General features: G+C 64.6%; 57 protein-coding genes (1 of these 57 only partly in view). 40 read left to right on the forward strand and 17 right to left on the reverse strand.

Annotated features, from left to right (window positions below):
• Positions 1 to 234 precede the first annotated feature (234 nt).
• Positions 235 to 750, reverse strand: a complete 516-nt coding sequence (locus HF885_RS06700) for a flavin reductase (protein WP_170104184.1) — start codon at positions 748 to 750, stop codon at positions 235 to 237.
• A 148-nt stretch (positions 751 to 898) separates the two neighbouring features.
• On the opposite strand from HF885_RS06700, the gene HF885_RS06705 reads away from it, so the two are divergent.
• The 8 genes from HF885_RS06705 to HF885_RS06740 all read left to right on the forward strand — a co-directional run bounded on the left by HF885_RS06705 (position 899) and on the right by HF885_RS06740 (position 5,934).
• A complete protein-coding gene (locus HF885_RS06705) occupies positions 899 to 1,237 on the forward strand; it encodes a nucleotide pyrophosphohydrolase (protein ID WP_170104185.1) in 339 nt (112 codons plus the stop codon).
• A gap of 170 nt (positions 1,238 to 1,407) precedes the next feature.
• Positions 1,408 to 1,944 carry a hypothetical protein gene (locus HF885_RS06710; RefSeq protein ID WP_170104186.1) on the forward strand — a complete coding sequence of 179 codons (537 nt, stop codon included), beginning with the start codon at positions 1,408 to 1,410 and terminating at the stop codon, positions 1,942 to 1,944.
• A gap of 153 nt (positions 1,945 to 2,097) precedes the next feature.
• Complete coding sequence (locus HF885_RS06715) at positions 2,098 to 2,424, forward strand: HIRAN domain-containing protein (protein ID WP_170104187.1); 327 nt, start codon at positions 2,098 to 2,100, stop codon at positions 2,422 to 2,424.
• 335 nt (positions 2,425 to 2,759) lie between these two features.
• On the forward strand, positions 2,760 to 2,984 hold the full coding sequence (locus HF885_RS06720) for a hypothetical protein (protein WP_170104188.1): 225 nt from the start codon (positions 2,760 to 2,762) through the stop codon (positions 2,982 to 2,984).
• Between the two features lie 213 nt (positions 2,985 to 3,197).
• Positions 3,198 to 4,142, forward strand: coding sequence for a patatin-like phospholipase family protein (locus HF885_RS06725; protein WP_328804355.1), 945 nt, complete (start codon positions 3,198 to 3,200; stop codon positions 4,140 to 4,142).
• Between the two features lie 552 nt (positions 4,143 to 4,694).
• Positions 4,695 to 4,862, forward strand: coding sequence for a hypothetical protein (locus HF885_RS06730; RefSeq protein WP_170104190.1), 168 nt, complete (start codon positions 4,695 to 4,697; stop codon positions 4,860 to 4,862).
• A 2-nt stretch (positions 4,863 to 4,864) separates the two neighbouring features.
• On the forward strand, positions 4,865 to 5,341 hold the full coding sequence (locus tag HF885_RS06735; RefSeq protein WP_170104191.1) for a YbaK/EbsC family protein: 477 nt from the start codon (positions 4,865 to 4,867) through the stop codon (positions 5,339 to 5,341).
• A gap of 377 nt (positions 5,342 to 5,718) precedes the next feature.
• Positions 5,719 to 5,934 (forward strand): hypothetical protein, encoded by a 216-nt coding sequence (locus HF885_RS06740; RefSeq protein WP_170104192.1) that lies wholly within the window; start codon positions 5,719 to 5,721, stop codon positions 5,932 to 5,934.
• Positions 5,935 to 5,950: 16 nt separating this feature from the next.
• Here the strand turns inward: HF885_RS06740 and HF885_RS06745 are convergent, their stop codons facing one another.
• The 3 genes from HF885_RS06745 to HF885_RS06755 form a co-directional block, all read right to left on the reverse strand.
• Positions 5,951 to 6,955 (reverse strand): formamidase, encoded by a 1,005-nt coding sequence (locus HF885_RS06745; RefSeq protein ID WP_170104193.1) that lies wholly within the window; start codon positions 6,953 to 6,955, stop codon positions 5,951 to 5,953.
• Between the two features lie 338 nt (positions 6,956 to 7,293).
• Positions 7,294 to 8,103, reverse strand: coding sequence for a hypothetical protein (locus HF885_RS06750; RefSeq protein WP_090861232.1), 810 nt, complete (start codon positions 8,101 to 8,103; stop codon positions 7,294 to 7,296).
• A gap of 208 nt (positions 8,104 to 8,311) precedes the next feature.
• Positions 8,312 to 9,121, reverse strand: a complete 810-nt coding sequence (locus HF885_RS06755) for an alpha/beta hydrolase (RefSeq protein WP_170104194.1) — start codon at positions 9,119 to 9,121, stop codon at positions 8,312 to 8,314.
• Between the two features lie 303 nt (positions 9,122 to 9,424).
• Between HF885_RS06755 and HF885_RS06760 the strand changes: the two genes are divergently transcribed.
• Positions 9,425 to 11,047 carry an alpha-amylase gene (locus tag HF885_RS06760; RefSeq protein ID WP_170104195.1) on the forward strand — a complete coding sequence of 541 codons (1,623 nt, stop codon included), beginning with the start codon at positions 9,425 to 9,427 and terminating at the stop codon, positions 11,045 to 11,047.
• 75 nt (positions 11,048 to 11,122) lie between these two features.
• Here the strand turns inward: HF885_RS06760 and HF885_RS06765 are convergent, their stop codons facing one another.
• Positions 11,123 to 11,770 (reverse strand): NUDIX domain-containing protein, encoded by a 648-nt coding sequence (locus HF885_RS06765; RefSeq protein ID WP_090861235.1) that lies wholly within the window; start codon positions 11,768 to 11,770, stop codon positions 11,123 to 11,125.
• Positions 11,763 to 12,725, reverse strand: coding sequence for a hypothetical protein (locus HF885_RS06770; protein WP_170104196.1), 963 nt, complete (start codon positions 12,723 to 12,725; stop codon positions 11,763 to 11,765). The genes HF885_RS06765 and HF885_RS06770 overlap by 8 nt, the downstream gene beginning before the upstream one ends.
• A gap of 90 nt (positions 12,726 to 12,815) precedes the next feature.
• Between HF885_RS06770 and HF885_RS06775 the strand changes: the two genes are divergently transcribed.
• A complete protein-coding gene (locus tag HF885_RS06775) occupies positions 12,816 to 13,337 on the forward strand; it encodes a low molecular weight protein-tyrosine-phosphatase (RefSeq protein ID WP_170104197.1) in 522 nt (173 codons plus the stop codon).
• Between the two features lie 93 nt (positions 13,338 to 13,430).
• Here the strand turns inward: HF885_RS06775 and HF885_RS06780 are convergent, their stop codons facing one another.
• The 3 genes from HF885_RS06780 to HF885_RS06790 form a co-directional block, all read right to left on the reverse strand.
• Positions 13,431 to 14,213, reverse strand: a complete 783-nt coding sequence (locus HF885_RS06780) for an amino acid ABC transporter ATP-binding protein (protein WP_090861238.1) — start codon at positions 14,211 to 14,213, stop codon at positions 13,431 to 13,433.
• Positions 14,213 to 15,070 (reverse strand): amino acid ABC transporter permease, encoded by an 858-nt coding sequence (locus HF885_RS06785; RefSeq protein WP_090844765.1) that lies wholly within the window; start codon positions 15,068 to 15,070, stop codon positions 14,213 to 14,215. The genes HF885_RS06780 and HF885_RS06785 overlap by 1 nt, the downstream gene beginning before the upstream one ends.
• A 95-nt stretch (positions 15,071 to 15,165) precedes the next feature.
• On the reverse strand, positions 15,166 to 16,059 hold the full coding sequence (locus tag HF885_RS06790) for an ABC transporter substrate-binding protein (protein WP_170104198.1): 894 nt from the start codon (positions 16,057 to 16,059) through the stop codon (positions 15,166 to 15,168).
• A gap of 311 nt (positions 16,060 to 16,370) precedes the next feature.
• On the opposite strand from HF885_RS06790, the gene HF885_RS06795 reads away from it, so the two are divergent.
• Together HF885_RS06795 and HF885_RS06800 are read left to right on the forward strand one after the other, a co-directional pair.
• Complete coding sequence (locus HF885_RS06795) at positions 16,371 to 17,156, forward strand: 5'-methylthioadenosine/S-adenosylhomocysteine nucleosidase (RefSeq protein ID WP_170104199.1); 786 nt, start codon at positions 16,371 to 16,373, stop codon at positions 17,154 to 17,156.
• A gap of 182 nt (positions 17,157 to 17,338) precedes the next feature.
• A complete protein-coding gene (locus HF885_RS06800; RefSeq protein ID WP_170104200.1) occupies positions 17,339 to 18,628 on the forward strand; it encodes an ATP-binding protein in 1,290 nt (429 codons plus the stop codon).
• Between the two features lie 11 nt (positions 18,629 to 18,639).
• Here the strand turns inward: HF885_RS06800 and HF885_RS06805 are convergent, their stop codons facing one another.
• From HF885_RS06805 to HF885_RS06815, 3 genes are read right to left on the reverse strand one after another with little or no spacing between them, the layout of a single operon-like run.
• Complete coding sequence (locus tag HF885_RS06805; protein ID WP_170104201.1) at positions 18,640 to 19,149, reverse strand: cupin domain-containing protein; 510 nt, start codon at positions 19,147 to 19,149, stop codon at positions 18,640 to 18,642.
• Positions 19,130 to 20,461: an amidohydrolase family protein gene (locus tag HF885_RS06810; RefSeq protein ID WP_090861244.1), complete on the reverse strand. Its 1,332-nt coding sequence runs from the start codon at positions 20,459 to 20,461 to the stop codon at positions 19,130 to 19,132. Before HF885_RS06810 ends, HF885_RS06805 begins: the two co-directional genes overlap by 20 nt.
• Positions 20,458 to 22,107, reverse strand: coding sequence for an adenosylhomocysteinase (locus tag HF885_RS06815; protein ID WP_170104202.1), 1,650 nt, complete (start codon positions 22,105 to 22,107; stop codon positions 20,458 to 20,460). The genes HF885_RS06810 and HF885_RS06815 overlap by 4 nt, the downstream gene beginning before the upstream one ends.
• Positions 22,108 to 22,176: 69 nt before the next feature.
• Here HF885_RS06815 and HF885_RS06820 point away from each other — a divergent pair, with 69 nt between their 5' ends.
• From HF885_RS06820 to HF885_RS06905, 18 genes are all read left to right on the forward strand, one after another.
• Positions 22,177 to 22,668 (forward strand): S-ribosylhomocysteine lyase, encoded by a 492-nt coding sequence (locus HF885_RS06820; RefSeq protein ID WP_090844785.1) that lies wholly within the window; start codon positions 22,177 to 22,179, stop codon positions 22,666 to 22,668.
• Between the two features lie 4 nt (positions 22,669 to 22,672).
• Complete coding sequence (locus HF885_RS06825; RefSeq protein ID WP_170104203.1) at positions 22,673 to 23,371, forward strand: 5'-methylthioadenosine/adenosylhomocysteine nucleosidase; 699 nt, start codon at positions 22,673 to 22,675, stop codon at positions 23,369 to 23,371.
• Positions 23,372 to 23,436: 65 nt separating this feature from the next.
• Positions 23,437 to 24,309, forward strand: a complete 873-nt coding sequence (locus tag HF885_RS06830) for a biotin--[acetyl-CoA-carboxylase] ligase (RefSeq protein WP_170104204.1) — start codon at positions 23,437 to 23,439, stop codon at positions 24,307 to 24,309.
• Between the two features lie 203 nt (positions 24,310 to 24,512).
• Positions 24,513 to 25,106 (forward strand): MarR family winged helix-turn-helix transcriptional regulator, encoded by a 594-nt coding sequence (locus HF885_RS06835; RefSeq protein WP_170104205.1) that lies wholly within the window; start codon positions 24,513 to 24,515, stop codon positions 25,104 to 25,106.
• Entirely contained in the window at positions 25,106 to 26,083 is a 978-nt protein-coding gene (locus tag HF885_RS06840; RefSeq protein WP_170104206.1) for a beta-ketoacyl-ACP synthase 3, read from the forward strand. Before HF885_RS06835 ends, HF885_RS06840 begins: the two co-directional genes overlap by 1 nt.
• Before the next feature lie 123 nt (positions 26,084 to 26,206).
• A complete protein-coding gene (locus HF885_RS06845) occupies positions 26,207 to 26,440 on the forward strand; it encodes a phosphopantetheine-binding protein (RefSeq protein WP_090861250.1) in 234 nt (77 codons plus the stop codon).
• A 50-nt stretch (positions 26,441 to 26,490) separates the two neighbouring features.
• The gene (locus HF885_RS06850) at positions 26,491 to 27,435 is read left to right on the forward strand and encodes a nitronate monooxygenase (RefSeq protein WP_090844800.1); all 945 of its coding nucleotides are present in this window, start codon (positions 26,491 to 26,493) and stop codon (positions 27,433 to 27,435) included.
• Positions 27,423 to 28,379 (forward strand): ACP S-malonyltransferase, encoded by a 957-nt coding sequence (locus tag HF885_RS06855; RefSeq protein ID WP_170104207.1) that lies wholly within the window; start codon positions 27,423 to 27,425, stop codon positions 28,377 to 28,379. The genes HF885_RS06850 and HF885_RS06855 overlap by 13 nt, the downstream gene beginning before the upstream one ends.
• Positions 28,380 to 28,381: 2 nt before the next feature.
• A complete protein-coding gene (gene fabG, locus HF885_RS06860) occupies positions 28,382 to 29,134 on the forward strand; it encodes a 3-oxoacyl-[acyl-carrier-protein] reductase (protein ID WP_170104208.1) in 753 nt (250 codons plus the stop codon).
• A 33-nt stretch (positions 29,135 to 29,167) separates the two neighbouring features.
• The gene (gene fabF / locus HF885_RS06865; protein WP_170104209.1) at positions 29,168 to 30,421 is read left to right on the forward strand and encodes a beta-ketoacyl-ACP synthase II; all 1,254 of its coding nucleotides are present in this window, start codon (positions 29,168 to 29,170) and stop codon (positions 30,419 to 30,421) included.
• A gap of 4 nt (positions 30,422 to 30,425) precedes the next feature.
• The gene (locus HF885_RS06870) at positions 30,426 to 31,016 is read left to right on the forward strand and encodes an acetyl-CoA carboxylase biotin carboxyl carrier protein (RefSeq protein ID WP_170104210.1); all 591 of its coding nucleotides are present in this window, start codon (positions 30,426 to 30,428) and stop codon (positions 31,014 to 31,016) included.
• 9 nt (positions 31,017 to 31,025) lie between these two features.
• Positions 31,026 to 31,454, forward strand: a complete 429-nt coding sequence (gene fabZ / locus HF885_RS06875; protein ID WP_090861256.1) for a 3-hydroxyacyl-ACP dehydratase FabZ — start codon at positions 31,026 to 31,028, stop codon at positions 31,452 to 31,454.
• 3 nt (positions 31,455 to 31,457) lie between these two features.
• A complete protein-coding gene (locus HF885_RS06880) occupies positions 31,458 to 32,795 on the forward strand; it encodes an acetyl-CoA carboxylase biotin carboxylase subunit (RefSeq protein WP_170104211.1) in 1,338 nt (445 codons plus the stop codon).
• Positions 32,788 to 34,524 (forward strand): acetyl-CoA carboxylase, carboxyltransferase subunit beta, encoded by a 1,737-nt coding sequence (gene accD / locus HF885_RS06885; protein ID WP_170104212.1) that lies wholly within the window; start codon positions 32,788 to 32,790, stop codon positions 34,522 to 34,524. The genes HF885_RS06880 and accD overlap by 8 nt, the downstream gene beginning before the upstream one ends.
• Entirely contained in the window at positions 34,521 to 35,426 is a 906-nt protein-coding gene (locus tag HF885_RS06890) for a DegV family protein (protein WP_090861259.1), read from the forward strand. The genes accD and HF885_RS06890 overlap by 4 nt, the downstream gene beginning before the upstream one ends.
• Positions 35,427 to 35,531: 105 nt before the next feature.
• Positions 35,532 to 36,152: a biotin transporter BioY gene (locus HF885_RS06895; RefSeq protein WP_090861260.1), complete on the forward strand. Its 621-nt coding sequence runs from the start codon at positions 35,532 to 35,534 to the stop codon at positions 36,150 to 36,152.
• 126 nt (positions 36,153 to 36,278) lie between these two features.
• The gene (locus tag HF885_RS06900; RefSeq protein WP_157692089.1) at positions 36,279 to 36,605 is read left to right on the forward strand and encodes a ribbon-helix-helix domain-containing protein; all 327 of its coding nucleotides are present in this window, start codon (positions 36,279 to 36,281) and stop codon (positions 36,603 to 36,605) included.
• Between the two features lie 2 nt (positions 36,606 to 36,607).
• Positions 36,608 to 37,048, forward strand: a complete 441-nt coding sequence (locus HF885_RS06905) for a type II toxin-antitoxin system VapC family toxin (protein ID WP_206109837.1) — start codon at positions 36,608 to 36,610, stop codon at positions 37,046 to 37,048.
• Here the strand turns inward: HF885_RS06905 and HF885_RS06910 are convergent.
• The 4 genes from HF885_RS06910 to fumC all read right to left on the reverse strand — a co-directional run bounded on the left by HF885_RS06910 (position 37,045) and on the right by fumC (position 43,215).
• Positions 37,045 to 38,223, reverse strand: a complete 1,179-nt coding sequence (locus HF885_RS06910) for a cation diffusion facilitator family transporter (RefSeq protein ID WP_170104213.1) — start codon at positions 38,221 to 38,223, stop codon at positions 37,045 to 37,047. The genes HF885_RS06905 and HF885_RS06910 overlap by 4 nt on opposite strands.
• Entirely contained in the window at positions 38,220 to 39,707 is a 1,488-nt protein-coding gene (locus tag HF885_RS06915) for a GH25 family lysozyme (RefSeq protein WP_170104214.1), read from the reverse strand. The genes HF885_RS06910 and HF885_RS06915 overlap by 4 nt, the downstream gene beginning before the upstream one ends.
• A 922-nt stretch (positions 39,708 to 40,629) precedes the next feature.
• Positions 40,630 to 41,784, reverse strand: coding sequence for an NAD(P)-dependent malic enzyme (locus tag HF885_RS06920; protein WP_170104215.1), 1,155 nt, complete (start codon positions 41,782 to 41,784; stop codon positions 40,630 to 40,632).
• A 3-nt stretch (positions 41,785 to 41,787) separates the two neighbouring features.
• Positions 41,788 to 43,215 (reverse strand): class II fumarate hydratase, encoded by a 1,428-nt coding sequence (gene fumC, locus HF885_RS06925; RefSeq protein WP_170104216.1) that lies wholly within the window; start codon positions 43,213 to 43,215, stop codon positions 41,788 to 41,790.
• A gap of 397 nt (positions 43,216 to 43,612) precedes the next feature.
• On the opposite strand from fumC, the gene HF885_RS06930 reads away from it, so the two are divergent.
• On the forward strand, positions 43,613 to 44,338 hold the full coding sequence (locus HF885_RS06930; protein WP_170104217.1) for a B3/4 domain-containing protein: 726 nt from the start codon (positions 43,613 to 43,615) through the stop codon (positions 44,336 to 44,338).
• 90 nt (positions 44,339 to 44,428) lie between these two features.
• On the opposite strand, the gene HF885_RS06935 is transcribed toward HF885_RS06930, so the two are convergent.
• Positions 44,429 to 44,935: a GAF domain-containing protein gene (locus HF885_RS06935; RefSeq protein ID WP_170104218.1), complete on the reverse strand. Its 507-nt coding sequence runs from the start codon at positions 44,933 to 44,935 to the stop codon at positions 44,429 to 44,431.
• 220 nt (positions 44,936 to 45,155) lie between these two features.
• Between HF885_RS06935 and asnS the strand changes: the two genes are divergently transcribed.
• The 9 genes from asnS to HF885_RS06980 form a co-directional block, all read left to right on the forward strand.
• Positions 45,156 to 46,559: an asparagine--tRNA ligase gene (gene asnS / locus HF885_RS06940; protein ID WP_170104219.1), complete on the forward strand. Its 1,404-nt coding sequence runs from the start codon at positions 45,156 to 45,158 to the stop codon at positions 46,557 to 46,559.
• A 293-nt stretch (positions 46,560 to 46,852) separates the two neighbouring features.
• A complete protein-coding gene (locus HF885_RS06945; protein WP_206109838.1) occupies positions 46,853 to 47,707 on the forward strand; it encodes an HAD hydrolase family protein in 855 nt (284 codons plus the stop codon).
• Between the two features lie 86 nt (positions 47,708 to 47,793).
• Positions 47,794 to 49,884 (forward strand): BglG family transcription antiterminator, encoded by a 2,091-nt coding sequence (locus HF885_RS06950; protein ID WP_170104221.1) that lies wholly within the window; start codon positions 47,794 to 47,796, stop codon positions 49,882 to 49,884.
• 329 nt (positions 49,885 to 50,213) lie between these two features.
• Entirely contained in the window at positions 50,214 to 50,495 is a 282-nt protein-coding gene (locus HF885_RS06955; protein WP_170104222.1) for a PTS sugar transporter subunit IIB, read from the forward strand.
• Between the two features lie 24 nt (positions 50,496 to 50,519).
• Complete coding sequence (locus HF885_RS06960; protein WP_170104223.1) at positions 50,520 to 50,813, forward strand: hypothetical protein; 294 nt, start codon at positions 50,520 to 50,522, stop codon at positions 50,811 to 50,813.
• A gap of 47 nt (positions 50,814 to 50,860) precedes the next feature.
• Positions 50,861 to 51,676, forward strand: coding sequence for a rhamnulose-1-phosphate aldolase (rhaD, locus tag HF885_RS06965; protein ID WP_170104224.1), 816 nt, complete (start codon positions 50,861 to 50,863; stop codon positions 51,674 to 51,676).
• A 147-nt stretch (positions 51,677 to 51,823) separates the two neighbouring features.
• Positions 51,824 to 53,212, forward strand: coding sequence for a PTS galactitol transporter subunit IIC (locus tag HF885_RS06970; protein WP_170104225.1), 1,389 nt, complete (start codon positions 51,824 to 51,826; stop codon positions 53,210 to 53,212).
• Positions 53,213 to 53,384: 172 nt separating this feature from the next.
• Positions 53,385 to 53,858 carry a PTS sugar transporter subunit IIA gene (locus tag HF885_RS06975; protein WP_170104226.1) on the forward strand — a complete coding sequence of 158 codons (474 nt, stop codon included), beginning with the start codon at positions 53,385 to 53,387 and terminating at the stop codon, positions 53,856 to 53,858.
• A 51-nt stretch (positions 53,859 to 53,909) separates the two neighbouring features.
• Positions 53,910 to 55,323: the 5' portion of a dihydroxyacetone kinase family protein gene (locus HF885_RS06980; protein ID WP_170104227.1), read on the forward strand. Its footprint extends 290 nt past the window's final position; 1,414 of the gene's 1,704 nt are visible here — the first part of the coding sequence; its start codon is at positions 53,910 to 53,912; the stop codon falls past the right edge of the window.

Genomic DNA, 55,323 nt, shown 5'->3' on the forward strand with positions numbered 1-55,323 from the left:
TCAGTTCCAGATCGTTGTTTTCGCCCGCTGAGCTGGGCCTATGCCGGAATCTCTCCCACAGAAACCACCGAAGAGCCGAATAAAGCCAAGCTAAGGCCTGCGGGCGAGAAGGACGCGTCCTTCTCGCCCGCGGCGTGTTTCTGGTAGCACGATTGTCGTGCGACGCGAATCTCTGGGTTGCGTGCGCGGCATCGCTGCGCTGCGCGTGGCACTGGCGTGATGCCGATGCGGCGGCTAGTCTGCCACGAGGACGTGCTCGACGTAACCCACGTACATGGTGTGGTAGTTGCCGGCGTCCGCGCCGGAGTAGTTGCGGGGCTCGACCTCGGGGTCGCAGATGCCCTCCGGCGCGAGCGGGCCGACGTACGCCTTGCGGCACACCAGGATCACGCGCGCCTGGTCGATCACCGGCGTGCCATCTACCAGCGACTGCGTGAGGTCCGTCTTCGCAAGTTTGTCACCATCACGGCCAGACGCCTTGCCCAGGATACCCAGCGCGGGGCGCTCCGTTCCGTCGAACAGGTTGACGGAGAACGTGTCGCTGCCATCCAGGAACTGCTTGGTGTAGCGGCTCTGGCGCACGTACGCGGTCGCGACGGGCTTGTTCCACAGGGTGCCGAGGCCGCCCCAGCTGATGGTCATGCAGTTGGACGCCGCATCGTTGCCGGCCGCAAGAAGCGCCCAGCCCCGGTCGAGCGCGTCAAAGGGCCTGAGCGTGAGCTCGTGTGCGTCTACCTCGTGAAATGCCATGTTCTCCTCCTTGTGCCTGGGCCCGCGCGGGGGGCGGTTTCATCTGGCACTACTGTACCTGCTTTTTGGCCGGCGCGGCGGGGGTTTGACGTGCGGCATACAATGGGCAGGTGCCGCGGGGCCGCCGCGGCAAAGCGGGGAGGCCAACATGACGTTTGACGAGGTAAGGCGCGACATCCTAAGGTTTCGCGACGAGCGCGACTGGGCGCAGTTCCACAATCCCAAGGACCTGGCGATATCCGTCTCGCTCGAGGCGGCAGAGCTTCTGGAGTGCTTCCAGTGGTCTGGGACGGACCTTGAGTGCGCCGGGCGCGCGCAGCGCATGGAGGAGGAGGAGCTTGCCGACGTGCTGATCTATTGCATAATGCTGGCCGACCGCCTGGGCGTGGACCCCGTGGAGGCCATGCGGCACAAGCTGGAGCAGAACGCACGGAAGTATCCCGTTGAGAAGGCTCGCGGCAGGTCGAGCAAGTATACGGAGCTGTAGGCCTGTCGGCGCCGCGAGCGAGACTTCGAGCAGGAGCCGCGAACGGTTGGATATGGCCTGTGAGCGGTTGGTGCCGGAATTAATGTCCACTGGCCTTCATACCATGTTCCCGTGGCGCACGCTGCATTTGGCGGCGCGACGTGCGATGACAACGGCATAGGGGGCGGTAGATGTTTACCACTGGTGACTCCGAAGAGGCCTGCGCGCGCCGCAAGCAGGAGATGCTGGCGTTTCTGCGGGCGGTGGACGTTCCGCTGGACACGAGCTACCTCAAGCGCGGGAGCTGGGAGTGGTTTGACGACCTGGGACAAGTGGTGGCGCTCTGCATGACGAAGGAGCCGTACGCGCGCGGGGTGGTGCGCAGCGAGGAGGACTGGCGCGCCCTGCTCGACCTTACGGTGAGCATCGTAACGAGCGTGTTGAAGACCGCGGCCGACGAAGAGGTCTCGTTTCTAGAGATGGTCATGCTGGCGGTCTTTGCTGCCTCGTGCAAGGCGTATGACAGCCTTTACCAGGGCAAGGTTCCGCCCGAGCTTGCCCGGCGCATGGCGGAGGCGAACCGTTGCATGTACGAGACCGGCAAGGAACTCCGGAAGTTTTCGCAGGAGCTCGAGGCCTTCGAGGGCTTTGGGCCCGAGGGTGCAGGTGGCGGCGATGCGGGAGACGGCGCGGATGCGGCCGAGAAGAACGCGGGGCCTGATTGGTAGGTGATGCTTCGGCCCGATGAGGCCATGGTGGGCGAGCGGCATGTTTTGGACCGCAAGTGGCGACGATGTGGGGATTAATGTCCACTGAAGCCGATAGAGTGCATGGCAGAAGGACGGACGTGAACGTCGTCACCACGTTGGAAAGGGGATGCCATGTACAAGCGGAGCAGGGAATACATGAGCTGCAACATCGCCGGCCAGTCACACTGGGACATTGCGGAAGTCTTTGGCGAGTTGAAGCCGGGCAGCAAGCTGAAGTTGAAGGCGGAGTCGGACAACCCCTATGACCCCAACGCGGTCGCCGTGTACTACAAGGGCGTGAAGATCGGCTTTGTGCCCAGGGCGCAGAACGAAACGATCAGCCTGCTTCTGGCCTATGGGCACAAGGATGTTTTCAAGGCGTACGTGTTTGCCGTCGACCCGTCGAGGGACCTTGAGCACCGCGTTACCATGCGTATCAACGTGAGGGACGCACGCTAGGAAGCAGTTCTTCTCACAAAACCGCACGTGAGACATGTAGGTGGGGTGCAGGGTGCGTGGTGGAGCGTTGTCGTGGGGGTGCAGATTGTGTGCGTGGCCTTTGCCAGGGCGCCGAAATGCTTCCCGTCATACCGAGTTTACTTGACAAATGGCGCCCCTGCTGAGGTGCTGATTTCTTGCCACGAACACATTTCTGAGCGGATTTTGAAGGTAAGGAAGTTGTTTCCGCAGATAAATGCGGAGTTAGGAGGGGGATTCTGGCGCGTTCCTCCGGACTCTTCTGGGTAAGGTGTAGTTGTCCCTTACGACGAGTTTGGAAGGAAGGTGTAAGTGTGTTGAGGATCAAGGATATGAGCAAGCAGCAGAGGCGCGTGTTTGACGCCTGCAGCAACGGTTGGTTCGTCAGCGGCGTTTACACCGCCATGTTCGACGGCCACAAGCGTGACTTCGCCGTGGACAGCCTGGGAATGCTCTATGATGGCGTCGAGAACTGGTTTGGCGAGCATGCTGCCGACCACGGCGGCTCTCACCTGTTGGTGAAGTGCGTCAAGGCGCTTTAGTACCTGCGGGTACTCCGCTGCGTTCTGGCGTGGCCACGAGGCGGAAGGCGTGATCTTCTCGCCTGCAAAACTTTGAAATAGAAATTCTGACAACCAAGATCGGCCGTCCTGCGGGGCGGTCGTTCTTATGTCGCGCGAAATGGGTACCAGAACAGGAAGGGCACGACTGCCCGGACCGGTTTGCTTACGACGAAGGGGGTCGTTTTGTCCAAGGTGGATGGGGTTGGCATCGCGTTCTGCGGTGGCGGTTTCAGGTCCTTTGCCGAGGTTGCGGCGATTGAGGACATGCAGAGAAGCGACGTGAGGTACGGTGCCGTGGCGGGAACGTCGATGGGATCATTGGTGGCGGCGCTTGCAGCATCGGGCGTGAGCACCGCCCGCATGGCGGAGCTACTTGTTGCGATGGACAAGCGCACCGTTGAGGAGGGCGTGCTCAGGAACATGCCCCTGAAGGTGCTGAACGTGATATCGAACAAGGGCATGGTGGACAGCGCCATCCTTGAGGACTATGCGCGGGAGGTTCTGGAGGGCGCGGGGATCAGGACGTTTGCCGACTTCGTGATGCCCGTTGCCATTACGGCCGTCGACATTGTGAGTGGTGAGCTCTTTGTGTTTACGAACGACGAGGAGCTCTTTGCGGCGGATGGTGGTAACTGGAACACGGTGTGCGACCTGTCGCTGGACGTTGCGAAGTGCTGCGCGTGCTCGGGCTCGTATCCGCTAGTGATCACGCCGACTAAGTACCTTGGCCGGACGTTCATGGACGGTGGTTGCCGCATGAACCTGCCAACGCCCCTGTTCGACAGGAGCATGGTGGATGCCGTGGTAGGCGTGGGCCTTATCAGGAAGCCGCGACTGGTGGAGGACATCACTCCGCTGAACATTGCCATGCGAACGATGGGCTGCGGGGCGAACCAGCTGGACCGCATTCATGCGAACGCGGCGGACCTTTACATTAACCTGCCCGTGAGCGGCGACGACGCATTCCAGGCGGGCACGGGTGCCCAGGTGATAGACGAGGCTCGCCAGATGCTGCGCGACAATCCACCCGACTGGAACGCCGTGCGCCCGAGCATGCTGGAATCCATCCGCAAACGTGCGGTGGACGCGTTCTACAACATGGTCAAGACGGTGCCGAAGAGCGTGAAGATGTCCTGAGCCACGTGTGGCGAGCGCCCATAACATGTGTGGGTCGTATGAAGATGACTGACAGAATAGTGTCCGGAGGAAGCGGGCGGTGCGTGCGCTGCGAAGGCAAATGGAAGAGAGCTGTCGCACGTTAAGCGTGCGGAACTTCTTTAGGAGCTGCGGCAGAGGAAGAAATGCGCGCCCTATTTCTGAAAGAATATACAGGTAGCTGAAATACACTCAGATATGGGATGGAAACAGGGATGTATATGCACGCACTTGGATGAAACAACATGACTTGGAAAGAGAAATCAAGACAAGTGCAAGATAGGCGAGAACATCGTAACATTCGATTTTTAACCGAAATACGGGAAGGAAACACAAGGTAGTTATTTTGATGTGCCTGCTTCCAGAGGGGCAATCGAGTTGTGATACGAAAGTGACAATAATAAAATTTCAAACCTATTAATCGGCTAGACTTTGCATCTCCGGCGGTCATAATTGTCCGTATGCGACGCTGGGAAACGCCCTGCGCGCGAAGCAGCCTGACGAGCGCGACCCAAAGAAGGACGGAGAGACGCGATGGCAGAAGACAAGTTTGTACTTCCCCCGTTGGACACGAAGTATCACTGCACGAACCCGGACCGCGAGATGACGCTGGGACAGATGCTTGACGGTGTCGATCCCGACATGTGGCCGACGGACGAGGAGATGCTTGAGACGCTCCTGTTCTGCATGGACGCTGAGTAGCCTTGTCGGCGGAATCGACGCGCGCGTACCTGGCTCGCTATGGTCTGGACGAGAAGATCATCACGTACGACGTGCTGACGGCGACCGTGGAGCAGGCGGCGGAGGCATCTGGCCTGGAGCCCGGGCAAATTGGCAAGACGATGGCCTTCGACGTGGACGGCGATGCGGTGCTTGTGGTGTGCGCCGGCGACGCGAAGGTGTGGAATTCCGCGTTCAAAAGGCAGTTTCACACGAAGCCGACCTTCATAAAGCCGGAACAGCTCGAGGAGCGCGTGGGACATCCCATGGGCGGCGTATGCCCGTTTGACGTAAAGCCTGAGGTCAAGTGCTACTTAGACGTATCGCTCAAGCGCTACGACTTTGTGCGACCCGCCGCCGGCAGCGAGAACACAGGCGTCGATACCACGATGGAAGAGCTTGAGCAGGCAAGTCACTCCCTGGGATGGGTGGACGTGTGCAAGGGCTGGCGTGAGGAGTAGGCCCTAACGCCGCGGTGGCGTGACGCTTTGGTGCCACGGTGGACCCACGACGAGAAACGAAGGTGTTTCTCGGCGGAAAAAGGCGGAAATAGTGGCGCCGTAATGTTTGCTGTAACGTTAACAGGAGGAAGACGGATGTCCCTTGCAGCCAACAACATCGTGAGCGCAGGCACCCAGGTGCTCGCTGGCACATGGTGGTGGACAAGGACTACTGGACTTCCGGACTAGCGACGGCCGCCTAACTATACGCATCAAAAGCCCTCGGACTAGCTCCGGGGGTCTTTTTGTATGCCGAGGCGGCATGACACCGCGCGTGCCGCAAGAGACGGGTCACCATTGGACGGACGCGGGAGCGCCCAGAGGAAAGGACAGCGACCATGGCAGAGACGAAGACCACCGATCCCTATCGCACGTACCTGCGCGAGGACCAGATTCCGACTGCCTGGTCCAAGCTGAAGCGCGACGGCTACATGGAGGCCGTCGCGGTGAAGCAGTCGGATGGTTGCGGCGGCGTAGGGCAAAGAGGCGAGAAGGACGCACGGCCATGGCCACACGTCCTTCTCGCCTGGAGAACCCTGTGCCAGCGTACCTGACGACTGCGCGCCGCGCTTAGTTGCCGAACCTGCCGCCCGTGGTGGGGTAGCCGTAGATCGAGCCGTCCTTGATCTGGATGTCGTCCTCCCATGGCAGGTGGTAGCGACCGGCTGCGAGGTCCTTTATGTAGGTGAGTCCGGCGTCGCTCTCTCCGCCCGGTTTGGCAACGTATCCGCGATGTCCCAGATTGTAGATGTTGTTTTCCAGTCCCCATGTGCGGCGTGCGTTGTCCGCGAGCTCGGGGTAGATCTCGCCGGTGACGATTTCCCACGGATTGCGCTGACCCTGCACCAGTGTGGTGCCGTCGAAGTTGCAGATTTGACCCTCGCCAAAGTAATAGAAGGTGTTGTCGTAGCCAGCCAGGTTGACGGATACCGTGTACATGAGGTTCTGCCAGGCGTTGGAGCGGTTCGTCAGGATCCACTGGTCGTTAACCTGTGTGCTGTAGCCCGAGATTCGAATGTATACGTTGCAGCCCTTATATGCGGCCTCGCGGGCGAGCTCCGGAATCATGCCGTCGTGGCAGATGCAGACGGAGAGCTTGGACCCGCCGGGACCCTCGCAAACCGGCATGCCAAGGTCGCCGGGATACCACGGCTCGATGGGGTTCCAAGGGAAGAGCTTGCGGTATTTGAGGACGATGTCACCGTTGGGATCGATGATGATGGCGGTGTTGTATGGGTTCTTGTCGGGGTCGGGGTTGCGCTCCATGATTGAGAACACGCCGTATACGCCACACTCCTGGCATGCCTTCGAAAACGCCTCGGTCTCCGGTCCGGGGATGTCGCACAGGAACTCGTCGGTCAGCCACTTGGACGTGTTGAGGCCTTGAGTGCTGTACTCAGGGAACACTATGAGCTCGACGCCTGGATAGCCCGCCTTAGTGGCGTGCACGGTGCGCACGATGCTCTTCACCTGGCGGTCAATGTCCTCGCGGCTGTTGACCACTGGAGCAGGAAACTGAATAGCCGCCACAAGGAATCCCATTTTCGGCTTTGACATGCTGCCAATACTGCCCATAGCGTTCCTCCCTCTATCCTGCGTTACAAAAGGTCGAAGGCTATCCTATGCGAGAACCATCGCTTGGAACGCCTGTCGACTGTAGTTATGGTATGACGTTAGGTATGCAGAATAGTGAGTAAGAGAGCGAGCTTCCAAAGCTCTTTACGGACGAGAAATTTGACTGAAAACGTTTGTGCCAGTCTGTGCTATATGGTGTCGAAAACACGGTTGCGGCGGCGTAGGGCAAAGAGGCGAGAAGGACGCACGGCCATGGCCACACGTCCTTCTCGCCTGCGTCGCACTAATCGTGACTTGCGCCTTGCTGGGTGGTGCGGATGCCCACCTGCGTGCCGGTGCTACGAGAGCGAGGACACGATCTGCGAGAGTGCGTCGTTCGCCTTCTGGCGGGCGGACTCGATGTCCGAGGACGACACGTTCTGGAAGTCGATGTTGGGCAGGTTGTCGGAGTCGATGGTGATGCCGTCGACGGAGAGGCTGCCAAGCAGGTCGTTCGCGGCGTCCTGGGCGTCCTTCACCTTGGACTTGTCCACCTTTACGTCGTCCGGGACGACGGTCTTGTCCAGCACCTTGCCGTCCTTGCCGACCAGCGTGACGGTGCACTTGACGTCCTTGCCCGTGACCTGCTGGTAGGCGCAGACGGGCAGACCGACGGCGATGGCGTCGTACATGTCCGCCATCTTCAGCTTGTCCGTGCCGAGCGTAATCGTGACCTTCGAGAAGTCCTTGTTGTGCTCCACCTTCGTGACGTTGGGGAAGGCATCGGAGTTTGCCATGGCGTCGAGCGCTGCCTTCACGCTCTTGCGCAGCTTGGACGAGAAGGACTTGTACTGCTCCTTGGTCATGGTGACCGTCCAGCTGCCGTTCTTGTTCTTGACGGCCTTCGTGCCGATGGTCTTCTCGAGCAGCTTCTTGATCTGCTTCGTGGACTTGCCCGCGTACTCGCTTCCCTGGAAGTAGTAGCTGGGGATGGTGACCTTCATGGTGTCGGAGGATTCGTCCTTCTGACTCTTCTTTGCGGAGCTGACCTCCGTGGCGTCGACCGCCTTGCCGTTGACCGTGCCGCAGGCGACAAGGCCGAGCCCCATGGTGAGCGCGCATGCGACCGCAAGGCCCTTGCGCGCGATGCTGTGAGTGCGCTTGAGCATGTCATCCTCCCGATGTGCCTATGACGTGCTGATGCCGAATGCCCACATTCTACCCATTTGGGGCGGGTTGTGGTCGATGTGCCCACGATGGTGACAAACGTCACGGGTGGCTGAACGAAACGTGAACGGCCCGCCGCGTGTTGTCGCGACGGGCCGTGGAAGGCGTTGTGCATGGGGAAGTTGCGTATGGGAACGTTGTGCGTGCCGGTTAGATGCGATGCTCCATCCAGGCGATGTAGTCCGCGATGACCTCGTCGCGGCACCACTCGTTTACGACCTCGTGGTAGCAGTTGCCGTAGATCTTCATCTGCTTGTCCGTGCTCGCGACGGCGGCAAACAGGTCGTAGGTGTCCTCGTAGGAGATGAGGCCGTCCTTCTCGCCGTGCGTGAGCAGCACGGGATACGCGAACTTGCACTTGTTGTCCGCAAACCACGCAAGGCCGTCCTTCAGGGCATATACCAGGCCAATCGCGAACGTCTTGCGGTTGAGGGGATCCCTTGCGTACCAGTCGCGAACCTCGTCGACGCTGCAGACGCCGCTGCCGAGCTCGTTGGGGAGCTGCGTGTGCGGGTCGACGCCCGTGGGCGTGCTGGCAAACATGCCCGCCTTGTCCTCCGTGAGGCCGCCGTTACAGATGATGCCGCGGAGGTTCTTGTTGGGATACTTCACTCCGTAGAGCGCGACGCAGTAGCCACCCATGCTGTGGCCGAAGAGGAATACGGGACGATCGGGGTTCTCGGCGATGGCGCGGTCGACCACGACGTTGGTGTCGTCCAGAATCTCATCCCAGCGGGAGTAGTACGCGCATTCGCCCTCGCTCTTGCCGTGGCCGCGGTGGTCGAAGCGATACGTGCCGATGCCGGCCTCGTGCAGCTTCTGGGCCAGGTAGTCATAGCGGCCCTGGTGCTCGCACAGGCCGTGCACTATGACGCATACGGCCCTGTCGTCTGCGGTGACCTCTGGGTTGTAGAAGAGCCGCGTGCCGTCGAACGAGGTGATGAACTGGTCGTCTGCCATGGGTGGCCTCCTTGTGGTCGCGTGCGTGGCTCGCGGGCGGAAGCGTCGTGCGCGCTGGGCGTCGGTGGCGCACACGGCGACGCCGCCCGCGAGACCGTTGCATGTTTGATTGTAGGCCGGTCGTGTGGGGTGTCGTGGCCTTCTGGGGAGACGGTCGCGGGCGCGCCGTGGGCGGAGGCGCGGGGCTGTCGCGCTGCCGCGGGAGTGGGCTGCGCGTGCGGCGACGTCGCACTTCTAGAAGTGCGATATGTGGGGACACCTGACGCGAGCGACTGGGTACGAATTACGAGGGAGGCGGAACTGATGGACAACGGAACCATGCTGCAGGGGTTCAGCTGGTACCTTCCGGCTGACGGCGCGCACTGGAGGCGCCTTGCGAAGAGCGCGCAGCGCCTTGCGGACGAGGGGGTCACGGCGGTGTGGCTGCCGCCCGCGTACAAGGGCCAGGCTGGCGGGTTTGACGTGGGCTACGGCGTGTACGACACGTACGACCTGGGAGAATTTGACCAGAAGGGAACCGTCGCCACCAAGTACGGCACGAAGGACGAGTACCTTGCGTGCATTCGGGCGCTGCAGGCCGCGGGCGTGCAGGCGCTGGGAGACGTGGTGCTGAACCAGCGCATGGGCGCGGATGCGACGGAGGACGTGGTTGCGCGCGAGGTTGCCGCCAACGACCGCAACCGCGTGGTTGTGGGCCCACACAAGATTCGCGCGTGGACCAGGTTCTGCTTCCCGGGCAGGCGCGGGAAGTACTCCGCGTTCACGTGGGACTGGCGCTGCTTTCACGGCGTGGACTGGGACGACGCCACGCGGCGCGGCGGGATCTACCTGTTTGACGGCAAGAGCTGGGACAACGAGGTGGATCACGACGACAACGGCAACTACGACTACCTGATGGGCTGCGACGTGGACCTTTCGTACCCGCCCGTGTACGACGAGCTCGTGCGCTGGGGCAAGTGGTACCTGGACACGACGGGGCTCGACGGGTTCCGCTTCGACGCGCTCAAGCACATGGGTCGCGAGTTCTACCAGCGTTGGCTTCCCGAGATGCGCGACTACACCGGGCGCGAGCTCTTCTCGGTGGGGGAATACTGGACGCCGCGCGTGGACGAGCTGGTCTCGTACATAAACGACATGCCGACGATGAGCCTGTTCGACGTGCCGCTTCACTATCACTTCTATAGCGCGTCGTGCTCGAACGGGGACTTCGACCTGTCGAAGCTGTTCGACCGCACGCTGAGCACGTGGAACCCCGTGCGCGCGGTCACGTTTGTGGAGAACCACGACACGCAGCCCGGGCAGGCGCTGCAGTCGCTCGTGCTGCCGTGGTTCAAGCCGAGCGCGTACGCGTGCATCCTGCTTCGCGAGGCCGGCTACCCGTGCGTGTTCTACGGCGACCTGTACGGCATGCCAAACGACGGCAACATCCCCGCGGTGGTGGAGCTGCCACTTTTGATGGAGATCAGGCGGCGCTTCGCGTACGGTCGCCAGCGCGACTGGCTGGACGACGCGGACACCATTGGCTGGACGCGCGAGGGCGAGCGCGGGCGCGAGGGCTCCGGCGTGGCCGTGGTGCTGACGGACCGCGCCGGCGGCGCGAAGCGCATGCTGGTGGGCGAGGGGCACGCCGGCGAGCTGTGGCACTGCGTGATAGGGGAGGAGAAGGACGTTCGCATTGGGCCGGACGGCTGGGCGGAGTTTGGCTGCGGCGGCGGGCGGCTGTCCGTGTACCTGAGCGACGCGGCCGCCGGCGTGCTCGAGCACGACTGGGTGAACGCCATCCACGCGCCGGACGCGGACCCGTACACGGACGACGACCCCGTGCGCGCGGAGACCGAGGAGGCCGTGCGCGAGCATCCGGAACTCGAGGGCGAGGTGCGGCGACTTGCACGGGAAGGCCTCGACGGCGAGGGCGTCGCGGGCTAGCGTGCGGCCGGCGCCGGCCCGTGCCGGCATTGCCGTCAAGCTCGCTGGCGCTGCCGGTATCTGGGCGAGAAGGGCCTAGAGTCCCTGCAGCGCCAGCCACGCGTCCGCAACGATCTGCGCGTGGTCGAAGGCAAGGCCGTCGCCCCTGACGTCCTGCGCGCGCAGGCGGTGCGTGATGGGCTGCTCGCGCGCCGTGAACTCGCTCGTGAGCGTCGTGCCCTCGTGCGCGAGCGCAAGCGTCACAGAGTCGCCGTCGCTCACGGGCCCCACGAGCGTCGCGGCAACGTCAAACCACGCGGCGCGAGCGGCGTCGTCTGCGGCAACGGGGATGGAGCCCGCGTCGTCCAGCGCGACGAACGCGTACGAGATGGTCCAGCCGCGCGGGTCGCGGCCGGGGGTGCTGTACAGGCCTATGGGCTCGAGCTTCAGGCCTGACACGCAGGTCTCCTCCTCAAGCTCGCGCGCCGCGCAGGCGTCTGCGGTCTCGTCCGGGTTGCAGAAGCCGCCGGGCGTGGCCCAGCGTCCCAGGTAGGGGTGGCCGCCGCGCTGCACCAGCAGCAGCTGCAGACCACCGTCATGCCGACGGAACACGCAGATGTCTGCCGTGAGCGAGGGTTGGGGATACTTCTTCGGCGTGTAGCTTGCAAGGAACTCGGCCTCGGTCAGGCCGTTTTTGTCCCGCGGCTCCGTACCCTGCGCGGCGTTGGCTGCATCGTTAGGCATTGGGCTCACCGTCCTTCTCGTCCTGGGCGGCCTTGGCCAGAAACTCGTTCGCCCTGTCGCGGCGCTCGTCCGCGGAAAGGCTTGCAAGCTCGTCCAGCTTGTCGAGCAGCGTCTTCCAGCCGTCGAAGTGCGTGATCGCCCGCAGCCCCGCCGCCACGTAGCGCGCGTCGTCGAACTTGCCGGCGTTCAGCGTGTCGTTCAGCAGCTCCTGCATGGTGTCGACCGCGAGCTTGGACGGGCCGTAGTTCTCGCCCGCGCGCTTCAGGCGCTGTGCGGCCTCCGCGCTGGAAAGGTGGGCGAGCCTGTGCCCGCGGCCGCTTGCGTGGGCAAGCTCGTGCAGCTCCGCGTGGGGGTCCGCGTAGACGTCGTCCGGATCGAAGTCCTCGTACACGGCGTAGTGCGCGGCCGCAAGCTCGTACTTGCCCTGCGTCACCAGAACGTTTGCGCGGAACGCGTGGTACCGCGCGAGGTCGGTTGCAATAATGATGAGCGGCCATGCGGCCTCGATGTCACGCTCCACCGCGTCGAAATCGCCCATGGCCTCGTGCGACATGGCTCGCTCCAGGTAGAGGCCGGCGTCCGCCGTGTTGAAGCGCAGCGCGTTGTCTATGGCGGCCGCGGCGTCCTCGTAGCGCCCCAGCGCGTACAGCAGCGCGGAGTGGATGCCGTACGCGTCCGTGTACGGCGCAACGGTGGGCTTCACGGCGTTGGGGTCGACGTCCGGGTGCGCGTTGAGGTACAGGTACGCCTGCGTGGGGTCCGTGAAGTCCAGGCGGTCGGGCAGGCAGTCTGGCTCCTCCTGCGCAGACCTCTGCAAGCGGTCCAGAAGCGGTGTCAGCATGCGCAGCGCCTGATCGGGGTGCTTCATCTGCAGCGCAAACTGCACGCGCCTGAACGTTGCCTGCGCGTCGTCCCGCAGCTTCTGCTGCTCTGCCGTCAGGTCGGTGTCTGCCATGGTTCCTCCTTGTGCGGGACGCGCCCGCCTCGACTTTGATCCGTTCAGTATAGACTGTGTCTGCAACGTCCGCGCACCGATGGGAGCCTCATGCACAAGCCCGCGCACAGCATTCTGTTTGTCTGCCACGGCAACATCTGCCGCTCGACCATGGCGGAGTTCGTGATGCAAGACCTCGTGCGCCGCGCCGGCCTTGCGCAAGACTTTCGCATAGACTCCGCCGCCACAAGCAGGGAGGAGCTGGGAAACGACGTCCACCCCGGAACCCGCGCGAAGCTTGCCGCGGAGGGCGTGCCGTGCGGGCATCACCGCGCGCGCCAGATGGGTCCTGCGGATTATGACGCGTTCGACAACATCGTGGGCATGGACCAGGACAACATGGACGGCATCTGCCGGCTGCTTCTGGGCGAGAAGGGCTACGGCTTCAGCTGGCGCCCCACCTCCGCGCGCGAGCGCGCCGCGGCCGACCCCGACCACAAGGTGTCGCGCCTGCTTGACTGGGCGGGAGTCGACCGTGACGTCGCGGACCCGTGGTACACCGGCAACTTCGACGCGACGTACGACGACGTGCTGTTGGGGTGTACCGCGATGTTGGACGCGCTCACGCGGTAGGCGCTGCCCCGGCGCCGCGCTCTTCTCGCCCAAAGCAAGAAGCCGCCCCACGCGCCAAGGCGTGAGGCGGTTTGCTAGCGGTTGCGGCCGGCGCTACGAGTTGTAGCTGTGGAAGAACGCGCGCGTCTCGGGGTCGGTCGCGTTGTCCATCACGTCTGCCGGGGTGCCGTTCTCCGCGACCTTGCCGCGGCGCAGAAGCACGATGCGGTCCGCGGCCTTGTGCGCAAAGCTCATCTCGTGCGTGGCCATCAGGATCGTGGCGCCCTGGTCCTTCAGCTCGGACACCATCTCGAGCACCTCGCCCACCAGCATGGGGTCGAGCGCGGAGGTGACCTCGTCCAGAAGCAGCAGCTCGGGGTCGCCCATCAGAGCACGGCAGATGGCGACGCGCTGCTGCTGGCCGCCGGAAAGGCGGTCCGGGTACTCGCGGGCCTTCTGGTCCATGCCGATGCGCTTCAAGAGGGCCATGGCCTTCTCCTCCGCGTCCGCGCGGTTCCACTTGAACACCTTGCGCGCGGCGAGCGTCACGTTGTTGAGGACGGTCATGTGCGGGAAGAGGTTGAACTGCTGAAACACCACGCCAATGCGCTTGCGGCACTCGTCCTGGTTGATGCGGGGGTCCGTTATGTCGGTCTCGCCCAGCCAGATCTGGCCGTCGTTCACGCGCTCCAGCATGTTGACGCACTTCATGAGCGTGGACTTGCCCGAGCCGGACGGTCCCAAAAGCGCGACCACCTCGTGCTTGTTCACGTCGAACGAGATGTGGTCGAGCACCACGTTGTCGCCAAAGCGCTTCACCACGTTGTCGATGCGCAGGACCTTCTGCGGCGCGCCACCCTGGGTGGCCGCGGTTCCCTCGTGTGCGATGTCTGGCATTAGACCATGCCTCCCGTCTGCTCGCGGCGGCGCAGCTTTGCGGAGTACCAGTCGTTCAGCAGGATGAACGGCACGCTCAGCAGGATGAAGAGCACGCTTGCGACCACGTACGGCGTGAAGTTGTACGTCTTGGCAACCATGATCTGGGCGGCGCGCACGGCGTCGACTGCGCCCAGGGTCGATATCAGGCCCACGTCCTTCTGCATGGATATGAAGTCGTTCATCAGGGCGGGAGCGATCTTGCGCAGCGCCTGCGGAATGATCACCAGGCGCATGGTCTGGCCGGACGTGAGTCCCAGCGAGCGCGCGGAAGCACGCTGCGACGGGTGCACGTCCTGGAAGCCGGCGCGCAGCACCTCCGCGATGTAGGCGGAGTACGACATGATGATGGCGACGGTACCCAGGATGGCCGGGTCTATGCGGCCAAAGATTCCCAGGCCCGGGATGCCAAAGCCAATCAGGTACAGCACGACCAGCATGGGGATGCCGCGCATGATGGTGGTGTACAGCCGCGCAACCACGCGCAGCGGAAACATGACCGCGGACGTGGTGATGCGGCACAGCGCCAGTGCCGTGCCCAGGATGGCGACGCCGATGACGGCGACCACCAGCACGCGCAGGTTAAGCAGCAGCCCGTCAAGCACCTGCGGCCACGCCTGCGCAAAGTACTCGGGCGAGAAGAACGACTGTTGCACTCGAGGCCAGCCCGGGGAGTTTGAAAGTCCAAACGCCACGAGGCCCACGAGCACGAGGGACGAAACGACGCTCGTGAGGTGCGAGCGTACGTTCTGCTTCCTGCGGTACTCCTCGCGTTCCAGCTCGACGTCGCTCACGGCGTCCTTGGTAGAGCCAGACATTCGGGAAGCCCCCTTCCTTGGGGTGGGTTGCCAAAACGGTTGACGAAAAACGGCCGAGACCAAGGTCCCGGCCGTCAGAGGGCGGCGCTTCGTCCCTACTTCTTCAGCGTGGGGATGTCCGTCGTGTACTCTGCAAGCCACTTGTCCTGCAGCTTCTTGACCGTGCCGTCCTTGGTGAGGGCGTCCATGGCCTTCTTCACGTACTTCGTGAGCGGGGAGTTCTTCGCCAGGGTGATGCCTAGGCCCTCCTTGTCCTCGGTGCCGGGGATCTGGCCCACCACTAGACCGTCGTCGATCTGCTTGGACTGGACCATGTACACGGCCTGCGGCGTGTCGGTCACCAGCGCGTCGCACTGGCCGGAGGTCACGGCCTGCGCCGCGGCGGAGTTGTCGTCGAAGATGCTGATGCCCTCGTCCTTTCCGCCCTTGATGATGTCCTTTACGTAGTCGTACGCGGTGGTGCCCACCATCACGGCGATGTTGGCGTCGGCAAGGTCGGAGCACTTCGTGGCGCTGGCGTACTTGCTGCTCTTCTGCAGGACGACGGCCTGAGTCGGGCGGAAGTACGCGGGCGAGAAGTCCACGGCCTTCTTGCGGTCGGAGTTGATGGACACCTGCTGGATGTTCAGGTCCCAGTCGTGCTCGCCGGGGGCGTATGCCTCGTCAAACGTGGTGCGTACCCACTTGACGTCCTTCTTCGCGAAGCCCATCTTGTCGGCCAGCGCGTAGACGAGGGCGGCCTCGAAGCCCTTGCCGGTCTGGGGCTTGTCGTCGATCACCCACGGGGTGTAGGCGGGGTTGCCGGTCGCGACGGTCAGCTTGCCCTCGGTGTGGGTCAGGCTCTTCACGCCGCCACTCTTCTTGCTGGAGCTGCCGGAGTCACTCGAGTTGGACGATCCGCAGGCCGCGAGGCCCAGCGTGGCAAACGCGGAGGCTCCCAGTGCGATGGCCTGGCGCCTGCTGATGGCGGTATCTGTGATGGACTTCATCGCTGTTCCTTTCACGCGTCCCCAAAGGGGGAGGCTCTTCTCATGCGTACGCCCCCCACACTAGCAAATGGCGGATTACGGGCCGTGCAATGGCATATAAAACTCGGCATCTTGTTACGCAATGTTGTTATTTCGGGCCTCCTCCAGACTGCATGGTGACGTGCCGTGCGTCTTGGCTTCGCACCGTCCGCCTTGGCGCCGCCCTTGGCTATACTTGCAGAGTCACATTGCAAGAGCCGCATCGCAATCCCATTGGGGCAAACGCCATCGCAGCGCCCGGCGGCGTCCGGGCACATCGTCAGGGGGCTTACATGGTCAAGACCGTCGCCGTGCTCAGCGCGCTTCGCAAGGAGTCGCTCGCGTTCTTCGAGCTTGGGGGAGAAGAGCCGCGCCGTCGCTGCGGCGTGGAGCTTGCGCGCCGCTCCGTCGCGGGCCTCGACGTCGTGGCCGCTGCCGGCGGCATGGGCACCATCAACGCGGCGGCCTCCGCCCAGCTGCTCATCGATGCGTGCCAGCCGGACGTCCTGCTGTTTTGCGGCATCGCAGGGAGCCTCAACCCCAGGATCGGCCAGGGAGACGTGGTGGTGGGCGAGCGTCTGGAGTGCCTCGAGGCGGACATGGACATCATCGCGGAGTCAGAGCCTCACCTCACGTCGTTTCCCTCCGACGCGCGGCTCGTGCGCCTGGCGAAGGAGGAGCTGGAGGCGCGGTCGTTCGAGCGCGTGGACAACGTGCGTGAGTCCGGCGCTGACGCGAGCGCTTCTAAGTACGGCACGCTTGCGCCGCACGCGCCGCGCTACGTGTGTGGCGCCATCGCGACGAGCGACCTCTTCAGCACGGCGCCCGATGTGCTGCGCGAGGTGCGCGGCCGCTATGCCGCGGACTGCGAGGAGATGGAGGGCGTGGCGGCGGCCCAGGTGGCAGCACGTGCCGGCGTGCCGTTCCTTGCGATCCGCTCCATCAGCAACGTGTGCGGCGAGCCGTACGAGGAGCTGGACGGCCGCGAGGCGGACCTCGTGGCGACGGCACGCCTTGCCGCGGACGTGACCATGGGCGTCATCGCGAGACTTGCGGCGAAGGGGCTTGACTCACGGTAGTCAGCGGCAGTCTGGGGGGGAAACCTTGGCGAGTAGGGTGGAAAATCCACATCGAGTAGGGTGGAAAATCCACATCGGATAGGGTGGAAAATCCACATCGGATAGGGTGGAAAAACGGTACCATGGGTCTTAGCAGGGGAGATGTCCCCCGTGTGGAATGACCTGATTCTGGAGGGTATCGAATGTCCATCACGCCCGAAGGGTATCTGCCGCGCCTTGTTGACGAGAAGGTTGAGCGGTATCTGCGGATATTTGGCGCAGTGGAAATCGGCGGCACGAAGTGGTGCGGCAAGACGTGGACGGCCCTTAGGCACGCGAACAGCGTGAGCTACGTTGACCAGAGCCTGGCACTTGCCACGGATGACCCGAGCTCGATGCTCGTTGGAAAAAGACCGCACGTCGTCGACGAGTGGCAGCATGTCCCAACGATATGGGACTACGTGCGTCACGAGGTAGACAGCGCGAGGGGGGCCAGGGGCTCCTTCATACTCACGGGGTCCTCCTCACCTCTTGTGCGCGAGAAGGACGGTCTGCCGCAGCATAGTGGTGCGGGTCGCATTGGCAGGGTGCGTATGCGGCCTATGTCACTGTATGAGAGCGGGGATTCCGTCGGAAGGGTGTCGCTCGCCGGCCTTTTTGCGGGCGAGTTCGAGCCGGTGCAGGTGAAGACGGACGCGCAGAAGTTGGTGGACCTTGCCTGTAGGGGAGGCTGGCCGGAAGCGATTGATCTTTCTGCCGCGGACGCGCAGCAGATAGCACGAGAGTATCTGCGGCTGTTTCGCATGTCGACGGTGCCCGACCAAGGCAAGGATCCCGAGCTGATGAGGAGGATGCTCTTCTCGCTTGCGAGAAACCTGGGCCAGGCAGCGACGTACAGGACTATTGCCGCGGATGCGGGGGACTCCTCTGCGGGCGAGCCCTTGAGCGAAGGCACCATCTCCTCATACCTCGGCTTGCTGAGGGCGGCATACCTGCTGGACGAGGTTCCGGGGTGGGTTCCGCCAGCACGCTCCGCGAAGCGCGTGAACACGAAGCCGAAGCGCTATCTGGCGGACCCTTCCCTCGCGGTGGCGCAGCTGGCCCTGCTCCCGGGTGCGCTGCTTGCCGACTGGCAGACGTTTGGCCTTGTGTTCGAGAACCTCTGCATGCGCGACCTTCAGGTGTATGCGGAGGCGCAGGAGCTGTGCAGCGACGTGCCCGTGCGGTACTACCGTGACTCCGCAGGTCTCGAGGTGGATGCCATAGTGGAGCTTGCGGACGGTAGGTGGGGCGCGTTCGAAATCAAGACGAGCGAGGCGAAGGTGGAGGAGGGCGCAGCGAGCCTGAGGCGCCTGCGCCGCAAGCTGACGCAGAACCCGAGTGCCCGCGTGAGGCCGCCGGAGTTCATGGCGGTGATAACGGGGGTGTCTGAGTACGCGCACCGCGTGGAGGATGGCATCTACGCGATACCGATTTGCGCACTTACGGCATAGCGCGAAAGCCGTTAGCGGTCTTCCAGCCTGAAACCCGCGTACACGAAGCCCGGGCTCACGACGCATGACACGAGGGCGTCCTCGCCTGAGGGGACGGTGCGCTGCCACACGCCGGCGGGGACCACGAGCTGCGTGAGGGCTCCGTCCTGGTCCACGCGCAGCGTAGTGGCCCTAAGCTGGGCGGGGTCCGGCGCCGCGCCCGAGCCGGCGAGCTCGATGGTGACGGCGCCGGGGCCGTGCCAGAGCCAGAGTTCGTCCGCGTCGACGACGTGCCAGTCGCTGGAGTCGCCGGCGGGCAGCAGGAAGTAGATGAGCGAGGCCAGCGGGCGCGCGGACGTGGAGTTCTCCGAGAGGTCCGCGGCGCCGGCAGCGGTTGCTGGCGCGTCGTCGGCGGGCGTGCCGGTTGGCGCCGCGATGGGAGACTGCCACGTGCGGCGGTACCAGCCGCCTTCCGGGTGCGGTGCCAGGTCCAGTGCGTCGATCAGGCGCTGGGCGTACGGGCTAACTCCAGATGCGGTCATATGCGAGCCTTCCCTCGATGACGGTGGCGCGGCAGGTGCCGGAGCCGTGGCGGACGAAGCGCTCCAGCGTGTCCTCGAGCGCCTGAGGCGACGTGACGTCGACCGGTACGTCGAAGAACGCGAGGTCGGCGGATGCGCCGACGTTTATCTGACCGATGCGCTTGGGACCGCAGTTGAGGCCCATGGCCTCCGCGCCGCCGAGCGTCATCATCCTGATGAGGCGGTGCGAGAGGTCGAGCTCCTCGTAGCCCTGGCTGATGGCGAGGTCGTACAGGAACGCGACGTCGTCCAGGACGTCGAGGCTCGGGCTCGAGGAGAGCGAGTCCGTGCCGACGGAGAGGGGGTTGCCCTCCTCGAGGTAGCGTGCGATGGGGGCGTCCGCCTCCGTGCAGGTGATGCGGTTGGAGCGCGGGCAGAGCGCGACCGAGACGCCCCTCTGGCGCAGGATCCTGCGATCTTCTCGCGATGCGTGCACGCCGTGTGCGATGTGGACGTCCGGCCCGAGGACGGCGAGCTGGTCGAGAAACTGGATGGCGCTTGCGCCGGCGCCGGCGCGCTTGAGGTCGTTGAAGCTCTGCCACTCCGTGCGGTTCCACGCCCACGACGTCTGGTTGGTGAGGCGCGACGGCAGTTTGCCGGCCTCGGCCGGGGTCTCGCCCAGGTGGATGTGGAGCCTCATGCCCAGCTGGCGCGCGATGTCCGGCAGGTCGAGCAGCGGGCCGGAGCCAAGTGAGTACGGCGCGTGCGGGCTGATGCCAAGCTCCGTCACGCCCATGGCGCGGATGGCGCGGATCTGGTCTAGCAGGTCTTCCGGACCCTTGCGCCGCCAGTCCTCGTTGTTCCAGTCCATAACCTCCCAGTAGGCGATGCCGTGCATGCCCTGGGACGCGAGCGCGTCGGCCGCCTCCACGTCTGACACGATGTCCGCCGCGGCCGTGGTACCGGCCTCCACCATCTGGCGCGCGCCGTCGTGCGCCCACTGGCGCCACGGCTTGGGCTCCGGGCTGTCGTATATCTTGTTGAACGCGAGCTCCCAGTCGCGAAAGCTCGCGTACGTGCGCGAGCCGACGGACGCCATGCCGGTGTACTGCAGGTGGGTGTGGGCGTTCACCAGGCCGGGCGTGACGAGGCCGCCCCAGCGGCGGAGCTCCACCTGCGAGCGGTCGTCCACGTCCTCCGCGAGCTTCTGCCGCACCCAGTCGCGCGTGCCCACGTGCAGGACGCGGCCGTCGCGCACCGCGACGGCGCCGTCGCAGATGACGGGGCCGGTGACGGGGATCACCAGCGGGGCTTCGTACAGGGTGACGCTCATGCGTGCCTCTTCCGGTTTGTTGGGGCGGGGGTGGTGCCGGCGGTGTCGGCGTAGCGGGTGACGCGCCAGTCCGGCACGAAGGTGGGGGTGGACGGCGCGCTCTCCGTGCGGATGCCGCGCGTCTCGAGCGCGATGGATGCGATGCGGCGGTCGACCTCGGGACCCAGCCGCAGCACCTTTGCAGGCAGCGACCCCGCGTGGCGCAGCAGGTGCTCCACGGCGGCGAGCTGCACGGCGAAGCTCAGGTCCATGATCTCGATGGGGTTGCCCGGGCCGGCGGCGTAGTTCACGCCGTCCCCGGACGCGAGCAGCCTGAGCGTGGGCCCCTGGGGCACGTCCAGCCACGAGACGCCGTCCTTCTCGCCCGGGCGCAGGGTACCGCCCTGGGAAAGCACCTGGTCAAGGGCCACCTCGTTTGCGATGCCGCCGATGACTGCGACGGTGGCGCCGTCTGGCAGCAGGCGGAGAGCGTCTGCGGGGAGCGTGTGGCGCACGCCCGTGGCCGAGACCGCCATGTCCGTGGCGGGAAGCGCGCTGTCGAGCGGCGCGACCGCGAAGCCGGCGAAGCTCGCCTCAAGCGCGCGGACGGGGTCCGCCTCCGCCACGGTCACGCGCGCGCCCAGCGCCCGCACGCGGCGGGCGAAGCCCTCGCCGACGGGGCCAAAGCCCACCACGGTGACGCGTGCACCTCCGGCGGCGGAGAAGAACGACGGCCCTACGAGGGACATCGTCGTGGCGGCGCAGGTCTCTCCCGTGCCGTGGCGGTTGTCGAAGCCGGTCTTCAGGCGGGAGTCGTTGACCGCCACGACGGGAAACGGCAGCTCGCCTTCCTGCTGCATGGCCGTGAACGCGCGGACGCCGGAGGTGGTCTCCTCCGCGACGCCCACGAGCCTCGCCGCCAGGGTCGGGCGCTCCATCACCATGAGGCGCGAGAAGTTCGCGCCGTCGTCGATGACGACGTTTGGCCGGATGCGATCCATGAGGCGGAGCGACCCCTCGCGCTCCTGCGCGGGCGTCCACGTGGCGTCCGCCTCTATGGCGTAGCCGCGGGCGCGGATCTGGTTGGCGATGGCCTGGTCGCATTCGTGCGCGTGGCAGTACACGCCCACGGTGGCACCGGCCGCGGCAAGGCGCTCCACGAGGACGGCCGTCTTTGGCTCCACGATGAGGCTGAGCGCGATGTGGACGCCCGCGAGCAGGCCTTCCGCCGCGATCCGGCGTGCGAGCTCCGCCGAGACGGGCATGCCCCTCTCGGCGCGCGCCCAGGCGTCAGCCGCGGAAAGGTCCTGGCGTTTGGGCAGTTCGGGGTAGGTAAAATCCGCCTGTGCGGCATCGTTCGTAGGGACGAGGCCCCACTCCGCCATGCGCAGGGCAAGCGCCCCGCCTCCGCGCGCGAGGTCCTGCGCGTCCACGAGCACGCGCGAGCCCGCAAGCGATGAGTTTGTGGCCTGCGCCCACGCGCAGGCCCAGTGTGCGAAGGTGTCCGTGGTTCCTCCCGGGTCGCATTGCGGCGCGTCCTTGCGGCGCGCGCCGACCGTCGTGGAAACATGATATGCGAAACCGGATGGCGTGGGTTTCTCCCGTGTTTCGGACCGCGTGTGATGCCTTTGGAGAACGCGCGGTCGCACCTCCTGCGGCGGGTACATGAAGTATCGTCACTACGAACGCAAACCGCTCCGCGGGACTACCCCCGGAGCCCAACGACAGGAGACACCATGGAGCAGATCGCAAGCTTCACCATCGACCACCTTCGCCTGGAGCCCGGCGTCTACGTGAGCCGCGTCGACCGCGACCCGGCGTCCGGCGCCGTCATCACCACCTTCGACCTGCGCCTGACCGCACCCAACCGCGAGCCGGTCATGGACACGGCCGCCGTGCACGCCATCGAGCACCTGCTGGCCACGTTCCTGCGCAACGACGAGGAGTGGGCGAGCCGCATCGTGTACTTTGGGCCCATGGGCTGCCGCACCGGCTTCTATCTCATCGTGTTTGGCGAGTGCACGCCCAAGGAGGTGCTGCCGCTGGTCACGCGCGCCTTCGAGTTTGCCCGCGACTTCGAGGGGGAGATTCCCGGCGCAAAGCCGGCGGAGTGCGGCAACTGGCACGACGCGGACCTGAACCAGGCGCACTGGTGGGCCAGGCGCTACCTGGACAACACGCTGTACGCGATCGACGACGCGCACATGACCTACCCCGGCGCGGAGTAGGCGCGTGGCGCTGGGAATCATTGGCGCGATGGACGTCGAGGTGGAGCTGCTGAGGGCCCACCTCGACGGCGTGCGCGTGACGTGCGTGGGTGGCATGGAGTTTAGCGAGGGCCGCCTGGGCGGTACGGACGCGATCGTGGTGCGTTGCGGCGTGGGCAGCATCAACGCCGCCATGTGCGCGCAGACGCTCGCCGTGCGCTTTGGGGCGGACCGCGTGGTGAACACGGGCGTGGCCGGCTCGCTGGACGCGCGCGTGGGCATAGGCGACGTGGTGGTCTCAACGGACGCAGTCAACTACGACATGGACGTGCAGAACCTGGGCTACCGGCCCGGCCAGTGCCCCGGCATGGACACGCTTGCGTTTGCGGCGGACCCGACGCTGCGCCAGGCCGCCGTTTGCGCGGCGCGCGCCGTGGCGCCGGAGGCGGGCGTGTTCGAGGGGCGCGTGGCCTCAGGCGACAAGTTCGTGCACGAGGACGCCATGCGCCGGTTGATCGTTGAGGAGTTTGGCGCGCTGTGCTGCGAGATGGAGGGTGCCGCCATCGCGCAGGCGTGCCACGTGAACGGCATCCCGTTCGCGATCGTGCGCACCATATCAGACGAGGCGAACGGAGCCTCCGCCGCGGACTACCCCGCGTTCGAGCGCAAGATGGCCCTGCGCTGCGCGGCGATCGTGGAGCGCATGGCCGCCGGCTTGGCGTAGGCGCCCGCCACGGATCACGTGGCCGCGGCGGCCTTGGCCGCGGCTGTGCCAGGAAGGGGGATCGCATGGCGAGAAGAACGGGCCTCCCGGCCGTGGAGGTGCTTGACGCGTGCGAGTCAACCAACGACGAGGCCCTGCGGCGCGCACGCGCGGGCGCGCCGCACGGCGCGGCCGTCGCCGCGGTGAGGCAGACGCTGGGGCGCGGCCGCAGGGGACACGTGTGGGTGTCCCCGCCGGGCGGGCTGTACCTCTCCGTGGCGCTGCGCCCTGGCGTTGCGCGTGAGTGCCTGCGCGCCATCCCCGTGGCCGCCGGCCTGGGGGCGCTTGACGCGTGCCGTGCGCTCGGCGCGACGACGCCGCGGCTGAAGTGGCCAAACGACCTCGTGGTGCCAGGGCCCGACGGCGCATGCAAGCTCGGCGGCATCCTGGTGGAGCTCTGCCTGGGGTCGCGGCCCACGGGCGCGGGCGCAGCGGCGGATGGTGTCGCGGGCGCGAACGACGCCGCCGTGTGCGGCATCGGCGTGAACCTCTCGCGCCCGCAGGGCGACGGCATCCGCCCGCAGGCGGTGCGAGACGGCATGCCCGCCCCGCTTCCCGCCGCGTACCTGGACGAGTGCGGCGCCCCTGCCGCGGCCGGCGACTACGCGGCCGTGGCGACGCTGTTTCGCGACGCCATCGTGCGGCGCGTGGACGCATGGGCCGAGGGCCTCTCCGGGGGCTGCCCGGCCGAGCCGCTCGCGCCCGTGCTGGAAGAGTACCAGGCCAGCCTCCACGGCCTTGGGGGCACGGTCGTGGCCGTCACCCCCGAGGGCGCCGTCGTGGGGCGGGGCACGTTCTTCTCCGTAGACGGAACCGGTCGTGCGGTGCTTGCGCTTCCGGGCGGCGGTACGCTTTCGCTTGCCCCCGAGCAGGCGTCGCTGAGGCCCATTGGGAGCTAAGCGGCGCTACAAACCACCAATTTACGCAATCTGCCTGCAAAAACGTAAGAGCCTGAACCAGAGTGCCCCCGTGTGCGCAATGTGTGTGCCCGGGGGCAAATTCGTCTTTCTCCAAAACTTTATGTTGACACGTCAACATACGTCGCTACACTCGAAATAGTTAGACAGGCTAACTAAATTGGCGACGGGAGGGGAGCGGGCCCATGGCTGCACCACAGGAACGCGGCGCGAGCGGCGCACGCGACGGCGCTACGGCGCCCACGCCCGCCCGCGACATCGACGTGAGCGACGGCTACGCGTTCATGTCAGAGATCTCGAGCCTCCTGGGCAGCACGTACGAGTCCATCGACCAGCTGGAGGAGCTCACGCGCCGCGCGCAGGGGATCGACCTCACCGTGGCTGAGCTGAACCTGGTTGAGGTCGTGGGCCGCGCGACGCTGCACAAGGACGCGACCATCACCGTGTCCGAGGTGGCCCGCGCGCTCGACATCCGCGTGCCCTCCGCCACGGCCGCCGTGAACCGCCTGGTGCGGAAGGGCTACGTCCGCAAGCGGCGGGACCCCAGGGACGCGCGCCGCGTGAACGTGGGACTCACACGCGACGGCGAGAAGGTCCTCCGCCTGCACGTGGTCTTCAACCAGCGCATGGCAGAGGAGGTCTCCGGCGGGCTCTCGCTCGACGAGCGCCGCGTGCTGCTAGACGGCATCAGGCGCCTGGAGCAGTTCTATGCGAAGGCGCAGCAGAAGCAGCGCGACTACCTCAGGCGAACGGCGGGTCAGAAGGGGGGCAGGTCATAGTGGCGTACACCATCGTGGGAACGGGATCGGCGCTGCCGGCGCGCAGCGTCACCAACGACGAGCTCTCGGCGTTCCTGGACACGAGCGACGAGTGGATCCGCACGCGCACGGGCATTCGCGAGCGCAGGGTCAGCACCACGGAGTCGCTGGACCAGCTCGCGGAGGAGGCGTCCTGGCGCGCGCTCGAGTCCGCGGGCGTCGACGCGTCGCAGCTCGACCTCATCGTGTGCTCCACCACTACGGGCGACCACCTGATGCCCGCGGAGGCGTGCGCCGTCGCGGAGCGCCTGGGCGCCGCGTGCCCCGCGTTCGACGTGTCCGCCGCGTGCTCCGGCTTCGTGTTCGCGCTCGACGTGGCCGACGGCTACCTCTCGCGCGGGCGCGCCGCCACGGCCCTCGTGCTCTCCGCCGAGAAGTGCTCGCGCATCATGGACTGGGCGGACCGCTCCACCTGCGTGCTGTTTGGCGACGCCGCCGCGGCCGTCGTCGTGCGCGCCGGCGGCGAGTCGCCGCTGTGGTGCCGCCTGCGCACCATACCCAACGTGGCCGCGCTCGACGTGCCGGGCGTCGCGGGCACGAGCCCGTTCGATACCACCGCGGGCACGGCCCCGGCAAGCGCGCTCTCCATGCGCGGCAGGAGCGTGTACCGCTTCGCCGTGACGGAGGTCGTGCGTGAGCTCCGCCAGATGGAGCAGGCCACGGGCATCCCCCTGGGCCAGGTGGACCACTTCGTGCTCCACCAGGCAAACGAGAGGATCGTGGACGCCGTGGTCGAGCGCCTGGGGCTGGACCCGTCCCGCGTGGTGCTGAACCTGGCGCACACGGGCAACGTCTCCAGCGCGTGCATCCCGCTCGCCCTGGACGGCCTCGCCCGCGCGGGAAAGCTCGCGGAGGGTCAGCTCGTCGCCCTCGTCGGCTTCGGCGCGGGTCTGGACGTGGCGTCGACGCTCCTGCGCTGGGAGGCCGCGCCAAGCTAGGCGCCCCGCGCTTCTCGCCAGCCGCGGCCCCCGCGTCGCGCGCGGCGTCAACAAGGTATCCCGGGTGCCGGATGGCACCCTCGTTCGCGCCGGTCCCCGGCGCCAGAAGATAGGAGATAAACCATGGCAGAGTCCACCTTCGATCGCGTCGTCAGCATCCTCAAGGACCAGGAGGGCTTGGACGATGTCGAGCTCACCCGCGACACCAACCTCGCGAGCGTCGGCCTCGACTCCATGGCCACCGTCGAGGCGGTCATGGCGTGCGAGGACGAGTTCGGCATCGAGATCGACCCCGAGGCCAACCCCCAGACCGTGGGCGAGTTCGTCGACCTGGTCGACGGCCTCCTTCAGAAGTAGACCGGCTTCCACACTTCCGGCAAACCCCAAACGCTAAGGACCGAACGCACATGATCAGGACCCCCATCTGCGAGCTTCTGGGAATAGAGAAGCCCCTGTTCCAGGGCGGCATGGCGTGGATCGCGGACGCGAGCCTCGCCGCCGCCGTCTCCGAGGCCGGCGGCCTCGGCATCATCTCGGCCATGAACGCCGGACCCGACTGGGTGCGCGAGCAGATCCGGGACGTCCGCACGCGCACGCAGCGCCCGTTCGGCGTGAACGTGATGCTCCAGAGCCCGTTCGCGGCCGAGGTCGCGGACGTCGTGGCCCAGGAGCGCGTTCCCGTGGTCGTTACGGGCGCGGGCAACCCCAGCAAGTACATGCGCGCGTGGAAGGACGCCGGCGTGAGGGTGATCCCCGTCGTGTCCTCCGTAGCGCTCGCGCGCCTGTTGGAGCGCGCCGGTGCGGACGCAATCGTCGCCGAGGGCGGAGAGTCCGGCGGGCACGTGGGCGACCTCTCGACCATGGTCCTGGTGCCGCAGGTTGTGGACGCCGTCAAGGTGCCGGTGCTCGCCGCGGGCGGCATCGCGGACGGTCGGCAGGTCGCGGCCGCGTTCATGCTGGGCGCGCAGGGCGTCCAGGTGGGCACCCGCTTCCTCGTCGCCACGGAGTGCACGGTGAGCCAGGAGTACAAGGACCGCGTCATCAAGGCGAAGGACCTGTCCACCATCGTGACCGGCCGCAGCATCAACGGCGCGGTGCGCTGCCTGAAGACGCCGTTCTCGCAGGAGTTCGCGCGCAGGGAGCGCGAGGGCGCCACGGCGGAGGAGCTCGCGAGCCTTGGGGCAGGGTCGCTGCGCAAGGCCGCGAAGGACGGCAACTACCAGGAGGGCTCGTTCATGGCCGGCGAGGTTGCGGCCATGGTGCACCAGGAGCAGACGGCCGCCCAAATCGTGGACGACCTCATGGACGGCGCGGAGCGCTGCCTGAAGGGGGCGACGGCATGGGTGTGCTAGGCGCGGAGGCGACCCCGCGGCCAAACGTCGCGTTCCTGTTTTCGGGCCAGGGCTCGCAGCGTCCCGGCATGGGGCGTGCGCTGGCCGAGAAGAGCGCGGCTGCCAGGGCCGTGTTCGATGCGGTGGACGCGGTGCGTCCGGGCACGAGCGCCCAGTGCTTCGACGGCACGAAGGAGGAGCTCGCGCTCACGGCGAACACGCAGCCGTGCGTGCTGGCAGTGGACCTTGCGTGCGCGGCGGCGCTCGCGGAGCGCGGCGTCGTTCCGGCCGCCGTCGCGGGCCACTCCCTCGGCGAGCTCGGCGCACTCGCGTTCGCGGGGGCGTTCGACGTCGAGGCGGCCATGCGCCTGGCCGTGGTGCGCGCCTGCCTCATGACCCAGTGCTGCGACGCTCACCCCGGCGCCATGCGCGCCGTGATGAAGCTTGCGCCGGAGCGCGTGGAGGAGCTCGCCTCCGAGGCGGGCGAGGCGTGGGCCGTCAACTATAACAGCCCGCTCCAGACCGTGGTCGCGGGCGCGCCGGACGCGTGCGAGCGGCTGGACGCGCTCGTGCGCGACGCCGGCGGCCGCAGCATGAGGGTCGCCGTGTCCGGCGCGTTCCACAGCCCGTACATGGCGGACGCCGCGACGGGACTTTCGGCCCACCTTGCACAGCACGCGCCGGCGTCCCCGCGCATGGCATGCTGGGCAAATCTGACGGGGCGTCCGTATCCGACGGAGCCCGCGAAGGTGGCTGCAACGCTCGCGAGCCAGGTGAAGAGCCCCGTCCGCTGGGCGGACGAGCTCCGCGGCATGCAGGCGGCCGGCATCGACACGTTCGTGGAGGTGGGCCCCGGCCACACGCTCACGGGCCTCGTCAAGCGCACGCTCGACGGCGTCCGTGCCATGAGCGTGGAAGATCCTGACCAGCTCGAGGCGGCTCTTGCCGCGATTGCGGAGGGCTAACAATGGACGAGAAGGACACCACGCGCCGCTGCGCCCTGGTGACGGGCGGCTCGCGCGGCATCGGTCGCGCCTGCGCGGAGCGCCTCGCACGCGCCGGCTTCGACGTGGCCATCGTGTATGCCGGTAACTCGGAGGCGGCCGCGGACTGCGTCGCCGCGCTCGAGGCGCTTGGCGCGCGCGCGAGGGCGTACCGCTGCGACGTGTCGGACGCCGCCGCCGTGAAGCAGACGGTGAAGCAGGTGACCGACGACTTCGGCCCCGTGTGGGCGCTCGTGAACGACGCGGGCATCACGCGCGACGGCCTGTTTGCGCGCATGCGCGACGAGGACTTCGACCGCGTGCTCGACGTGAACCTGAAGGGCACGTTCAACATGGTGCGCGCCCTCGCGCGCAACTTCGTGCGCCAGCGTGGCGGGCGCATCGTGAACGTGAGCTCCGTCGTCGGGCTCCACGGCAATGCCGGCCAGGTCAACTACGCCGCGTCGAAGGCGGGAGTCATAGGGCTCACGAAGTCCGTGGCACGTGAGCTCGCCGGTCGCGGCGTCACGGCGAACGCCGTCGCGCCAGGCTTCATCGCGACGGACATGACGGAGAAGCTCCCGCAGGACGTCCGCGACGGCTATGCGGCCAGGGTCCCGCTCGGGCGCCTGGGCACGGCCGAGGAGGTGGCCGAGGTGGTGGCGTTTCTCGCCTCCGACGCCGCGAGCTACGTGACGGGCGAGCTCATACGCATCGACGGCGGCCTTTGCATGTAGACGGGCGCCTTTGCGCCCGGGAGGGGAAGTAGGATGGATCGCAGGGTAGTCATCACGGGCATGGGTGCCATCACGCCCGTGGGCAACACGGCCCCGCAGAGCTGGGACGCGCTCGTCAGGGGCGAGTCCGGCATCGGGACCATCACGGCGTTCGACACCACGGGCTTCCGCGTGAGCGTGGCCGCGGAGGTGAAGGGCTTCGACGCGGCGGCCGCCCTTGGCAAGTCCGTCGCGCTGCACAACGACCGCAACGTGCAGTTTGCGCTCGTGGCGTCGGACGAGGCCATGGCGTCGAGCGGGCTCGACGCCGAGGGCGCCATCGAGCCGGAGCGCCTTGGCGTGTACGTGGGCTCTGGCATCGGCGGCATCGGCACCACGGAGGCGCAGGTAAGGCGCCTGGCAGACGGCGGCGCCCGCAAGGTGAGCCCGTACCTGGTGCCCATGATCATCGCGAACATGGCCGCGGGGCAGGTGTCCATACGCCACAGCGCGAAGGGCCCGACGCTTCCCGTGGTCACGGCGTGCGCCACCAGCACCAACGCCATCGGCGAGGCGTACCGTGCCATCCGCTACGGCTACGCGGACGCAATCCTGGCCGGCGGTGCCGAGGCGGCCATCGTGCCCGTGAGCATCGCGGGCTTCACCAACTGCCGCGCGCTCACGGTAAACCCCGACCCCAAGACGGCGTGCCGCCCGTTCGACGCGAACCGCGACGGCTTCGTGATGGGCGAGGGCGCGTGCATCCTGGTGCTGGAGGAGCTGGAGCATGCCCTGGCGCGCGGCGCGAACGTCGTGGCGGAGGTGTGCGGCTACGGCAACACCGCGGACGCGTACCACATCACGAGCCCCGACCCCTCCGCGGACGGCATCACCCGCGCCATCAGGCAGGCCGTGGACGAGTCCGGACTGGACGTGGCGGAGGGCCTGTACGTGAACGCGCACGGCACCTCGACGAAGCTGAACGACAAGACGGAGACCCAGGGCCTGAAGCTGGCGCTGGGCGAGGAGGGCGCGCGTGCGGCCCGGATATCCTCGACCAAGTCCATGACCGGACACATGCTGGGGGCGACGGGCGCGGTCGAGGCCATGGCGTGCGCGCTGGCGCTGCGCGACTCCGTGATACCGCCTACCGTGGGCCTGACCACGCCGGACGCGGACTGCGACCTTGACTACACGCCGGGCCACAGCCAGGCGTTCGACGGCAGGTGGGCGCTCTCCGCCTCGCTTGGCTTTGGCGGACACAACGCCGTCGTCGCGCTCAGGCGCTTCGACGGGAGGGAGGCGTAGCGGCATGGACACCAGCAGCACGCGCGTGGACGCGCTCGCACAGGTGATGCAGGCCCGCGGCCTTGCGCGCATGAGGATCGAGGAGGGCGACTGCTCCATAGAGATGGAGCGCCCGGAGGCCTTCCCGGCGGGCGTCGCCGTGGCGCAGGCACCGCGCACGGCCGCGGCCGCGGCGACGCCGGCTGCGGCCGAGGCGGCGGCAGGCGCCTCCGCAGCGGTCGCGGCGGACGGCGGACGGTCCTTCTCGCCCGCCGAGGGCGACGCGACAGGGCCTGCGCAGGCACCGTCCGCCGAAGACGCGCCCGCGGCCTCGACGGACGGCGCGGCCGACGCCGGCGAGAGGCCGCTTGACATGACGAAGGTCGTCGCGGTGAAGGCGCCCATGGTCGGCGTTTACTACGCGGCTCCCGCACCCGGGGCCGATCCGTTCGTGCACGTGGGCTCCAAGGTGAAGAGGGGCGACACGCTGTGCGTGATCGAGGCCATGAAGGCCATGAACGAGGTCACGGCAGAGGTTGACGGCGAGGTCGTGGACGTGTGCGCCAGCGACGGCGAGCTGGTGGAATACGGCTGCGTGCTCATGAAGCTGTACTAGGGGGAGCGCATGAACCGAGAAGAGATCGAGACCATACTCCCGCACCGTCCGCCGATGCTTCTGATAGACGACTGCGAGCTGGTGGACGGGCGTGCCGTGGGGCACGTGCGCGTGACGGGCGAGGAGTTCTTCGTGCAGGGGCACTTTCCCGGAAACCCCGTGGTGCCCGGCGTCATCCTGTGCGAGATGCTTGCCCAGAACTGCTGCGTGCTGCTGGCCCAGGGCGGCGCGTCGAAGGGGACGACGCCGTACTACACGAGCCTGGACAAGGTTCGCTTCAAGCACCCCGTACGCCCGGGCGACACCGTGGAGCTCGACTGCTCCGTCGTGCGCTCGCACGGCATGTTCCACTTCGCGCACGGCGAGGCGCGCGTGGGCGGCGTGGTGTGCTGCGTGGCGGACATGTCGTTCGCGCTGGTGCCAGAGGGAAAGAAGTAGACCATGTTCCAGAAGGTCCTCATCGCGAACAGGGGAGAGGTCGCCGTCCGCATCATCCGCGCCTGCAAGGAGATGGGCGTCAGGACCGTGGCGGTGTACTCCACGGCGGACGAGGAGTCGCTGCACGCGACGCTCGCGGACGAGGCGTATTGCATAGGCGGCCCGCGCGCGAGTGAGTCCTACCTCAACATCGACGCGATCCTGACGGTCGCCATCGCCTCCGGGGCCTCCGCCGTGCACCCGGGCTACGGCTTCCTTTCCGAGAACGTGGAGTTTGCCCGCGAGTGCCGCGAGCACGGGCTGGTGTTCATTGGGCCCAGCCCCGAGGTGATGCAGCGCATGGGCGACAAGGACGAGGCGCGCCGGACCGCGCGCGCGGCGGGCGTGCCCATTGTGCCGGGCTGCGACCTTCTGGACTCGCCCGAGCAGGCAGAGGATCAGGCGCGAAAGATCGGCTGCCCCGTGCTGGTGAAGGCGCGCGCCGGCGGCGGCGGTCGCGGCATCCGCAAGGTGGAGCGGCCCGAGGACGCCGCGGTCGCGTTCGAGAGCGCGAGCACGGAGGCGAAGGCGGCGTTTGGCGACGGCGCATGCTACATGGAGAAGTTCGTGAGCCCGGCGCACCACGTGGAGGTGCAGGTCATAGGCGACCGCTTTGGCCACGTGATGTCGCTTGGCGAGCGCGAGTGCTCCGTGCAGCGCAAGAACCAGAAGCTTCTGGAGGAGAGCCCGAGCCCGTGCCCGGCGCTCACGGACGACGTGCGCCTGCGCATGGAGAAGTGCGCGCGCGACCTGGCGCGCTCCGTGGGCTACGAGGGCCTGGGAACCATCGAGTTCCTGCTGGACGACGCCGGGAGCTTCTACTTCATGGAGATGAACACCCGCCTTCAGGTGGAGCACCCCGTGACGGAGTTTGTGACCGGCTACGACCTCGTGAAGTGGCAGCTGCGCGTCGCCGCGGGCATACCGCTGCCGGACGGCGTGGACGCGGCGCCCGTGAGCGGGCACGCCATCGAGTGCCGCATCAACGCGGAGACGCCGGACTTCAGGCCGTCATGCGGCACCATCACGATGCTGCACGTGCCCAACGGCCCGTGGGTCCGCTTCGACTCCGCGCTGTACGTGGGCTCGCTCGTCTCGCCGTTCTACGACTCCATGCTCGGCAAGCTCGTCGTGTACAGCCCCACGCGCGAGGAGGCCATCCGCAAGATGCGCTCCGCCCTGGGCGAGCTGGTGGTGGACGGCGTGGAGTGCAACGCCGACCTGCAGCTGGACGTGCTCGCCAACGACGAGTTCCTGAGCGGGAACTACCATACGAACCTGATGGAGCACCTGTATGAGTAGACGCAACGACAAGAGCGTGAACGAGCTCGAGGGACCGGTGACCGAGGTCCCCGTGGACGTGCCCGAGCGCATGGTCTTGGTGCGCTGCCCGCACTGCCGCCACGTGGTCGAGGCGGACGCCCTTGCGAAGAACCTGGACGTGTGCCCGCGCTGCGGCCACCACCTGCGGCTTTCCGCGCGCGAGCGCATCGCCCTCACCGTGGACGACGGCAGCTTCGCAGAGTGGGACGCCGACGTCGCCCCGCGCGACGTGCTGTCGTTTCCGGACTACCGCCAGAAGCTGGCCGCGGCGCACGCGAAGTCGCACGAGCGCGAGGCCGTGGTCACGGGCGAGGCAACGATCGGCGGCGAGCCGTGCGCCCTCTTCGTGATGGACTCCTCGTTCATGATGGGCTCCATGGGAAGCGCCGTGGGCGAGAAGATCTGCCGCTGCTTCGAGCGGGCCACCCAGAGGCGCCTGCCCGTGGTGGGGTTCACCGTCTCCGGCGGGGCGCGCATGCAGGAGGGCGTGACGTCGCTCATGCAGATGGCGAAGGTGACGTGTGCCGTGCGGCGCCACGGCGACGCCGGCCTGCTGTACCTGGTGGTCCTGACGGACCCAACCACCGGCGGCGTCACGGCGAGCTTCGCCATGGACGCGGACGTCTGCCTTGCGGAGCCGGACGCCCTCGTGGCGTTCGCGGGCCCGCGCGTGGTGGAGCAGACCACGCACAAGCGTCTGCCCGCCGGCTTCCAGCGCGCGGAGTTCATACTGGAGCATGGCTTCGCGGACATGGTGGTCGAGCGCAAGGACCTGCCTTCCACCATAGCCTACCTGCTGTTCCTGCATGACCGCACCGCATGGGGCGATTCTGCGCGCGCCGTGCCGCACTGCCGCGCGGCGTTTCCGGAGCAGCCGCGCTGGCCGCGACCGCACCACGAGCAGAGGGCGCTCGACCCCGAGCGCGCCACCCCGTACGACCTGGTGCGCCGCGTGCGCGACACAAGCCGCGCCAGCGTGCCAACCGTGGCGGAGCAGGCGTTCGAGGGGCTGGTCGAGCTCCACGGGGACCGTGAGTTTGGCGACGACCCCGCCATAGTGGGCGGCATCGCGCTTCTGCGCGGGCGCCCCGTGACCGTCATCTGCACGGACCGTGGCCGCAACACGAAGGAGCGCGTCGCGCGCAACTTTGGCTCGCCGAAGCCGGAGGGCTACCGCAAGGCGCTGCGCCTCATGCGACAGGCCCAGAAGTTCGGTCGGCCCGTCGTGACGCTCGTGGACACGTCCGGCGCCTACCCCGGCATGGAGGCGGAGGAGCGCGGCCAGGGCGCGGCCATCGCGGACGACATTATGGCGATGAGCGGGCTTGCCGTGCCGGAGGTCGCCGTGATCATGGGCGAGGGCGGCTCCGGCGGAGCGCTCGCGCTTGCTACGGCGGACCGGGTGCTCATGCTGTCCGACGCCGTGTACAGCGTCGTGAGTCCGGAGAGTTGCGCCGCCATCCTGTGGAAGTCGCAGAAGCGCGCCGCGGAGGCCGCGGACGCCCTGGGCATCACGGCAAAGGCGCTCATGCGCCTGGGCATCGTGGACGGGGAGGTCGACGCGGAGGGGCTCGGCACGTCCGAGTTCGCGTGGAGGCTCGCGGGCAGGATTCACGACGAGCTCGCGGAGCTCGGCGCGATGGGGACGGACGACCTTCTCGCCGAGCGATACGAGAGGTTCCGGAAGATCGGGAGGTACGACGCATGAGCGAGGGAGCGAACGGTCGGCCGGAGGGCGGCGGCGCGACGCGGCCCGTCACCATCGTGTGCGACAGCTCCGCGTGCCTTTCGCGCGCAGAGGCGGCCGCGCTGGGCTGCGACATCGTCCCCATGCACTACCTGGTGGACGGCGTTCGCCGCGACGAGACGTACGAGGGCGAGAACGGCGCGTACGACGCGCTGTTGCGTGGCGGCACGGTGCTGGGGACGGAGGCCGTGTACCACTCCGCGTTCTACGGCGAGTTCCGGCGCCTGCTGGCGTGCGGCTCGGACGTGCTGTGCGTCACGATGTCGTCCAGGCTCTCTGGCACGCATCGCAGCGCCGTGGAGGCGCGAGACCAGCTGGTGGGCGAGGGAGCGGACCCCGCCCGCGTGGCCATAGTGGACTCGTGGACGACGTCGGGCGGGCTCGAGCTCCTGGTGCGCCGCGCGCGACGCGAGCTTTCCGCCGGCGCGACGCTGCCCGAGGCCGTGGCGCGCCTGGAGCGTGCGCGGGCGCTGCAGGGAATCGCTTTCACGGTCCCGAAGATGGACGTGCTGCGCCGCTCCGGCCGGCTGGGCGCCATGCGCCGCGCCGTCGCGGGAAAGCTGGACCGCTTCCTGGTGATGGAGCTGGACCGTGGCGGCATCCGCGACGTGGACGTGGCGCACGGCATGGGCGCCACCGTCCGCCTGCTGGTGCGGCAGGTGCCCCAGGCCGCGCGCGACGGGCGCATCGTGGTGGCGCACTACGGGGAATCGGACGCGACGCGCGCGCTTGCGGACTGCGCGCGCCGCACGATGCCCGCCGCGCAGGTCGAGGTGTGCGACGCCGGCCCCGTGGTGTCGCTGCACCTGGGCGTGGGCTCCGTCAGCATCGCGTGGGACGTGCCGCGCGACGCGGAGCGATAGGCGCAAACCAGCCGCACAAGGCGGGTGGAAGGCGCGTGCAAGAAGAGCGGGAGAGAAGGGCGGGCGCCCGCCGTTGGCGGCGTCCCGTGGAAGAGAGGTGCAGGCATGGTCGAGAACGGTGTGGTTTCGAACGGTGGACAGCGCACTCACGTGGTCGCGGCGCGCGTGCTGCGCGGCGAGGGTGCGGCAGCGGGCGTGCTTCGCGTGGCGCTGGGCACGCTGGCGCTGTGCGCGAGCGCCCGCGTGGAGGTGCCGCTGACGCCGGTGCCCTTCACGCTGCAGGTGCTGGCGCTCTGCCTGGTGGTGCTGGCGATGCGTCCGCGCGAGGCCGTGTCGAGCGCCGCGTCCTATGTGCTCGTGGGCTCGCTCGGCGCACCGGTGTTCTCTGGCGGCATGGGTGGCGTCGCGCGCATCGCCGGCCCCACCGGAGGCTTCATCCTGGGCTTTGTCGCTGCGGCCGCGGTGGGCACGCTTGTGCTCAGGGGCGCTTCTTGCCTGCGCGTGCCGTATGTCGTGCGCGCGATGCTTGCGCTCGCGACCACGATCGCCGTCGTGTACACATGTGGCTGGGCGCAGCTCATGGTAGTGGCGCACCTTGCGCCCGCGGCCGCGTTTGCGGCGGGCGTCGCGCCGTTCGTGGCGCTCGACCTGATGAAGGCCGGCATAGCCACGAGCCTTGCCGCTGCCGGACGCATGGCGCGTGGCGGTGACGCTGTCCGGGCCTAGTAGGGCCGCAGAGTCGCTCGCAGAACCTCTTGCGAAGGCGCCCGAAAACGGTGATTGACGGCGCGTAGTCACGCGGTGCATAATGCATGCACATTGCATGAGCATCGAGCCCAGGTGGTGATCGCCGTGGCGACGCTTCAGGTACGCGACCTTCCCCAGGATCTGTACGAGGGGCTCTCTCTTGCGGCCAAGAGCCAGCACCGCAGCCTTGCGCAGCAGACCGCGCACATAATCCAACTCTATCTACAGGGTGCGCCGGAAGGTGTCGATGGCACCGGCCGGCGCGTTCCCGCATGGATGGACTGGGTGGGGGAGGACCCTGCCGTGGTTGCGCAGCGGCGCGAGCGCCGTCGGCGCGCGTTTGCAGAGGCGGACACTCTGGGTCCAGTCAACGTGCCGGATGGGTTTCCCTCTGCGGAGGAGCTGGTCCGGGCGGACCGTGATGCCAGGTGATCGTGCTGGACAGCTCTGCCGCGATAGAGATCGCGCTCGACACCGTGGAAGGCCGCGCGCTGCGCGGGCTTTGGTACGTGGACGAACGCGTGGTGAGCGTGCCGCTCTTTCAATCCGAGGTGACGAACGCCTTCTGGAAGTACGTGCGGGCAGGGGTCATGCGGCGGGAGGAGGCCACAAGGCGGCTCTTCATCGCACTGTCGCTCGTGGACGAGTATGCAGACGCGCTCGACCTTGCATCGGAGGTGCTCGCGGAAGCAGTGCGACTGGAACATCCTGCCTACGACATCACGTATCTGGTGCTTGCCCGCAGGTCAGGTGGCACGCTCTTCTCGTGCGACAAGAAGCTTGTGAAGCTGTGCGAGGAGAACGGTGTCGACTGCATCCACACCGAAGACGTGCCTGCGGCGGTGCCAAGGGAGCGTCATGGGGTTTGCGGCTAGACGCCGGTGGATACGTAGCTCGAGTCCACGGTCACGTGGCAGACGGCGTCAGCGCAACGCCTGTGCAGGATCTTGCAGATGCGCTCGCTCAGCTCCTCGTCGGTCATGGGCAGGTCGTGCGGGCGCACGCAGTCCAGCGACACATGCAGGGTGCCGTCCTGGCGCGTCGTGCGCACGTCGTGCACGGTCAGGCGTCCGTCGATGGTCTTCACCTGGTCTGACACCCAGTGGCGCAGGTCGTGGTCCTCGGGGTCGAACGTGACGATGGGGTCGTAGTGCAGCACGAGGGGCAGGTCCTCCTCATCCTCGAAGTAGTGCTCGATGGAGTCCAGCACCTCGTGGCTGCGGATGGGGTCGATCTCGGCCGCCATCTCGACGTGGGCGCTCGCGAACTTGCGGCCGGGGCCGTAGTCATGCACCATCAGGTCGTGCGTGCCCAGCACGCCGGGATAGCTCATGATCGTGTCGTGGATGTGGCTCACGAGCTTTGGGTCGGGCGCCTGTCCAAGCAGGGGGTCCAGCGTGTCGCGCACCAGCTCGAAGCCGCTCCACATGATGAACGCGCCCACGGCAAGGCCGGCAAGGCCGTCCAGGTCGATGCCGGCGATCTTGCCAACGACGCCGGCGGCCAGCACCGCGGACGTCGCGAGCACGTCGTTCTTGGAGTCCTGGGACGTGGCCTCCAGCGTGACGGAGTCGATCCGCCTCGCAAGGGCGTGGTTGAAGCGGGCCATCCACGCCTTCACGCCGATGGAGAGCAGCAGCGCCACCACCACCGCGGGCGAGAAGTCCGTGGGCTCCGGGTGCGCGATCTTCTGGATCGAGGCCTTTGCCAGATCGAGGCCCACCGCCACGATGATGAACGCGACGACGACCCCCGCCATGTACTCGATGCGGCCGTGTCCGTAGGGGTGGCCCTTGTCCGCCGGGCGGCTCGCGAGCTTGAAGCCTATGAGGCTCACGATGTTGCTCGAGGCGTCCGTCAGGTTGTTCACGGCATCTGCCACGACGGAGACGGACCCCGCCGCCAGGCCCACGAGACCCTTCGTGGTGCACAGCAGGATGTTGCAGACGATGCACACGATGCTCGCAAGCGTGCCGTGCGCGTTTCTCACGTCGGGGCGGTCCGTTTGGTCCGCGTCGTGGATGAACCTATGTACCAGCCACTCTGTCATTGTGCCTTGCTCTTCTCGGCTTTCTGGACCTTTTCCAGCGCCGTGGTGAGGTCTATGTCCAAGTCGACGTTGCCGTCGATGCCGTCCACCTTGCCGGAGTCCGTGTACTGCCATATGCCGTAGCGCAGCGCCATCGTGGGCGCCTTCGCGTACTCCGCGTACCAGAAGCCGTAGCGCGACAGCGCGGCGAGGTCGTAGTGGGCTAGGTCCGCGCGGCTGCCATAGACGCACGCGTAGTAGCCGTTCTTCTGCAGCTCCTTGCAGAACGCCTTCGCGATGGCGGTCATCTGGTCGTTCGTCAGGCTCGAGATGCGGTCGTCGCCGCTGAGGGACGGCTCCATGTCGAACACGACGGGGTATGCGGTGGCGTAGCCGTCCAGCTGCTTCACCACGTAGCGGGCCTCGTCGCGCGCCTCCTCCGGCGTGATGGCCTGCGAGAAGAAGTACACGCCCACGTCCAGCCCGTTCTTGCGCGCGCCGTCGAAGTTCTGCTCGAAGCGCTTGTCGTGCGTGATGTTGCCCTCGACGCTGCCGCGGTAGCCAATGCGGATGTACGCGAAGTCGATGCCGTCAGCCGCGACCTTGGGCCAGTCGATCTTGCCGTTGTGCTCCGACACGTCGACGCCGGTGCGCGAGACCACCTTTCCGCCCACCTTGTAGCTGATGCGGCCGCTCTTGACGGTGGCGTTGTCCCAGTCGTACGTGGTGGTGAAGATCTTCTTGCTGTCGTCGATGGCGGTGGACCTGCCGCCCTTCATCTTGACCTTGCTGCCGGCCTCCTGCGTCTGGGCGGGCTGCTGCAGCGCGCGCATGATGCTGGTGCCCGCAAGCACGCCCACGCTTGCCACCAGGAGCACCGCCACGAGGGCGATGAGCGGCTTGAACGGGAACGGCGGCCTGGTGGACCCCAGGTCGCGGATCTTGCGGAGCCGGCTTTCCTGCCGGCGGCGGCTCGTCTGGCTGCGCGTGGCGAGTCCGATCTGGCCGTACTCCTCGCGCCGCAGCTCGAGGGCGGTGTCTTTTGGCCGGAGCATCTTGCGCGGCTGGCGCGCCTCGCGTCCGCGACCGTCGCGGGGGTGCGCCTCGCGCCCGCGGTCGGCCCTGGTGCCGCGCACTTCTCGCGAGCCGCTGCCGTCGCGCGCCACGCGACCTCCCGCGCCCCAAGAGCCGGCGTGCGACGCGCCGTACCTGGTGGCGTGCGCTCCGCCCATGGAGCTTCCGAGGCTGCTTCGCGAGCTGCCCCTGCTTCCGCGAGAAGTACGCGGCGTGCCGGTTGCGCGCGTCGCGCCGGCCCTGGGAGTGCCGTGGGCCGTGCCGCGCGCGGACGCGCCGCGGGACGGCCTTTGTGCCTGGCGCGAATCGCGGCGGGGCTCTGCCGAGACGCCGTCCGGGCGCGCGCTGCCGCGACGAGATGGCACGTGGCCCTGGGCCCTCTGCCCCTGGGGGCGCGACTGCCTCTTGCTGGGCCTTCGCCTTTCTGCCAACGCGTCGCACCTCCCCGGGGTAGCCCATCCGTCATATCGTTAGTCGTACCATTGTCGCACCCCGCGCGCCACGGCGCGAGCGCGACCGCCGCAACCGGGCGCAATGGCACAACATCATCAGAGGGCCAAGGGCGTGCTGCACCGGGGGAGTGTCGGCGCGCTGGGGTGCCGGTGCGCTGGGGTGCCGCGCCGGGGGAGTGCCGCCTGCACGCACCGGCGGCAAACGGGTGGCGTGCACGCAAGGTCGCCGCGGGTGTGTGACGTGCGTCGCGGACCTTAGTCACACACCAGGCCCCAGTTTGCGAGACTCCGCAACCTCACCGCGGGTGTGATGCGTAAAGTGGCGGTCGATGCCGCGATGTGGCGGGTGTGTTGCGCAAAATGCGAGAAGCCCCCAGGTGTGTGACATGCGACTTTGGTTTAATCCAACATTGTTGCAGGTAGAATCGTCGCGACATAAACGTTTGAACAAGGTACCGGGTACACACCCGCCACTTCCTGCCATGGCGCCCACTCTGGCGCAACACACCTGCCCCGAGTTTGCGAAAGCCGGCAAGCTCGCCTGCGGTGTGTGCGGCGGCGCCCTTGTTGCAGATACACACCACGCATGAGTTTGCATCATTCTGTAAGCTCGCCTGCGGTGTGTGCCGTGGCATGCCACCCGCACGTCACACACCCGCCCCGAGTTTGCAAGATGTCGCAAACTCACCCCTGGTGCGTACGCGCATGCCATTCCATCGCGGGTGTGTGACGTGGGTGTCCAGGCTTGCGCGGTGTCCGTTTGGCGTAGCTCGCATCCCTCGCGCTTAGTTGGCGCATCTTGGCAAGAAAATGCCGCGGGGAGAAGAGCTCGTCCTTCTCCCCGCGGCGCTGCCTTTGACGCATGCGAGTGCGGACTGCTGTCCGCGCCGCCGATCCCGCGTTACTTCTGCACGCGGTCCGCGACGGCCTTGGCGACGACGTCGGCCACGGTCTTGTCCAGGGCGGACGGGATGATGAAGTCCGGGGACAGCTTGTCCTCCGGCACCAGGCCCGCGATGGCCTCGGCGGCCGCGATCTCCATCTCCTCCGTGATCTTCGGCGCGCGCGCCGCGAGGGCGCCCTTGAAGATGCCGGGGAAGACCAGCACGTTGTTGATCTGGTTCGGGAAGTCGGAGCGGCCCGTCGCCACGACCTTCGCGCCGCCGGCCTTCGCCTCGTCCGGCATGATCTCGGGCGTGGGGTTGGCCATCGCGAACACGATACCGTCCTTCATGGTGCCCACCATCTGCGGCGTCACGAGGCCCGGTTTGCTGACGCCCAGGAACGCGTCCGCGCCCACCAGCATGTCGGCCAGCGACCCCGCCTCGTGGTCCTTGTTCGTGATCTTGGCCACGCGCTGCTTGTACGGGTTCAGGCCGTCGCGTCCCTCGTAGATGGCGCCCTTGCGGTCGCACAGGATCACGTTGCCAAAGCCCATGTGCGTCAGCAGCGTCGCGATGGCAAGGCCGGCCGCGCCGGCGCCGCTCATCACGATCTTGAGCTCGCCCATCTTCTTGCCTGTCACCTTCACGGCGTTCAGCAGGCCCGCGGCCGTCACGATGGCGGTGCCGTGCTGGTCGTCGTGGAACACGGGGACGTCGCACAACTCCTTCAGGCGGTCCTCGACCTCAAAGCACTGCGGCGCGGCGATGTCCTCCAGGTTGATGCCGCCAAAGCTCTTGCTGATGAGCTGCACGGTGCGCACCAGCTCGTCCGTGTCGTGCGTGTCGACGCAGATGGGGAAGGCGTCCACGTCGCCAAACTCCTTGAAGAGCAGGCACTTGCCCTCCATCACGGGCATGCCGGCCGCGGCGCCGATGTCGCCCAGGCCCAGGACGGCCGTGCTGTTGGTGATCACGGCCACCAGGTGCGAGCGACGCGTCAGCTCCCAGGACTTGCTGTAGTCCGCCTGGATCTGCCGGCACGGCTCTGCCACGCCGGGCGTGTACAGCAGCGCGAGGTCCTCGTTCGTCTCGGCCTTTGCGCGAGAAACGACCTCGATCTTGCCCTGGAGCTCCTCGTGGAGCCTCAGGCTCTTTGCGCTTGTCTCGTCCATCCTCTAGACCATCTCCTCCGGTTTGAAAACCTCGTCGAACTTCTCTTCCGTCAGATACCCAAGGGACACGCACGCCTTGCGGAGGCTCCATCCCTCGTCAAACGCCTTGCGCGCGACCTTCGCGGCGCGCTCGTAGCCAATGTAGGGGTTCAGGCACGTGACCAGCATGAGCGAGTTGTGCAGGTTGTGGGCCATGCGCTCGCGGTTTGCCGTGATTCCCGCGGCGCAGCGCTCGTCAAACGATCTGATTGCGTCGGCAAGGAGCCGCACGCTCTGCAGGTAGTTGTATGCGATGACCGGCATGAACACGTTCAGCTCGAAGTTGCCCTGGCTCGCCGCGAAGCCTATGGTCGCGTCGTTTCCCATCACCTGCACGGCCACCATCGTGACGGCCTCGCACTGCGTGGGGTTCACCTTGCCGGGCATGATGGAGCTGCCGGGCTCGTTTGCGGGAATCGTGATCTCGCCCAGGCCCAGGCGCGGCCCGCTTGCAAGCCAGCGCACGTCGTTTGCGATCTTCATCATGTTCGCGGCAAGCGCCTTTATGGCGCCGTGCGAGAAGACCATGGCGTCCTTGCTGGTAAGGGCGTGGAACTTGTTAGCCTCGGTCTGGAACGGCTCGCCGGTGAGCGCGCTGATGCGCTCTGCCACCAGCACGTCGAAGCCGGCGGGGGCGTTGAGCCCCGTGCCGACGGCCGTGCCGCCCAGCGCCAGGCGCCGCAGCATGGGAAGGCTCGCCGCCAGCTGCTCGCGCGAGGCCTCGAGCATGCCGCGCCAGCCAGAAATCTCCTGGCTGAACGCGATGGGCACCGCGTCCTGCAGGTGGGTGCGCCCGCTCTTCACCACGCCGGCGTTCTGGCGCTCCAGGCGCTCGAACGTCGCCACGAGCTGGTCGATCGCGGGCATGAGCTCGCGCGTGACGGCCAGCACGGCCGCGATGTGCATGGCCGTGGGGAAGGTGTCGTTCGAGGACTGCGAGCGGTTGACCGAGTCGTTGGGGTGCACGGGCCCCTCGAGCGCGACGCCCTCCGCAGCGGCGATCTGGTTCGCGCGGTTCGCGAGGACCTCGTTCACGTTCATGTTCGACTGCGTGCCGGAGCCCGTCTGCCACACCTTGAGCGGGAACTGGTCGTCGTGCCTGCCGGAAAGGACCTCGTCCGCCGCGCGCTCGATGAGGCTCGCGGCCTTGGGGTCAAGGGTGCCGAGCTGGGCGTTTGCCTGCGCGGCCGCCTTCTTGAGGATGGCGAACGCGCGCACGATGCCCTGGGGCATGGTCTCCGTCCCGATGGGGAAGTTCTGGTAGGAGCGCTGCGTCTGCGCGCCCCAAAGCGCCGCGGCGGGAACCCTGACCTGGCCCATGGAGTCGTGCTCCATGCGATAGCCCTCGGTCTGGCCCGCGTTCTGGTCCGTGCATGTGGAACCGTCTGCCATGTGCACCTCCGACTTGCGCCTGCCTTGCGCCCGCGCAGCGGCGCGACCTCGCAGGGAGGACCCCCGCAGGGAGCGCGGCCCGATCATAGGGCGCGACCACCATTCTACTTTCTCGCCCGCACGGCCGCGTCTCCGTAGCGAAGATTTTATGCAGCGATTCGCCCCGACCCGCGAAAACTATGCCCGCGCCGCGGCCGCGTGGCGGCGTCAAGCTGGGGCGCCACGTTCTTCTCGCCTGCAAAATATGCAATTTGTGATGCATGAAACAAGCAAAGTATTTGAGAAGGACTGATAAATGCAAGGAATCTTGCAATCCAATATGCCAACTTGTGGTAAGAATATAAGCAACGGAATCGGCGAGCGGCGCGGGCTGGGCCCGCGGGCGATGGGAGGCGTCATGGGTAAGAGGTTTGTGGTCGAGGACTCGTTCTGGCAGGTGTTCCCCGACGTGGAGATCGGCGTGCTGTGCGTGGACGGCGTGAGGCCGACCGACCAGATAGGCGAGGAGGAGGCCAAGGCCGCGGCCAAGTTCCTAGATCGCGCGAACGCGAGCGCGGAGGAGTGGCTGACGAGCACGACCATCAGCAAGAACGAGGTCGTCGCCGTGTGGCGCGACGCGTATCGCAAGTTCAAGACGAAGAAGGGCGCGCGCTGCTCCGTCGAGAACCTGCTGAAGCGCGTTCTCAAGGACAACCCCGTGGGCCACATCGTCCCGAGCGTCGACGTGAGCAACGCGATATCTCTGAAGTACGCCCTGCCCATCGGCGCGGAGAACATCGACGCCATCCAGGGCACGTTCCGCCTTGCCATGACGGACGGCGGCGACTACTTCCTGCCCATCGGCGAGGAGGAGAGCGACCCCACGCTGCCCGGCGAGATCGCCTACCTGGACGACGCCGGCGCGGTCTGCCGCTGCTGGAACTGGCGCGACGGCCAGCGCACCGAGGTCTCGGACGCGACGCCGCACTGCATGTTCATCATGGAGAACGTGATGCCCGAGCGTTCCGCAGACCTTCACGCGGCCATCGACGAGCTGGCCGAGAAGTGCGAGCAGCTTCTGGGTGCCAAGGTCACGAACAAGGACTTCCTTACGCGCGAGCATCCGGAGACCGAGCTGGCGTAAGGCGCGGGGGAGGGCGGCCGGCGCCGCGTGCCGGCACGGGCGGCGTGCGGTCGCCGGGCGTCCGCAGCTCGCAGCACCCACGCCGCCCCGCTACGCCAGCCCCTCGAAGTCGCAGCAGCGCTCGATGGCGGCAACCACGGCCTCCATGCCGCGCGCGTCCGCCTCGCCAAACCTCCCCACCAGCGGAGAGTCCACGTCCAGCACGCCCACGACGCGCCCACCCGCGTGGATCGGCACCACCACCTCGGAGTTCGACGCGCTGTCGCACGCGATGTGCCCGGCAAACTCGTGCACGTCGCGCACCAGCTGCGTCGAGTCCGTCGCAACGGCCGTTCCGCACACGCCGCGCCCCACGGCAATGCGCACGCACGCGACCTTCCCCTGGAACGGCCCCAGCACCAACTCGCGCTCGACGTTGCCCGCGGCATCCGCCCCAACCGGACGCATCAGGTAGAACCCCGCCCAGTTCAGGTTGTCCACGCCGTCCATCATCAGCGCGGACGCGTTCGCCAGAAGCGGCACCCAGGCCGCGTCCTCCTCGGCCAGCGCCTCGATCTGCGCCGCAATCAGCCTGTAGTCCGGAAGTCCCCTCGCCATGTCCGCCTCCAAGTCGCGATGTCGCTCGTCCAAACCACACCAGAGTAGCAAGGCGCCGCCCACTTAGCGCGGCACGCACACCCGTTTTGCGATATGGTTACGTGGTTGGACAGCATGCGCGCCGGGGCCAAAGGCGGGCCCGTGGCAGGGCAGTGCCGGGCGGAGAAGAGCCTGGCCCCCGCCCGAAGGCGCGCCCTTGAACCAAAGGGGGATCCCTCAGATGGACCGTACCAGGATCGCGCAGCTCTATGCGCACATGGACGAGTTTGGGAGCAAGACGGTCACCGTGGCCGGCTGGGTCCGCTCGATCCGCGACATGAAGAACTTCGGCTTTGTCGTGCTCAACGACGGCAGCTGCTTCAAGGACCTGCAGGTCGTCATGAACCGAGAGAAGCTCGCCAACTACGAGGAGGTCGCCGCCCTCACGGTGGGCTCCGCCCTCATCATCACCGGCGAGCTCGCGCTCACGCCCGAGCGCCCGCAGCCGTTCGAGCTCCAGGCCCAGACCATCGTGGTCGAGGGCGCGGCGCAGCCGGACTACCCCATGCAGAAGAAGCGCCAGACCCGCGAGTTCCTGCGCACCCAGCAGCACCTGCGCAGCCGCACCAACCTGTTCCGCGCGGTGTTCCGCGTGCGCAGCGTCGCTGCCTTCGCCATCCACCGCTTCTTCCAGGAGCGCGGCTTCGTCTACGTCAACACACCCATCATCACCGCGTCAGATGCCGAGGGCGCCGGAGAGATGTTCCGCGTCACCACGATCGACCCGGCCAACCCGCCCCTCACCCAGGACGGCAAGGTCGACTACAGCAAGGACTTCTTCGGCAAGCAGACCAACCTCACCGTCTCCGGCCAGCTCCAGGCAGAGAACTTCGCCATGAGCTTCGGCGACGTCTACACGTTCGGCCCCACGTTCCGCGCGGAGGACTCCAACACCCGTCGCCACGCGGCGGAGTTCTGGATGGTCGAGCCCGAGATGGCGTTCTGCGACCTCGAGGGCGAGATGGACGTGTCCGAGCAGATGCTCAAGTACGTCATCAACTACGTTATGGAGCACTGCCCTGATGAGCTCGACATGTTCAACAAGTTCGTGGACAAGGGTCTGAAGGAGCGCCTGCAGCACGTCGCCACAAGCGACTTCGCACGCGTGTCCTACACGGACGCCGTCAAGATCCTGACGGACGCCCAGGCGGCCGGCCACAAGTTCGAGTACCCGGTCAAGTGGGGCATCGACCTCCAGACCGAGCACGAGCGCTACCTCACGGAGCAGCACTTCAAGAAGCCCACGTTCGTCACCAACTACCCCAAGGACATCAAGGCGTTCTACATGCGCCAGAACGACGACGGCAAGACGGTCGCCGCCGCGGACTGCCTCGTCCCCGGCATCGGAGAGATCATCGGCGGCTCCCAGCGCGAGGAGCGCCTCGACGTCCTCGAGCGCCGCATCGAGGAGCTTGGCATGGAGAAGGACCAGTACAAGTACTACCTGGACCTCCGCCGCTACGGCACCTGCCACCACGCCGGCTTCGGTCTGGGCTTCGAGCGCCTCGTCATGTACCTCACCGGCGTCGATAACATCCGCGACGTCCTCCCGCACCCCCGCACCGTCGGCAACGCGGACTTCTAATCTCATCTACCGCATCGGGCGAGAAGAATAAACGCACGACCAGTGCCGCCGGGCGAGAAGGGCTGCCCCCTTGGCACCTGCTGCACCATGCATGAATCGTCACCTCAGGGGCGTCCCGTCAACTCGGCGGGGCGCCCCTGAGGCATTAGGTGCCGTACAGCGATAGATACAATGCGATCACGTAATACTCGTTGACGGTACAGATGTCTAGTACTAGGGTACAAAACCAATTTGTGCGAATCTCACAATAGGGTGTATGCATTTCACTAGTTCATGTTTGGAGACATGAGTATATGGTAAAACTCGTGATGACTGATTTGGATGATACTCTGATTCCTTTCGGTTTTGATCATGCGAGTTTAAAGGCTATAAGCGCCATTCATGCACTAGTCAATGCTGGTATACACTTTGGCCCGGTTACTGGGCGAATGCCTGCGTCTATGAAATGGATGTTCCAAGGTGACGAGGTATGTTATCGCACTGGGGCTTTTGCAAACGGACAAATCGTCACCGTCGATGGGATTGCCATTCAACGCGTCATGATCAGCGGTGAGGACCTACGAAAAGTTGCGGTCTACCTGGATAGGATGGATGCTGATGCATGGCTTGCCATCTACAATCCCGATGACTTAAATGACACCAATCTTGTCACTCGCTTTCCAGAGCGCGTGGCATCAAATCCACCGGACACATGGGGTAAAAGCGTATTTGGGGTTGTTCCGGATGTGCAGGACCGCGATTACCTGAAGGCAAACATTCAGTGCTCATGCTCACGTGACCAGATGACGCAATTGCGCGATAACCTGCGCGAACTGGTGCCGAGTCTGAGTTTTGTGATGCCAAGCATGACCGCCAAGGTTATTGACGTTAATGCGGGGGAGTGGGATAAAGGTGACAGCGTCCGTCTAATTGCCGATTATCTCGACGTCTCACTTGATGAAGTGGTTGTATTTGGTGACTCAGAGAATGATCTTCCTATGATTGAGGCGGTGCCAGACTCTGTTGCGGTTGCGAATTCCGACAAGAATGTAATGCGAGCAGCGCGGTGGAAGATTCCTGACTCGAAGAGCGATTCAGTAGCAAAGGCTATTGAAAGCATTGCAATGTATCCAGAAAAGCCGCTGGAAGAGTTGCTCAAAGCAATCTAATCAATCGCCTCAATCTCGTGATTTCATCTATGTGCTGACGCCGGCTGTGGCACGTCTAAACGCTGACGGGGGGGGATTTATTCGTCATGAACAAAAGAACGGTCCGAATAGTCCAGAGATTGTCTCATTCCTCAAGTTCCTGTAGCCTTTCGAGCCTCGCTAGTCTCTTTGATGTGTCGGAGCGCACTATTCGAAATGACTTGAAATCGTTAAACGCTTTTCTAGAAGAAAACTCGCTTGGGCGGATATCTCTTGGACCCAAAGGGGTCATACAACTACCCGAAGACCTTTCTAAGGCCGAGGAGATTCTTCCTGTAGACGACACATTTGCTTACAAGATGTCGAGTGAAGAGCGCAAGGATCTTGGAGCTGCCCTTCTTGTTGATTCGGACAAGTACTTGACGCTCAACGAGATTGCTGAATTATTCTCTGTGAGCAGGGCGACAATACTCAACGATCTTGATGGCATAAAGAGCCGCATCGCCGATGCCGGGCTCCAAGTCGAATCGAAGCCTAGTCGTGGCCTTCGCGTCAATGGGCGTGAGAGCACAAAACGGGTATTTCTTCGTAGCTTTATCAGCCGAGCTGTGCCGGTCGTGGAGCAGTGGCTTTCGATGCCCGAGCACTCATCGGTGAAACTCTACGCGATTACAATAAAGAAGATATTGAATGAGCTGTGTCATACACATGGCATCAATTTAATGGACGATCCATTTCAGCTTGCCGTTAGTCACTTGTGTATATGCGTTGAGAGAGACATTAGAGGTGATTTCCTCGAAGGGCTCTCCGAGGACATGGAAGCTCCGGTGACAGAATTCGACCAAGAGACAATCGCGTTGGTGGGGCAATACTGCAAGGTTCCCATGGGAGAGAATGAGGAACGATTCTTTGCTGCGCTCAGAAATTCCTTGAGGTTCCATGGTGGCGCGAGATTCAGCATTGACGATATGCAAGTTCAAAAGCTATCCCGTACGTTCATTCGCAAGATATCAAAAGACATCGGAATTGATCTTAATGATGACTATGACTTATTCGAATATCTTTCGAATCACCTTGAGTCGATGTTTTCGACTGAGCCATCGCATTTTCCCGAGACTCCAGCGGTAAGCGAAGTGATTAATGATCAGCCAGATATTTTTCATGCGGTAGAGCGAAACATTGCACCGTTGGAAGACTATGCGCATCGCGAGATAAGCCATGTCGAAAGAATGTACATTGCCCTTCACATCTGTGCGGCCCTCGAGAGGAGGAAGAACAGGGGTGTTCGTCCACGAGTGGTCGTGGTTTGCAATGGAGGAATCGGGACGTCTCAACTTCTTGCTGAAGAGCTTCGCGGGCATTTCGATATAGAGGTCATCAAGGTGGTGCCTGCGCATGACGTGCCGTATCTTGGTTCTTACAATGCTGACTTGGTAATCTCGACCGTACCAGTGGAGAATTGCCCGGTTGATCACATCGTTATTAAGCTACCTCTTAGAGAGCACGAATATGGCTTAATCCATGAGAAGCTATCGGCGCTTGAGTCAAAGATGCTGTCTACGGGAGAAGAGCTAGATACCGTTAACGCAAAGGGTCTTCTGAATAGGATTGAGCCAATAATAGTCAAGCATGCTGGGAATGATCAGGCTTTACTTGGAGAGATACGCGTCGAAGTACGAAGGTATTTTAGGGAGGCGCAGCATCTGGAGACCCAGGTGATTGCGCCCTATCTCCATCAGCTGCTTCCAGCCAGCCATATTTCGCTCGACGTTGAATGCTCCGATTGGCAAGACGCGATTAGGAAGTCCGCTAAGAAACTCCTAGATTTGGGATATATAGAAGAGCGGTACATCGATGCGATGATTCAGGGGGTCAAGGAATATGGGCCATATTCAGTACTGGCACCTGGTTTTGCAATGCCCCATGCCTCTCCTGACGGCGGGACGATAAAGATGGGGATGAGCTTGATACGCCTTAGGGAACCCGTCCTCTTTGGAAGCGAGGCAAACGATCCGATTGAGTTTGTCTGCACTCTGAGTGCTGTTGATAGCCGGACGCACCTTAAAGCGTTGGCAAACTTGTTCGACATGATTACTATGCCAGGCGATCTGTTCTTGAAAGAGCTGCGACAAGTCGATACGCCTGCAGCGGCTGCCTCGTTGATTGAACATTACGAATACGAAGTCACTAAGAGGTAGTTAGATATGATGGACGGTTGTCTATTTCTGTGACAACCGTCCATTTTCGTGAAAGTCGGTTGTTGTGAGGCTCGCTGTCTATTTGGAAAGTTATTTATGAGGCGCTCCAATATCGCCATATAGTTGATTTCTTCGCAATAAACGTGAAACGAGTTTATCCAGTATCCTTTTTTGCGAAATCATGTGAAGACAGTTAAGCTTGTGCACAATTTTCCTCCTTCATAGAATCTCAATTAGTAAGTAGATGGCTGCAGACAAAGCAATATGCGAGTCTGCCGTCAGCTGGTATCAGGGCCGAGCAAACGGCCCGTGTATGGAGGAGGTTCGTTATGGCTCGAGTAATTTGTGCATGTGGCTCTGGGGTTGCGACTTCTCAGCTGGTAGCCTCAAAGGTGACCCGCATGCTGAAGGACCGCGGCGTTGATGCTGATGTCGAGGCAGTAGACATCAAATCCCTTCGTCATTACATCAACGGTGCAGATGCGTACGTCTCGATCGTAAAGGGCGAGAGTTTCGATATTCCTACGTTCGACGGAATCAAATTCTTAACGGGAGTCGGAGCCGATCAAGAGGCCGACAAGCTTGCTGAGCTGCTTAAGTCGTTGAAGTAGCGATTTACAGTTTGGGGGGATGACATGTCAAGAGACATGTTTCCGAAACCCGTCTGGGTATTTCTGATCATCCTTGACTTCTGCTTGTTGCTCCTTGGGTTCATGACCGTTAATTTGATGACCTCTGCGCTCGCACTCGTGTTGGCCTTTCTTATCAATAGATATGGGTTGGAGACGCTTCTGGGTCCTGACCAGGGTAAGGGCATAAGACTTCATAAGAAGATTCAAATTACGAACGAGCAGAAACGGGAAATCATTGCTGCCTTGAAAGCTGAACGGATGAAGAAGCGCTCGGGTAGCAAAGAGGTTTCGGGCTAGATAAAGAAGAAGAGTGGGTCTGCAGTTTTCGAAAGGAGATTCTTAGGATGTCAGATTGGAAAGACTTGAAGGCCGTCAAGGAAGTTGCCGATCTCAGCTTCCAAATGTATCAAAAGGGCTGGGATGAGGCGAATGGTGGCAACATCACCTACCTGTTGACCGACGACGAGGCTGCTAGTTTGAATTATGTTCCGGGAACGGGGAAGAAGCTCACGCTCACCGAGGGAATTCCAGATGCGCTTCGTGGCAAGTACGTTCTTGTAACTGCTTCTGGATCTTACTTCCGAGAGCTGAAGGATGATCTCGACCATCTCCTCGGTATTATCTATCTTCCCGAAGAGGGCGACGAGTATGAGATTGCGGCTGGCTTGATTGACAATCGTCCTACGTCGGAGCTTGGATCTCATATTACTACTCATGCTGTTCGCCTTGCGGTTGATTCGAACCAGCGTGTGGTTATGCACAATCACGCAACGCACGTTCTTGCGATGACGCATTGTGGCCCAACCGATGAGCGTGAGTTCACGCTTGCGCTTTGGAGGATGATTACGGAGGGGGTGGTTGTCTTTCCTGATGGTGTTGGACTGGTTCCTTGGTGCGTTGCCGGCACTCCCGAGATTGCGAGGGAGACAAACGAGCGCATGAAGACGCGGCGTTGCGTTGTGTGGCAGTATCACGGAGTGTTTACCACCGGCGATTCCATGCATGATGCGTTTGGGCTTCTCGAAACGATTGATAAGTGCGCAGAGGTGTGGCTGCTTTCGCAGGCGGCTGGTGGAAAGAATCCTGGTATTCCTGACCAAGGACTGAAGGACACTGCGAAGTGGTACGGAACTACGCTTCGCGAGGGCTACGTTGACTAGTTTTGGTTATGGGGAGATTTAGCATTCCTGAGCGCTCATAAGCGATAGACGGGGCAGTCATCAAAATAAGCGAAATGAAATTAAAAATTTCAACACAGGAATGCTGTCTCTCAGTTTAGTGCATCTGACTTGATTGAGGGAGGATTCATGGACGTTCTATATAACGTAGTCCAGTACATACTGGGCTTTGGAGCGGCTGTTTTCGTGCCGCTGATTATGCTCATCATTGGGCTGATTTGTAAGATGAAGTTCAGCGATGCATTCTTGGCTGCACTTACGCTTGGCATCGGTTTTACCGGCATGAACGTTCTTATCAACTTTATGACTGGCGCAATCACTCCTGCTGCCCAGGGTCTTGCAACTGCCACTGGCATCAGCCTTCCGGCAGTTGATGTCGGTTGGCCCGCCCTTTCTGCTATTGCGTGGGCGTGGCCTTACGGGACGCTTTGCTTCCCGCTTCTTATCGTCATCAACATCATCATGCTTAAGTTCAAGCTTACCAACGTGCTGAATGTCGACCTTTGGAATTGCTGGACGAAGCTTTGCACTTGCGTCATCACCTACTACCTTTGCGTTTCTGCTGGAATTCCTGAGGGCACTTCAGTCGTCCTTGGTTTCGTGGCTGCTTCTATTCAGATTATTGTTGAACTGAAGGTTGGCGATGCGATTCAGCCTACGATTCAGAAGGTTACTGGAATCCCTGGCGTTACGGTTCCTCATGCCCTCATGCTTTCCTGCGCTGTCGTGCTTCCCTTCGAAAAGCTTCTCGAGAAGGTTCCTGCAATCGAGAACAACCATGTTGATGCCAAGTGGCTCCGTGACAAGATTGGCATTTTCGGTGAGAACAGCGTAATGGGCTTCATCATTGGTACGGTGCTTGGTGCAGTTGCGTATAAGGATCCCCAGAAGGCTTTGACGCTTGGCATCCAGGCTGGCACGGCAATGCAGCTCTTCCCGACGGTCTCTAAGCTGTTTATGCAGGCTCTTGCGCCAATCTCCGATGCTGTCGGATCCTTTATGAAGAGTCGCTTCGAAGGCCGCGAACTGATCATTGGCTTGGATTGGCCTATCATTGCTGGCTCTGACGAGCTTTGGGTTTCGATGATTCTGCTCATTCCGTTCGAGCTGATTTGGGCGTTTGTCCTCGCACCTGTCGGAAATGTGGTTCTGCCTTTCGCTGGAATCGTAAACATCTGCCTCGGCCCCTGCCTGCTCATGCTTTCCGGTGGCAACCTTATCAAGATGCTTATCGAAGGCATCATCGTTACGCCAGTCTATCTGATGGCATCCAGCTCCTTTGCTCCCTATCTGACCAAGCTGGCTCGTACGTACTCTCCCGCATCTCTTAAGAACGTTGGGCACAGCGCTATGGTTACCTGGTCGACCCTCGAGACTCCTGACTTCCGTTGGTCCATTGCAAACGCACTTTCTGGACATGTCGCGGGTATCATCGCACTGATTGTTTGGTTCGCGCTGTTTGTCTGGCTTCTGAAGGAGTTTAAGAAGCGCAACGAGAAGATTAAGGCAGAGCTCTAGTAGACACACTTCACTTGAGTGGCTGGAATCAGTCCTTGCACAGTGAGACCGCCCCTCGGATGCACAAAACGAGGGGCGGTTTTTCGTAGTGAGATGCTTGGCATTTCGCTGCATTGCGATGCGAGTAGCTCTGGAGTTCCATAATGCTGAAAGCAATGACGAAAGGGGAACCATGCTTGGTAAGGAAACAATTAAGCGCGACTTGACTGTCGTGGATCTTGAAGCCGGTAGCTGCGATGAAGTGTTCGAAAAGATGAATCACGTGTTCCTAGAAAAGGGGTTCGTGAACGAAAAGTATCTGCCGACGATTTGTGAACGTGAGCACAAGTATCCTACGGCACTGCCTGTCGAGCCTGATCCAATTGCCATACCACATACTGAAGCCGACGCAATCATTACTCCTTTTATTGCACCTGTACGTCTGAAGTCAACGATTCCGTGGGGTGACATGTCAGACCCCAACCATAAGCTTGACGTTAAACTCGTGTTCCTACTTGGATTCAATGAGCCTGGAGCCCACATCGAACTACTTCAGATACTTATGCATAACTTCAGTCGTCCCGAGTGGGTAAAGTCACTCTATCAGGCTGAGACGGAGGATGAGTACTACGACGCGGTCATGGCCATGGAGTGGACGCACGACTAAGTCTTGAGCTGTTCGTCAGAGCTGACATTAGAAGTAGGTGATCTAGGCATCATGCTTTTCAACGATCCCAAGACGTTTCGCGAGGACATGCTCAAGGGTTATGTCGCTGCTTACCCTGATTATGTGGTGGAGGTCCCGGGTGGAGTGGCGCGTGCCACGAAGATGCCCGAGGGCAAAATAACCGTCATCAACGGAGGCGGATCAGGACACTATCCTGCCTTCTGTGGAATCATCGGCGATGGTTTCATGGATGCGACCGTTGTGGGTAATGTCTTTACCTCCCCGTCTACGGAGGACGTGCTCGGCGTAGCGCACTCCGTCGACAACGGGAACGGTATCTTCATCGTCGGCGGCAACTATGCGGGCGACAAGATGAACTTCAACATGGCACGTGACCGCCTGATAGAGGAGGGCGTCGACTGCCGTACCTTCTACATCACTGACGATGTGGCCGCCGCGAAGCCGGAGGAGAAGGAGAAGCGCCGCGGCAACGTCGGTACTTTTATGGTGTTCAAGGCGGCTGGCGCGGCCGCGGCCGCTGGGGTCTCGTTCGACGAGCTTGTCAGGATCACAAAGAAGGCCAATGAGCGCACGCGCACCATGTCCATGGGCTTCCGAGGCTGCACGCTTCCTGGAGAGGCGGCATCACTCTTCCACGTCCCAGAGGGGAAGATGGAAGTCGGTCAGGGCATACATGGAGAGCCTGGCGTAGGGGAGGACGACCTCAAGCCGGCCTCCGAGGTCGCGAAAATCCTCGTCGACCGCGTGCTTGCCGAGGCTCCCGCTGATGACTCGAAGCGCATCGCCGTTATTCTCGACGGACTTGGCTCGACTAAGTACGAGGAACTCTTTGTGGTGTGGGGCACTGTCAGGGAGCTGCTTGAGGAGAAGGGCTATACGCTGGTGGAGCCCCTCGTGGGCGAGTACGTCACCTCACTTGACATGGAGGGCATCGCGCTTTCTGTCGAGTACTTGGACGATGAGCTCGAGGGCTACTGGAGCGCTCCCTGCGACACGGCTTCCTTCCGCAAGGGCGAGAGCTCTATGGCCGCTGGCGAGCGCAAGGTGTACGCGGACGTGTCTGAGGCTGCGGAGACCTTCGAGCCCGGCTCGGCGGCTTCTGACGCAGCTGCTGACTATATCGTGGACGCGTTCGAGCGCATGCGCGAAGCCATCGCGGACGCAGAGGAGGAGCTGGCCAAGATCGACGGTGTCGCAGGTGACGGCGATCACGGTCGTGGCATGGTGAAGGGCTCAACCTTCGCGGCGGAGGCCGCAAAGGCCGCTCGTGAGAAGGGCGCCGCCGCTGGGTCGGTTCTGCGGGAGGCCGGAAGGGCTTGGGCCGCAAAGGCGGGCGGAACCTCTGGCGTGCTGTGGGGATCTGCGCTCGAGGCTGCAGGCGCCGTCGTCGGTGACCATGCGGACGCCTACGATGCCGGCGTCGCCGCAAAGGCCGTGAAGGCCG

This window comes from Parafannyhessea umbonata (assembly GCF_012844235.1).
Taxonomy (GTDB): Bacteria; Actinomycetota; Coriobacteriia; order Coriobacteriales; family Atopobiaceae; genus Parafannyhessea.

What these genes read in the sequence shown, in the direction of transcription:
- HF885_RS06785 (WP_090844765.1), bottom strand. Translation starts at nt 15,070, where the DNA reads ATGTCTGGCTCTACCAAGGACGCCGTGAGCGACGTCGAGCTGGAACGC.
- HF885_RS06880 (WP_170104211.1), top strand. Translation starts at nt 31,458, where the DNA reads ATGTTCCAGAAGGTCCTCATCGCGAACAGGGGAGAGGTCGCCGTCCGC.
- HF885_RS06955 (WP_170104222.1), top strand. Translation starts at nt 50,214, where the DNA reads ATGGCTCGAGTAATTTGTGCATGTGGCTCTGGGGTTGCGACTTCTCAG.
- HF885_RS06975 (WP_170104226.1), top strand. Translation starts at nt 53,385, where the DNA reads ATGCTTGGTAAGGAAACAATTAAGCGCGACTTGACTGTCGTGGATCTT.
- HF885_RS06890 (WP_090861259.1), top strand. Translation starts at nt 34,521, where the DNA reads ATGAGCGAGGGAGCGAACGGTCGGCCGGAGGGCGGCGGCGCGACGCGG.
- HF885_RS06960 (WP_170104223.1), top strand. Translation starts at nt 50,520, where the DNA reads ATGTCAAGAGACATGTTTCCGAAACCCGTCTGGGTATTTCTGATCATC.
- HF885_RS06920 (WP_170104215.1), bottom strand. Translation starts at nt 41,784, where the DNA reads ATGGACGAGACAAGCGCAAAGAGCCTGAGGCTCCACGAGGAGCTCCAG.
- fabZ (WP_090861256.1), top strand. Translation starts at nt 31,026, where the DNA reads ATGAACCGAGAAGAGATCGAGACCATACTCCCGCACCGTCCGCCGATG.
- HF885_RS06835 (WP_170104205.1), top strand. Translation starts at nt 24,513, where the DNA reads ATGGCTGCACCACAGGAACGCGGCGCGAGCGGCGCACGCGACGGCGCT.
- HF885_RS06770 (WP_170104196.1), bottom strand. Translation starts at nt 12,725, where the DNA reads ATGGCAGACACCGACCTGACGGCAGAGCAGCAGAAGCTGCGGGACGAC.
- asnS (WP_170104219.1), top strand. Translation starts at nt 45,156, where the DNA reads ATGGACCGTACCAGGATCGCGCAGCTCTATGCGCACATGGACGAGTTT.
- HF885_RS06715 (WP_170104187.1), top strand. Translation starts at nt 2,098, where the DNA reads ATGTACAAGCGGAGCAGGGAATACATGAGCTGCAACATCGCCGGCCAG.
- HF885_RS06820 (WP_090844785.1), top strand. Translation starts at nt 22,177, where the DNA reads ATGGAGCAGATCGCAAGCTTCACCATCGACCACCTTCGCCTGGAGCCC.
- HF885_RS06800 (WP_170104200.1), top strand. Translation starts at nt 17,339, where the DNA reads ATGTCCATCACGCCCGAAGGGTATCTGCCGCGCCTTGTTGACGAGAAG.
- HF885_RS06805 (WP_170104201.1), bottom strand. Translation starts at nt 19,149, where the DNA reads ATGACCGCATCTGGAGTTAGCCCGTACGCCCAGCGCCTGATCGACGCA.
- HF885_RS06970 (WP_170104225.1), top strand. Translation starts at nt 51,824, where the DNA reads ATGGACGTTCTATATAACGTAGTCCAGTACATACTGGGCTTTGGAGCG.
- HF885_RS06845 (WP_090861250.1), top strand. Translation starts at nt 26,207, where the DNA reads ATGGCAGAGTCCACCTTCGATCGCGTCGTCAGCATCCTCAAGGACCAG.
- HF885_RS06750 (WP_090861232.1), bottom strand. Translation starts at nt 8,103, where the DNA reads ATGCTCAAGCGCACTCACAGCATCGCGCGCAAGGGCCTTGCGGTCGCA.
- HF885_RS06930 (WP_170104217.1), top strand. Translation starts at nt 43,613, where the DNA reads ATGGGTAAGAGGTTTGTGGTCGAGGACTCGTTCTGGCAGGTGTTCCCC.
- HF885_RS06705 (WP_170104185.1), top strand. Translation starts at nt 899, where the DNA reads ATGACGTTTGACGAGGTAAGGCGCGACATCCTAAGGTTTCGCGACGAG.
- HF885_RS06710 (WP_170104186.1), top strand. Translation starts at nt 1,408, where the DNA reads ATGTTTACCACTGGTGACTCCGAAGAGGCCTGCGCGCGCCGCAAGCAG.
- HF885_RS06745 (WP_170104193.1), bottom strand. Translation starts at nt 6,955, where the DNA reads ATGGGCAGTATTGGCAGCATGTCAAAGCCGAAAATGGGATTCCTTGTG.
- HF885_RS06790 (WP_170104198.1), bottom strand. Translation starts at nt 16,059, where the DNA reads ATGAAGTCCATCACAGATACCGCCATCAGCAGGCGCCAGGCCATCGCA.
- HF885_RS06945 (WP_206109838.1), top strand. Translation starts at nt 46,853, where the DNA reads ATGGTAAAACTCGTGATGACTGATTTGGATGATACTCTGATTCCTTTC.
- HF885_RS06950 (WP_170104221.1), top strand. Translation starts at nt 47,794, where the DNA reads ATGAACAAAAGAACGGTCCGAATAGTCCAGAGATTGTCTCATTCCTCA.
- fabG (WP_170104208.1), top strand. Translation starts at nt 28,382, where the DNA reads ATGGACGAGAAGGACACCACGCGCCGCTGCGCCCTGGTGACGGGCGGC.
- HF885_RS06935 (WP_170104218.1), bottom strand. Translation starts at nt 44,935, where the DNA reads ATGGCGAGGGGACTTCCGGACTACAGGCTGATTGCGGCGCAGATCGAG.
- fabF (WP_170104209.1), top strand. Translation starts at nt 29,168, where the DNA reads ATGGATCGCAGGGTAGTCATCACGGGCATGGGTGCCATCACGCCCGTG.
- HF885_RS06895 (WP_090861260.1), top strand. Translation starts at nt 35,532, where the DNA reads ATGGTCGAGAACGGTGTGGTTTCGAACGGTGGACAGCGCACTCACGTG.
- HF885_RS06755 (WP_170104194.1), bottom strand. Translation starts at nt 9,121, where the DNA reads ATGGCAGACGACCAGTTCATCACCTCGTTCGACGGCACGCGGCTCTTC.
- fumC (WP_170104216.1), bottom strand. Translation starts at nt 43,215, where the DNA reads ATGGCAGACGGTTCCACATGCACGGACCAGAACGCGGGCCAGACCGAG.
- rhaD (WP_170104224.1), top strand. Translation starts at nt 50,861, where the DNA reads ATGTCAGATTGGAAAGACTTGAAGGCCGTCAAGGAAGTTGCCGATCTC.
- HF885_RS06780 (WP_090861238.1), bottom strand. Translation starts at nt 14,213, where the DNA reads ATGCCAGACATCGCACACGAGGGAACCGCGGCCACCCAGGGTGGCGCG.
- HF885_RS06740 (WP_170104192.1), top strand. Translation starts at nt 5,719, where the DNA reads ATGGCAGAGACGAAGACCACCGATCCCTATCGCACGTACCTGCGCGAG.
- HF885_RS06765 (WP_090861235.1), bottom strand. Translation starts at nt 11,770, where the DNA reads ATGCCTAACGATGCAGCCAACGCCGCGCAGGGTACGGAGCCGCGGGAC.
- HF885_RS06870 (WP_170104210.1), top strand. Translation starts at nt 30,426, where the DNA reads ATGGACACCAGCAGCACGCGCGTGGACGCGCTCGCACAGGTGATGCAG.
- HF885_RS06760 (WP_170104195.1), top strand. Translation starts at nt 9,425, where the DNA reads ATGGACAACGGAACCATGCTGCAGGGGTTCAGCTGGTACCTTCCGGCT.
- HF885_RS06775 (WP_170104197.1), top strand. Translation starts at nt 12,816, where the DNA reads ATGCACAAGCCCGCGCACAGCATTCTGTTTGTCTGCCACGGCAACATC.
- HF885_RS06795 (WP_170104199.1), top strand. Translation starts at nt 16,371, where the DNA reads ATGGTCAAGACCGTCGCCGTGCTCAGCGCGCTTCGCAAGGAGTCGCTC.
- HF885_RS06910 (WP_170104213.1), bottom strand. Translation starts at nt 38,223, where the DNA reads ATGACAGAGTGGCTGGTACATAGGTTCATCCACGACGCGGACCAAACG.
- HF885_RS06850 (WP_090844800.1), top strand. Translation starts at nt 26,491, where the DNA reads ATGATCAGGACCCCCATCTGCGAGCTTCTGGGAATAGAGAAGCCCCTG.
- HF885_RS06810 (WP_090861244.1), bottom strand. Translation starts at nt 20,461, where the DNA reads ATGAGCGTCACCCTGTACGAAGCCCCGCTGGTGATCCCCGTCACCGGC.
- accD (WP_170104212.1), top strand. Translation starts at nt 32,788, where the DNA reads ATGAGTAGACGCAACGACAAGAGCGTGAACGAGCTCGAGGGACCGGTG.
- HF885_RS06815 (WP_170104202.1), bottom strand. Translation starts at nt 22,107, where the DNA reads ATGTACCCGCCGCAGGAGGTGCGACCGCGCGTTCTCCAAAGGCATCAC.
- HF885_RS06730 (WP_170104190.1), top strand. Translation starts at nt 4,695, where the DNA reads ATGGCAGAAGACAAGTTTGTACTTCCCCCGTTGGACACGAAGTATCAC.
- HF885_RS06830 (WP_170104204.1), top strand. Translation starts at nt 23,437, where the DNA reads ATGGCGAGAAGAACGGGCCTCCCGGCCGTGGAGGTGCTTGACGCGTGC.
- HF885_RS06855 (WP_170104207.1), top strand. Translation starts at nt 27,423, where the DNA reads ATGGGTGTGCTAGGCGCGGAGGCGACCCCGCGGCCAAACGTCGCGTTC.
- HF885_RS06700 (WP_170104184.1), bottom strand. Translation starts at nt 750, where the DNA reads ATGGCATTTCACGAGGTAGACGCACACGAGCTCACGCTCAGGCCCTTT.